The organism is Kosakonia pseudosacchari, from assembly GCF_900184035.1.
Classification (GTDB): Bacteria; Pseudomonadota; Gammaproteobacteria; order Enterobacterales; family Enterobacteriaceae; genus Kosakonia; species Kosakonia pseudosacchari.
This window is the reverse complement of record NZ_FXWP01000013.1, coordinates 113570-171240: the sequence shown is the minus strand read 5'-3', so window position 1 is coordinate 171240 and position 57671 is coordinate 113570. Positions and strand designations below refer to the sequence as shown.

General features: G+C 54.5%; 52 protein-coding genes and 2 pseudogenes (2 of these 54 running past the window's edge). 22 read left to right on the top strand and 32 right to left on the bottom strand.

Translation table 11 applies throughout. The features are described from left to right. From BN2591_RS24735 to fes, 6 genes and pseudogenes are all read right to left on the bottom strand, one after another. Window positions 1-188, bottom strand: a pseudogene (locus tag BN2591_RS24735) (RHS repeat-associated core domain-containing protein) (its annotated part extends 142 nt beyond the left edge of the window); the annotation flags it as partial. 130 nt (window positions 189-318) lie between these two features. Further along, window positions 319-618 (bottom strand): hypothetical protein, encoded by a 300-nt coding sequence (locus BN2591_RS10765; RefSeq protein WP_086871349.1) that lies wholly within the window; start codon window positions 616-618, stop codon window positions 319-321. 12 nt (window positions 619-630) lie between these two features. Next, a complete protein-coding gene (locus BN2591_RS10760) occupies window positions 631-3543 on the bottom strand; it encodes an RHS repeat protein (protein ID WP_086871347.1) in 2913 nt (970 codons plus the stop codon). A gap of 117 nt (window positions 3544-3660) precedes the next feature. After that, entirely contained in the window at window positions 3661-7548 is a 3888-nt protein-coding gene (gene entF, locus BN2591_RS10755) for an enterobactin non-ribosomal peptide synthetase EntF (RefSeq protein WP_086871345.1), read from the bottom strand. A gap of 10 nt (window positions 7549-7558) precedes the next feature. Next, window positions 7559-7762 (bottom strand): MbtH family protein, encoded by a 204-nt coding sequence (locus BN2591_RS10750; RefSeq protein ID WP_086871343.1) that lies wholly within the window; start codon window positions 7760-7762, stop codon window positions 7559-7561. Between the two features lie 28 nt (window positions 7763-7790). Continuing rightward, a complete protein-coding gene (gene fes, locus BN2591_RS10745) occupies window positions 7791-9002 on the bottom strand; it encodes an enterochelin esterase (protein ID WP_086871340.1) in 1212 nt (403 codons plus the stop codon). Window positions 9003-9255: 253 nt separating this feature from the next. Between fes and BN2591_RS10740 the strand changes: the two genes are divergently transcribed. Beyond that, window positions 9256-11526 carry a TonB-dependent siderophore receptor gene (locus BN2591_RS10740; protein ID WP_086871338.1) on the top strand — a complete coding sequence of 757 codons (2271 nt, stop codon included), beginning with the start codon at window positions 9256-9258 and terminating at the stop codon, window positions 11524-11526. 398 nt (window positions 11527-11924) lie between these two features. Here BN2591_RS10740 and BN2591_RS10735 read toward each other — a convergent pair. The 3 genes and pseudogenes from BN2591_RS10735 to BN2591_RS10725 all read right to left on the bottom strand — a co-directional run. Then, window positions 11925-13364, bottom strand: a pseudogene (locus BN2591_RS10735) (methyl-accepting chemotaxis protein); the annotation flags it as partial. Window positions 13365-13645: 281 nt separating this feature from the next. Then, window positions 13646-14359 (bottom strand): GNAT family N-acetyltransferase, encoded by a 714-nt coding sequence (locus BN2591_RS10730; protein WP_086871336.1) that lies wholly within the window; start codon window positions 14357-14359, stop codon window positions 13646-13648. A 160-nt stretch (window positions 14360-14519) separates the two neighbouring features. After that, a complete protein-coding gene (locus tag BN2591_RS10725; RefSeq protein WP_086872128.1) occupies window positions 14520-15857 on the bottom strand; it encodes an aspartate aminotransferase family protein in 1338 nt (445 codons plus the stop codon). Window positions 15858-16041: 184 nt separating this feature from the next. On the opposite strand from BN2591_RS10725, the gene BN2591_RS10720 reads away from it, so the two are divergent. The 3 genes from BN2591_RS10720 to BN2591_RS10710 all read left to right on the top strand — a co-directional run bounded on the left by BN2591_RS10720 (window position 16042) and on the right by BN2591_RS10710 (window position 19145). Then, a complete protein-coding gene (locus BN2591_RS10720; protein ID WP_086871334.1) occupies window positions 16042-16806 on the top strand; it encodes an SDR family NAD(P)-dependent oxidoreductase in 765 nt (254 codons plus the stop codon). A 594-nt stretch (window positions 16807-17400) separates the two neighbouring features. Then, window positions 17401-18636, top strand: coding sequence for an EAL and HDOD domain-containing protein (locus BN2591_RS10715; protein ID WP_086871332.1), 1236 nt, complete (start codon window positions 17401-17403; stop codon window positions 18634-18636). Between the two features lie 95 nt (window positions 18637-18731). Then, entirely contained in the window at window positions 18732-19145 is a 414-nt protein-coding gene (locus BN2591_RS10710; protein WP_086871330.1) for a winged helix-turn-helix domain-containing protein, read from the top strand. Window positions 19146-19155: 10 nt separating this feature from the next. On the opposite strand, the gene BN2591_RS10705 is transcribed toward BN2591_RS10710, so the two are convergent. Further along, the gene (locus BN2591_RS10705; RefSeq protein WP_086871327.1) at window positions 19156-20046 is read right to left on the bottom strand and encodes a LysR family transcriptional regulator; all 891 of its coding nucleotides are present in this window, start codon (window positions 20044-20046) and stop codon (window positions 19156-19158) included. Between the two features lie 682 nt (window positions 20047-20728). Between BN2591_RS10705 and ompC the strand changes: the two genes are divergently transcribed. Further along, entirely contained in the window at window positions 20729-21856 is a 1128-nt protein-coding gene (gene ompC, locus BN2591_RS10700; RefSeq protein WP_086872126.1) for a porin OmpC, read from the top strand. 80 nt (window positions 21857-21936) lie between these two features. Here ompC and BN2591_RS10695 read toward each other — a convergent pair whose 3' ends face one another. From BN2591_RS10695 to BN2591_RS10680, 4 genes are all read right to left on the bottom strand, one after another. Continuing rightward, window positions 21937-22269 carry a helix-turn-helix domain-containing protein gene (locus BN2591_RS10695; RefSeq protein WP_086871323.1) on the bottom strand — a complete coding sequence of 111 codons (333 nt, stop codon included), beginning with the start codon at window positions 22267-22269 and terminating at the stop codon, window positions 21937-21939. 220 nt (window positions 22270-22489) lie between these two features. Continuing rightward, a complete protein-coding gene (locus BN2591_RS10690; RefSeq protein WP_086871320.1) occupies window positions 22490-22798 on the bottom strand; it encodes a YciI family protein in 309 nt (102 codons plus the stop codon). Between the two features lie 23 nt (window positions 22799-22821). Next, a complete protein-coding gene (locus BN2591_RS10685) occupies window positions 22822-23442 on the bottom strand; it encodes an FMN-dependent NADH-azoreductase (protein ID WP_086871318.1) in 621 nt (206 codons plus the stop codon). Between the two features lie 27 nt (window positions 23443-23469). Continuing rightward, window positions 23470-24243, bottom strand: coding sequence for an alpha/beta fold hydrolase (locus BN2591_RS10680; protein WP_086871316.1), 774 nt, complete (start codon window positions 24241-24243; stop codon window positions 23470-23472). 129 nt (window positions 24244-24372) lie between these two features. Here BN2591_RS10680 and BN2591_RS10675 point away from each other — a divergent pair, with 129 nt between their 5' ends. The 3 genes from BN2591_RS10675 to BN2591_RS10665 all read left to right on the top strand — a co-directional run bounded on the left by BN2591_RS10675 (window position 24373) and on the right by BN2591_RS10665 (window position 27000). Beyond that, window positions 24373-25353 (top strand): GlxA family transcriptional regulator, encoded by a 981-nt coding sequence (locus BN2591_RS10675; protein ID WP_086871314.1) that lies wholly within the window; start codon window positions 24373-24375, stop codon window positions 25351-25353. A 144-nt stretch (window positions 25354-25497) separates the two neighbouring features. Continuing rightward, window positions 25498-26136: a DsbA family protein gene (locus tag BN2591_RS10670; protein ID WP_065369080.1), complete on the top strand. Its 639-nt coding sequence runs from the start codon at window positions 25498-25500 to the stop codon at window positions 26134-26136. Window positions 26137-26148: 12 nt separating this feature from the next. Continuing rightward, window positions 26149-27000, top strand: a complete 852-nt coding sequence (locus BN2591_RS10665; RefSeq protein ID WP_086871312.1) for a Vmh family MBL fold metallo-hydrolase — start codon at window positions 26149-26151, stop codon at window positions 26998-27000. 28 nt (window positions 27001-27028) lie between these two features. Here BN2591_RS10665 and BN2591_RS24475 read toward each other — a convergent pair whose 3' ends face one another. Continuing rightward, window positions 27029-27199 (bottom strand): hypothetical protein, encoded by a 171-nt coding sequence (locus BN2591_RS24475; RefSeq protein WP_159457493.1) that lies wholly within the window; start codon window positions 27197-27199, stop codon window positions 27029-27031. 91 nt (window positions 27200-27290) lie between these two features. After that, on the bottom strand, window positions 27291-27539 hold the full coding sequence (yjbE, locus tag BN2591_RS10660) for an exopolysaccharide production protein YjbE (RefSeq protein ID WP_017455780.1): 249 nt from the start codon (window positions 27537-27539) through the stop codon (window positions 27291-27293). Between the two features lie 303 nt (window positions 27540-27842). Here yjbE and BN2591_RS10655 point away from each other — a divergent pair, with 303 nt between their 5' ends. Then, the gene (locus BN2591_RS10655) at window positions 27843-28409 is read left to right on the top strand and encodes a LuxR C-terminal-related transcriptional regulator (RefSeq protein ID WP_086871310.1); all 567 of its coding nucleotides are present in this window, start codon (window positions 27843-27845) and stop codon (window positions 28407-28409) included. A gap of 470 nt (window positions 28410-28879) precedes the next feature. On the opposite strand, the gene BN2591_RS10650 is transcribed toward BN2591_RS10655, so the two are convergent. After that, complete coding sequence (locus BN2591_RS10650) at window positions 28880-29767, bottom strand: LysR family transcriptional regulator (RefSeq protein WP_086871308.1); 888 nt, start codon at window positions 29765-29767, stop codon at window positions 28880-28882. 1309 nt (window positions 29768-31076) lie between these two features. Here BN2591_RS10650 and BN2591_RS10640 point away from each other — a divergent pair. The 3 genes from BN2591_RS10640 to BN2591_RS24265 all read left to right on the top strand — a co-directional run bounded on the left by BN2591_RS10640 (window position 31077) and on the right by BN2591_RS24265 (window position 32393). Next, on the top strand, window positions 31077-31556 hold the full coding sequence (locus tag BN2591_RS10640; RefSeq protein ID WP_086871304.1) for a hypothetical protein: 480 nt from the start codon (window positions 31077-31079) through the stop codon (window positions 31554-31556). Window positions 31557-31956: 400 nt separating this feature from the next. Beyond that, window positions 31957-32190 carry a KTSC domain-containing protein gene (locus tag BN2591_RS10635; protein ID WP_017455775.1) on the top strand — a complete coding sequence of 78 codons (234 nt, stop codon included), beginning with the start codon at window positions 31957-31959 and terminating at the stop codon, window positions 32188-32190. A gap of 104 nt (window positions 32191-32294) precedes the next feature. After that, window positions 32295-32393 carry a YoaK family small membrane protein gene (locus tag BN2591_RS24265; protein ID WP_017455774.1) on the top strand — a complete coding sequence of 33 codons (99 nt, stop codon included), beginning with the start codon at window positions 32295-32297 and terminating at the stop codon, window positions 32391-32393. Here BN2591_RS24265 and BN2591_RS10630 read toward each other — a convergent pair. Further along, the gene (locus tag BN2591_RS10630; RefSeq protein ID WP_086871302.1) at window positions 32390-33631 is read right to left on the bottom strand and encodes an MFS transporter; all 1242 of its coding nucleotides are present in this window, start codon (window positions 33629-33631) and stop codon (window positions 32390-32392) included. The two genes, BN2591_RS24265 and BN2591_RS10630, sit on opposite strands and share 4 nt — an antisense overlap. A gap of 206 nt (window positions 33632-33837) precedes the next feature. Between BN2591_RS10630 and eitA the strand changes: the two genes are divergently transcribed. Genes eitA through eitC form a run of 3 tightly spaced genes read left to right on the top strand, consistent with a single transcriptional unit; the run spans window position 33838 to window position 36634 of the window. After that, complete coding sequence (gene eitA, locus BN2591_RS10625) at window positions 33838-34842, top strand: siderophore ABC transporter substrate-binding protein EitA (protein WP_086871300.1); 1005 nt, start codon at window positions 33838-33840, stop codon at window positions 34840-34842. After that, the gene (locus tag BN2591_RS10620; RefSeq protein WP_086871298.1) at window positions 34839-35879 is read left to right on the top strand and encodes a FecCD family ABC transporter permease; all 1041 of its coding nucleotides are present in this window, start codon (window positions 34839-34841) and stop codon (window positions 35877-35879) included. Before eitA ends, BN2591_RS10620 begins: the two co-directional genes overlap by 4 nt. Beyond that, window positions 35876-36634 carry a siderophore ABC transporter ATP-binding protein EitC gene (gene eitC / locus BN2591_RS10615; protein ID WP_086871296.1) on the top strand — a complete coding sequence of 253 codons (759 nt, stop codon included), beginning with the start codon at window positions 35876-35878 and terminating at the stop codon, window positions 36632-36634. The genes BN2591_RS10620 and eitC overlap by 4 nt, the downstream gene beginning before the upstream one ends. 45 nt (window positions 36635-36679) lie before the next feature. Here the strand turns inward: eitC and BN2591_RS10610 are convergent, their stop codons facing one another. Both BN2591_RS10610 and BN2591_RS10605 read right to left on the bottom strand, forming a co-directional pair. Next, a complete protein-coding gene (locus BN2591_RS10610; RefSeq protein WP_086871294.1) occupies window positions 36680-37084 on the bottom strand; it encodes a hypothetical protein in 405 nt (134 codons plus the stop codon). A 1-nt stretch (window position 37085) separates the two neighbouring features. Continuing rightward, window positions 37086-38390, bottom strand: coding sequence for a hypothetical protein (locus BN2591_RS10605; RefSeq protein WP_086871292.1), 1305 nt, complete (start codon window positions 38388-38390; stop codon window positions 37086-37088). 314 nt (window positions 38391-38704) lie between these two features. Here BN2591_RS10605 and BN2591_RS10600 point away from each other — a divergent pair, with 314 nt between their 5' ends. Continuing rightward, window positions 38705-39637 (top strand): nucleoside recognition domain-containing protein, encoded by a 933-nt coding sequence (locus BN2591_RS10600; RefSeq protein WP_086871290.1) that lies wholly within the window; start codon window positions 38705-38707, stop codon window positions 39635-39637. A gap of 40 nt (window positions 39638-39677) precedes the next feature. On the opposite strand, the gene BN2591_RS10595 is transcribed toward BN2591_RS10600, so the two are convergent. The 5 genes from BN2591_RS10595 to BN2591_RS10575 are packed head-to-tail and all read right to left on the bottom strand — an operon-like array spanning window position 39678 to window position 44967. Beyond that, entirely contained in the window at window positions 39678-41192 is a 1515-nt protein-coding gene (locus BN2591_RS10595; protein WP_017455766.1) for an ABC transporter substrate-binding protein, read from the bottom strand. Continuing rightward, entirely contained in the window at window positions 41173-42210 is a 1038-nt protein-coding gene (locus BN2591_RS10590) for an ABC transporter ATP-binding protein (RefSeq protein ID WP_086871288.1), read from the bottom strand. Before BN2591_RS10590 ends, BN2591_RS10595 begins: the two co-directional genes overlap by 20 nt. Continuing rightward, complete coding sequence (locus tag BN2591_RS10585; protein ID WP_086871286.1) at window positions 42210-43190, bottom strand: ABC transporter ATP-binding protein; 981 nt, start codon at window positions 43188-43190, stop codon at window positions 42210-42212. Before BN2591_RS10585 ends, BN2591_RS10590 begins: the two co-directional genes overlap by 1 nt. Beyond that, window positions 43187-44032: an ABC transporter permease gene (locus tag BN2591_RS10580; protein WP_086871284.1), complete on the bottom strand. Its 846-nt coding sequence runs from the start codon at window positions 44030-44032 to the stop codon at window positions 43187-43189. The genes BN2591_RS10585 and BN2591_RS10580 overlap by 4 nt, the downstream gene beginning before the upstream one ends. Continuing rightward, window positions 44029-44967 carry an ABC transporter permease gene (locus BN2591_RS10575; protein ID WP_020456889.1) on the bottom strand — a complete coding sequence of 313 codons (939 nt, stop codon included), beginning with the start codon at window positions 44965-44967 and terminating at the stop codon, window positions 44029-44031. The genes BN2591_RS10580 and BN2591_RS10575 overlap by 4 nt, the downstream gene beginning before the upstream one ends. A gap of 265 nt (window positions 44968-45232) precedes the next feature. Between BN2591_RS10575 and BN2591_RS10570 the strand changes: the two genes are divergently transcribed. Beyond that, window positions 45233-45988 (top strand): LuxR family transcriptional regulator, encoded by a 756-nt coding sequence (locus tag BN2591_RS10570; RefSeq protein ID WP_086871282.1) that lies wholly within the window; start codon window positions 45233-45235, stop codon window positions 45986-45988. 84 nt (window positions 45989-46072) lie between these two features. After that, on the top strand, window positions 46073-46966 hold the full coding sequence (locus BN2591_RS10565; RefSeq protein WP_086871280.1) for a proline iminopeptidase-family hydrolase: 894 nt from the start codon (window positions 46073-46075) through the stop codon (window positions 46964-46966). A 52-nt stretch (window positions 46967-47018) separates the two neighbouring features. On the opposite strand, the gene BN2591_RS10560 is transcribed toward BN2591_RS10565, so the two are convergent. After that, window positions 47019-47555, bottom strand: a complete 537-nt coding sequence (locus BN2591_RS10560; RefSeq protein ID WP_086871278.1) for a helix-turn-helix transcriptional regulator — start codon at window positions 47553-47555, stop codon at window positions 47019-47021. An 810-nt stretch (window positions 47556-48365) separates the two neighbouring features. Here BN2591_RS10560 and BN2591_RS10555 point away from each other — a divergent pair. From BN2591_RS10555 to BN2591_RS10540, 4 genes are all read left to right on the top strand, one after another. Beyond that, window positions 48366-49067: an oligogalacturonate-specific porin KdgM family protein gene (locus tag BN2591_RS10555; RefSeq protein WP_065369098.1), complete on the top strand. Its 702-nt coding sequence runs from the start codon at window positions 48366-48368 to the stop codon at window positions 49065-49067. 73 nt (window positions 49068-49140) lie between these two features. Beyond that, window positions 49141-50850: a pectate lyase gene (locus tag BN2591_RS10550; protein WP_086871276.1), complete on the top strand. Its 1710-nt coding sequence runs from the start codon at window positions 49141-49143 to the stop codon at window positions 50848-50850. A gap of 574 nt (window positions 50851-51424) precedes the next feature. Beyond that, window positions 51425-53089 (top strand): methyl-accepting chemotaxis protein, encoded by a 1665-nt coding sequence (locus BN2591_RS10545; RefSeq protein ID WP_086871274.1) that lies wholly within the window; start codon window positions 51425-51427, stop codon window positions 53087-53089. Window positions 53090-53251: 162 nt separating this feature from the next. After that, the gene (locus BN2591_RS10540; RefSeq protein ID WP_020456882.1) at window positions 53252-53449 is read left to right on the top strand and encodes a hypothetical protein; all 198 of its coding nucleotides are present in this window, start codon (window positions 53252-53254) and stop codon (window positions 53447-53449) included. A 51-nt stretch (window positions 53450-53500) separates the two neighbouring features. Here the strand turns inward: BN2591_RS10540 and BN2591_RS10535 are convergent, their stop codons facing one another. The 6 genes from BN2591_RS10535 to BN2591_RS10510 all read right to left on the bottom strand — a co-directional run. Further along, window positions 53501-54592, bottom strand: coding sequence for an NADH:flavin oxidoreductase/NADH oxidase (locus tag BN2591_RS10535; RefSeq protein WP_086871272.1), 1092 nt, complete (start codon window positions 54590-54592; stop codon window positions 53501-53503). A gap of 155 nt (window positions 54593-54747) precedes the next feature. Then, window positions 54748-55566, bottom strand: coding sequence for a phosphate/phosphite/phosphonate ABC transporter substrate-binding protein (locus tag BN2591_RS10530; protein ID WP_086871271.1), 819 nt, complete (start codon window positions 55564-55566; stop codon window positions 54748-54750). Next, window positions 55532-56497: a fatty acid desaturase gene (locus BN2591_RS10525; RefSeq protein WP_086871269.1), complete on the bottom strand. Its 966-nt coding sequence runs from the start codon at window positions 56495-56497 to the stop codon at window positions 55532-55534. Before BN2591_RS10525 ends, BN2591_RS10530 begins: the two co-directional genes overlap by 35 nt. An 80-nt stretch (window positions 56498-56577) precedes the next feature. Further along, window positions 56578-56994 carry a putative quinol monooxygenase gene (locus tag BN2591_RS10520; RefSeq protein ID WP_086871267.1) on the bottom strand — a complete coding sequence of 139 codons (417 nt, stop codon included), beginning with the start codon at window positions 56992-56994 and terminating at the stop codon, window positions 56578-56580. A 43-nt stretch (window positions 56995-57037) separates the two neighbouring features. Continuing rightward, window positions 57038-57403: a nuclear transport factor 2 family protein gene (locus tag BN2591_RS10515; RefSeq protein WP_086871265.1), complete on the bottom strand. Its 366-nt coding sequence runs from the start codon at window positions 57401-57403 to the stop codon at window positions 57038-57040. A 54-nt stretch (window positions 57404-57457) separates the two neighbouring features. Next, a protein-coding gene (locus BN2591_RS10510) for an SDR family NAD(P)-dependent oxidoreductase (RefSeq protein WP_086871263.1) crosses the window boundary here: on the bottom strand, window positions 57458-57671 show its end. The gene runs 536 nt beyond the window's last position; the window shows 214 of its 750 coding nt (coding positions 537-750); its start codon lies off the right edge, out of view; the stop codon is at window positions 57458-57460.

Here is a 57671-nt window from a genome sequence, read left to right as displayed (position 1 = left end):
CCTGTGGCATCCTGCTCCTTGCCGGAAAAACGAATAGTTTTATAACCCGCCTCCAGTTGGCTGCGGGCTGCGAACAACGCCGTGACGCCGTAGGGGTAATACTCTTCCTGGCTGATTAACTCGCCGCCACTGTTCACTTCCAGTGCCCTACTGCCGGGGAGGTTGTCGTAGCAGTAACGTTCGTGGTCGTCCGCTGCGCCATCGCGCATCACTGGAGTGCCTTTTTACAGTTCCTGGCTTGCAGTCCTGTCCAGGCTCTGCCCCGGTAAATGTAGGTTTCGCCTGTCAGCAAATCATTCACACTGAAACATCCATACCCTACCAGTCGGCCAGTGCATCGTCCGGCAGTAACTGGTGGGTGACGCCGCTCAGAGAAACAAAGCTTGTCGGGTCGAAGGGGCTAACCAGTTGACCGCTGAGATTGTGGCTCTGTTCCTCTGCGAAATTAACGCTCCAGACAAAGCGTTCGCTGATTTTTCCCTGCTCAGTAATGCCGCGTTGTCGTCCCGCCAGGCTTGCCTCTTCATACTGGAATGAGCGGGTGAAAGCGGCGCTGCATGGCAATCGACGATCCAGTCGCGCATACCCCTGCCGGGACGGGGTATGCGACAGTGCCATTTATTTGCTGAGTTAAAGAATGGTCGCTCTCCTTAAGCTTAATTGCCGCTGGTGCTGTGGGGTGATGACATAGTGTTTATTCACTTTGAGCAATCCCCAATCCCCGGATCCGAAACGGGGCATTTTGTTCCAGTGTCGCGGCTGCGAGATAAGATTCTCACGGAAAAAGCCCCGCCACTCATCTTCATCTTCCGCTATTGTCCATTCACCATCTTTAACAATCGCTACCGGGAAGGGGCCAGGCATAGCGACGTCACGAATATAGCCCCCGTGTTCCGCAACATCCTCAAACTCCTCCTGCCACATATAAGGAACGAAATTATTCTGTGCCCCGTGGCGCACCGGATTCATATGAATTTGTTCGAAGGGGCGCGCGGGATCGAGGATCGAAATATATCGGTTGATACTGTTGATAATTTGCTTCTCTTCGGCACTACCGACACCAGGCGGCCTGCGGGTACGTTTTAAAATGATGTCATGCATATCATAATCCCCGGTATAGGGAACAATATCTCCTTTACTGCGGGCAAGATTAAAGGCATGCAGATCCTCTGAACTCGTTAGCGATAAACGAAAAGGCTCATCCACCCCTGCCTTAACATTGTGTACCCATATACCGCTAATCGTGTTGCCCTTACCTTTCCAGTTTCCCACCAGACCAATTAATCCGGCCTCTGTGGCAATATCGCGGATCTCATCCGCCTTTTCACCATATGCCGCTTCCAGCGAGCGAGTCTTAATAGTTTTCTCAAGAATGTTATGGCCTTTCGCTGCGGCTCCGCTATTAAGAGCGTCAATGGTATAAACCCCTGCCTCTCTGAAGCTAATAATGGCTTCATGTAGTTCCGAGACAACTTCTATCGCAGCCATATGTTGAGGGGTAATGAACTCCATCGCTACCTGCCTTCTGGCGGCGTTGCCGGTCGCAATGAGCCCATTGTCATCGCGTTGGCTGACAGGGTTATTGCGCACCATGCGGAAAAGATTTAGCCCGTCAATACCACCCGCCGGATCAGCACTCAGCCACCGTCCCGCCCACGGCTGGTAATAGCGGTAACCGTAGTAATACAGGCCCGTTGCGTCCTGCTCTTTACCCGAATAACGAATGATCTTGTAATCCGCCTCCAGCTGGCTGCGCGCGGCAAACAGTGCCGTGCCGCCAAACGGGTAATACTCCTCCTGGCTGATTAACTCACCGCTGCTGTCCACTTCGAGGCTGCTGCTGCCGGTGAGATTGTCATAGCTGTAACGTACAGGGTCATTGCTGATGCCGTCAGGCTGCCCGCTTTCCCAGTGTAAAACCCGCACCTGGGCGCGACCGGCGACACCGACCGTTATTACCTGCAATTCTTCGGTTGCGCTGCTGCGCAGCTCCAGACCCGGCAGGTAAATCACCCGTTTTGTCTGCGTGGTGTTGCCGGTCAGCTGTGAGGTGGTTTTGACGATACGCTGGCTGGCGGCGTCGTAGCGGTAGCTTTCACTGTCATCGGCTGCGCCGTCGCGGGTGACGGGCGTGACCTGCTGCAGCTCCTGGCGCGGCGTCCACTTGAGTGTCTGCCCCGGTAAAAGTTGTTTCTGCTGGCCACCGGCGGTGAACAGCGCCTCCACATCCGCCGGGTTTTCGGTAAACGTGCTGAGCACCGCGCGGTTGCTGCGGTCGCTGACGGTAATTGATGTCGTGTAGTTATTGCCGGACGCGGGTGCGCTGTGCTGAATTCTGGTCAGGTTTCCGGCGTTGTCGTAAGTGTAAGTGCGGGAGTAGTTCGTGTAAGTGGCGTTATCGAAGGAGATGTAATCAGGCCGGCTGCTGTTCTGCTGTACCGCGTTCGCCATTTCGCGCCCGCTGGCGCTGATAAGCTGGTACAGGCTGTCGTAGGTGTAGCGGTTTTCGGGAACCACTTCCTGATTGCGCCAGAAGCGCGTCTCCTCGGCATCGTTGGTTATCACCAGCACATTGCCCACCGGGTCATATTCATAGCGCAAATCCTGCAGCACTTTCGCGGCTGTAATGCGCTCGGTTTTAATCCCCGCCAGACGCTGGGTTTCGGCTTCGTAGCTGTAAGTTGTCACCACGCCGTTGCCGTGCTCCTCGCGCAGCTTCTGTCCGGCAGCGGACCAGGTCAGGGATTTCACGATAATCTGTTCGGAACCGCCATTCACCGTCAGCCAGCTGCCTTTCAGCAGACCTGCCACATCATACGCCACGCGCTGGACATTGCCTTTCGCATCGGTGGTGGTGAGCACATTCCCGGCGGCGTCCACCGTGCTGGTTGTGGTGTAGGTTTCGCCCGCCAGCAGGTCGTTCCACGCGGAGGCATCCGCGCCCTGCCAGTCGGCTTCTGCATCATCCGGCAGCAACTGGCGGGTGACGGAAAGCGGTACGCCGCTCAGGGAAATGCTGTTGGTCGACAGCAGGCCTGCCGGGTCATAGTGGCCGACCAGTTGCCCAGCCAGGTTGTGGCTCTGTTCATCAGCCGAACTGTTGGCCCAGACCAAGCGTTCGCTGATTTTCCCCTGTTCGGTCACGCTCAGCGGGCGTCCCGGCAGGCTGGCATCTTCATACTGAAAGGTACGGGTCACGGCCGCGCTGCGGTCATTACCCGCGCCGATATTGCTGACCTGCAAAACAGTCCGCCCGGCGGCGTCGTTCAGCACCACGGTCGTTCCGGCATCGGCGCTTTGCGTGCGCAGCGGCGTACCACCGAGGTCACTGAGAAAGCCAAAATTCACCAGCCCGGCGGCATAAAGTCGCGGGTCGGCGCTCTGCGCGGGAAAACCGCGCGCATTGAACTGATGGCGGATAATGCGTTCATCGGTGATATCGGGGGAGTCGGGATGGCGGTGATATGCCATTTCGCGCACCGTCAGGCCGCGATTATCAAGCGCCATGACGGTCGGGGTTTTGCTGAAAAGTGAAATGTTCACAGATTTTCTCCAGAGTAGTTATGGAACAATCTGTTCAAATTATAAGCATCAAAAAAACAATCACTGCGTAAATAATCCACAATGCAGGCCCTTTAATGGCAAAGGGCCTGATGTCGCTTATTCTCCTAAAATTTCCCTTAGCACCGGCCCAATACGCGCAAATGCCTGCGGCGAGATAATCCCCACATGCGCGCAATCCTGACGGTAAACCTCCAGTTCGCGAACCCAGGGTGCCCAGGCGGTGTGCGGATCGGTGCCTGCGGGTAATGTGCGCTCGGCAACAAACAGCGTGGCTTTACCGTCAAACGGCAGGCTGTGGGCGGTAGTCAGCAAGCGAACCGCATCGGCATAGTTGCCCTCGATAACAGAGAACAGCTCGCCGGAGGCTTGCCCCTGCTGTGCGGCGAGAAACGCCTGTCGCTCGCGTTCGATCTCTGCCAGCACTTCCGCATCCAGCCCGTGTGCCTCTTTTTCTGCCCAGTTTTGCGTTTCCGGCGGCCAGGTATCGAGCAGGCCAAGAAACGCCACCTCTTCCCCCCGCTGCCGCAGACGCGCGGCGATGCCCTGCGCCAGCGTGCCGCCGAGCGAATAGCCCAACAGGTAATACGGCCCGTGCGACTGCTGCGCCAGCAACGTCGCCAGGTGTTGCTCACAGGCTTCGTCTAATGTCGCGGCCTGTTGCAGCGGGCCATCCGGTCGCGGCGACTGAATACCGATAATCGACCAGCGCGGCGCAAGGTGACGGGCGAGCACGCTAAACTGCCAGGCAAAACCGGACGCCGGATGGAAGCAAAACAGCGTTGGCCCGGTGCTTTCGCGCAGTGGCAACAGCGTTTCCATCCCAAGCCGCCCGGCCTGTTCCGCCGAAAGGGATTCTTCCAGCGAGGCGGCGAGTTTTTCTACCGTGGAAGCGACCATGATCTGCCCCGGCGTAACCTGCCGTTGGCACTCGCGGCTCAGTTGCGCCGCCAGGCGCATCGCCAGCAACGAATGCCCACCGAGCGCGAAGAAATCCGCCTGCGCATCGTTCACTTCGCACCCGAGCAAACCGGCAAATGCCTGTGCGACCCGCGTTTCCAATCCGGCGTTGAGCGGGCGGCCACCCTGCTGCACCGCCAGTTCCGGCAGCGGCAACGCTTTTCGGTCGAGCTTACCGTTGGCGCTCAGCGGCAGCGCGTCCAGTTGCACCAGCACTACCGGCACCATATGCGGCGGCAGTTGCTCACGCAGTTGCGCCAGCAGCGCCGGTGCATCCAGCGGCTGCCCGGAAGCAGAAACCACATACCCCACTAACTGACGCGCATCGCCGCCACCGGCGGCGGCCTGGTTAAAGACGCAGGCATGCGCCACCGCCTGAGCCACATCCGGCAGTGCCTGCAGGGCACGATCAATTTCGCCTAACTCAATGCGCTGACCGCGAATTTTCAACTGGTCGTCGCTGCGCCCGAGGTATTCGACCGCGCCGTTTTCCAGCCAGCGCGCGATATCACCGGTGCGGTACATGCGCTCGCCAGCGACAAACGGATCGGCGATAAAGCGGCTGGCGGTGAGATCCGGGCGGCCAAGATAGCCCTGCGCCAGTTGAATGCCGGTGAGGTAGAGATCGCCCGCCACGCCCGGCGGCACCGGGCGCATCATCGCATCCAGAATGCGCAAACCCGTGTTCCACACCGGGAAACCAATCGGCACACTGTTGCCGCGTACCTCCGCCAGCGCCTCGCCGTATGCGGGATACCAGCTCACATCCACAGCGGCTTCGGTCGGACCATACAGGTTATGCAGCGGCGTGCCGGTCAGCTGCTGCCAGTCGCGGCACAAATCGGCAGGCAGCGCTTCGCCACTACAGAACACCTGTTTTAGCGTGCGGCAACTGCGCTTTGCGCTTTCCGGCGTTAGTGAAGCGACAAACGCGGCTAACATCGACGGCACAAAGTGCGTGGTGGTCACGCCGTAGTGGGTAAAAAAGTCCTGCAACGCGTGCGGATCGCGATGCGCGTCCGGTTCCGCCATCACCAGCTTTGCCCCGGCGATAAACGGCCACCAGAACTCCCACACCGACACGTCAAAACTGCACGGCGTTTTCTGCGCCACCACATCCTGCGCGCTGAGCGGATAGCTCTCTTGCATCCACAGCAGGCGGTTAACAATGGCGGTTTGCCCGACCATCACTCCTTTTGGCCGCCCGGTGGAGCCAGAGGTGAAAATGATGTACGCGGTATGTGCCGGGCGAGCCAGATTGAGCGCGTCGCTGCCATGGGTTGCCAGCGGGGCTTCGTAGCAGAAATGGCGAAGCGCGGGAATATCGCTAAAGCGCGCCAGTTGGCTCTGCGCTGTAATGAGCAAACGCGGTCTGGCATCGTCGAGCATCATTTTCAGCCGCTCGTCCGGGTAACCGGTATCCAGCGGTAGCCAGGCGGCACCCGCTTCGACAATGCCGTGCAGCGCCAGCGTCAGGAATACCGAGCGCGGCAGCGCCACCGCCACGCTGTCGCCGGGCTGTACGCCAAGCAGGCGAAGCTGGTGCGCCAGCGCCACCACCTGCTCGCGCATTTCGCGGTAGGTAAATTGCCACTGCGCATCAGCCAGCGCGGGCGCATCCGGCGTTTTCGCTGCCTGCGCGGCAACCAGCGCGCTTAATGTGGTGGTCGGCAGCATCTTGTCGGTATCGTTAATCTCCGCCAGCCGCTGCGCTTCCTGCACAAAGAGCAAATCCGCGTCGCCGCAGCGTAACTGCGGGTTTTCAGCAAACTGGTTCAGCAAGTGCGCCAGACGCGCGACATGCGCTTTTAACGTCGCTTCATCATAACGGCTGCGGTTCGCCAGCACTTCCAGCGAGAAACCGCCCTCTTCATGCGGGAACAGGGCAATCTCCAGATCGTTGACCGGCCCGGTCGCCAGCGTGTGCGTGATGCCTTTAATGCCGTCCACATCCAGCTGGTAATCGAACATTTTGACGTTAAATACCGGACCGAAAAGCGGTTCGTCGCCCGCCGCACGCCCGGCGTCGCGCACAATTTGCTCGGCATCATAACGCTGGTGGCGACGCATCGCTTTCAGGCTGCCTGCAAGCCCCGTCGCCAGATCACAGAGCGTTTGTGTGCCATCCAGATGAATGCCCAGCGGCAACACGTTGAGCACCGGCCCGGTGGCGGTTAACGCCGACGAGCCCATGCGGCGCATAAAGATAAATCCGGCGGCATAGTCGGTGCGCCCGCACAGTCGCCCCAGCCACAGTGCGGCCAGCGCCAGCGCCAGATCGGCGGGCGAATGGTGGCTAAAAGCCTGGGTTACGCGGCGAAATGCATGGATATCCATCGCCACGTTGAGGCGCAGAATGTCGGTTGTTGCCGCGCGCCCCGGCAGTGGCGTGTCGGAAAGGGAGACCGGAGAGGGTAACGCGCTGCGCTGCTGTGCCCAAAAAGCGCGGTCGCGCTGCCAGGCGTCACTTTCGCGGTAGCGCTGATACTCTTCCACCACCCCGGCAAACGGTGTAAAGGGTGATGTCGGTGTGGGCTCACCGCGCCGCCATGCGCTGTAAATGGCCGCAATCTGGCGGGTAATGGCCGGAAAACTGAAGCCATCAACCAGTAAATGGTGATAACGCTGATACCAGTACCAGTGTTGCTCGCCCACGCGTAACAGCCGATGGCACACCAGCGGATTGCCGCTCTCCACGCGCAGGTTTTGCGCCAGGTCATCCTGCATTATCTGTAACGCGGCGGCGTGTGGTTCGCCGCTGTCACGCAAATCAACAATCTCCGGCAGGGCAAAGACATGTGCCTCATCGACGCACTGCCACACTTCGCCGTTCTCTTCCTCAAAGCGCATGCGCAGCGTGTCGGCCTGCGACAAACCGCTGACAATCGCCTGAGCCAGCAGCGCGGCGTCGATATCGCCCTTCAGTTCCACATAGTGCGCCACGCTCCAGGCGTTGGGCAGGGTTGAGAGTTTTTCCGCCATCCAGATCCCCGGCTGTGCGGCGACCAGCGGTAAACGTTGGGTCATTTTCCGCTCCTCATTGCGCATGGTGCGCCGGGGTCAATGTTTGCCAGTTTGCCGCCAGCCAGGCGTCGCACGCACCCTGCGGTTGTGGCTCGCAGACAACATTCCAGCCATCGGGAAGCGCGCACTGCGCAGGCCACAGGCTGAACTGCCGCCGGGTATTTTGCAGAATATAAAATTGCCCTTGCGGGTTATCGAAAGGGTTGGTGAATTCCATAGCAAACTCCTGTCGTGAAAAGGCGCGATTAACAAGCGCGGGTAAGCGGCTGCCAGAGGGTGATAAGCCCGGAGGTCAACCCGCCGCGCCAGCAAAGCGCATCGTGTCCGCCGTCAACCTGACGCCAGAAAACCGACTGCTGTGTGCGTTGTAACAGGGGAAAAAGCGCCTCGTTGGCGCGAAAAATAAGCGGTTCGCGAACGCCTGCCTCCAGCACAATGCGCAGGCTCTGCGGGTTCAACTCACCGTTTTTAAGTTGTTCGATAATGATGCCGTCGCGCTCGCCGCCGCGATGCGGCCACCAGAATGATCCAGACTGGCTCAACACACAGCCAAACCGCTGCGGCCAGTGCAGCGCGGCATACAGTGACGACAGGCCACCAAAACTCTGCCCGGCCACCACGGTGTGCTCCGCGTTGTCGCTGAACGGCGCAATGGCACGAACCTGCGGCAATAACTCGGCTTGTACCGCCAGCCAGAAATCGGCATTGCACGGCAACTCCCGGCTGCGGTGGGCGTTATCAATCACATCGATCAGCACATACACTGCCTCCGGCAGTTGCCCGGCGCTGGTCAATGCCGCCAGTGCGGGCCATACCGGCATACTTTGCGCCCAAAACTGTCCGTCGAGCAGGATCGCCAGCGGGCGTTCGGCGCTCTCGCCGCTACCGGTGGTGTAAACCCAGACGCGCCGCGTAGTGTTGAGGAGTTTGCTGCGCCATTGCAGGCACTGCGGCGCATTAAACGGCGTCTGTGTTTCACGCCATCCTGGCTGCAACGGCGCATCGGGCATTTCCAGCGCTGAAACGGGATGGCCGCGCCCGCCGCGCCAGCTTTGCGCATTGAGCGGATCGGCAATCGCATGAGCCAACAACTTGCGCCAGCCTTCGCGCAGCGCAGTGCGATCCGGCGGCGTAGTGGCAAAAACGTCGGCGGAAAAATCGTCGCTGTTGTGCGAAGGAATGAAGCAGTAACTGCCGCGCCAGCTGGCTTCGAGCGTCGTTTTCCAGTACCAGACATCGGTTCCGGCAATGCGACTCAGCGATTGCGGCGTCGATGTTTGATGGTGATCGGTCACGCCGGTAATGTAGATCCACACCCGCCGCACGCGCGAGGTTGCTTCTGTCCCGGCGGGATCGCGCCACCAGAATGTGACCTCATAATTTCCCTGCGCGTTTTTGACCCATTCGGGCCCCTGTTTTGACTCCCACCAGGCATCACTTCCCGTTGTTGACGTCACGGCTTTAACCTCAAATATGCTGTGGAAATTTTTGCTTGCAGATCAAAAAATATCGATAATATTATTGATAACTATTTTCATTTGCAATAGCGTATTGGCGCGCTGTGGGAAGCGCGTCTTTCACTTAAAACGGCCGCCGTGGGCGAATTTTCTCAGGACTGAGCGCCTCGCTCCGCGCTGGCTTCATTATGCCGCCTCCTCTCCCCTGGGAAAGGACTAGCCGGGGATGCGGCGACGAAAAGCAGGAACAACAATGAATAACAAAATCAAATCCCTGGCCGTTCTGGTCAATCTGGGGATCTACGGCGTTGCTGTGTCGGCGTTCGCGGCCGAAACCCGCGCCTTCGGCGAAGAGACGATTGTCGTCACGGCTGAGCAGCAAAACTTGCAGGCGCCGGGCGTTTCCACCATCACGGCTGACGAAATTCGTAAGAACCCGCCTTCCCGTGATGTCTCCGAAATTATCCGTACCATGCCGGGCGTGAACTTAACCGGTAACGCCACAAGCGGTCAGCGCGGGAACAACCGCCAGATCGACATTCGCGGCATGGGTCCGGAAAACACCCTGATTCTGGTGGATGGAAAACCCGTTACCAGCCGCAATTCCGTGCGACTTGGCTGGCGCGGCGAGCGCGACAGCCGCGGTGACACCAACTGGGTGCCGCCGGAAATGATCGAGCGTATCGAAGTGATTCGCGGCCCGGCGGCGGCGCGTTACGGTAACGGCGCGGCAGGCGGCGTGGTGAATATCATCACCAAAAAAGAGAATACTGGCGAATGGCACGGCTCGTGGAATAGCTATTTCAACGCGCCGGAACACAAAGATGAAGGTTCAACCAAACGTACCAACTTCAGCCTGAGCGGCCCGCTCGGCGACGATGTTAGCTTCCGCCTGTATGGCAACCTCGCCAAAACCCAGGCCGATGCGCAGGACATCAACAAAGATCACCAATCCGAACGTACCGGAACTTACGCCAACACTGTCGTTGCCGGACGTGAAGGCTCGATCAACAAAGACATTACCGGCGTCGTGCGCTGGGATTTTGCCCCAATGCAGGCCCTGGAGTTGCAGGCCGGTTACAGCCGCCAGGGCAACCTCTACGCGGGCGATACGCAGAACACCAACAACGACAGCAGCACCAATAATTATGTCAATGATAACTATGGCAAAGAGACCAACCGCCTTTATCGCCAGAACTATTCGGCGACCTGGACCGGCGGCTGGGATAACGGCGTTACCACCAACAACTGGGTACGCTATGAACACACCCGTAACTCGCGCATCCCGGAAGGGCTGGCGGGCGGTACGGAAGGTCTGTTCAACGCGCAAAAATTCTCCGATATCGACTACAGCGATCTGTTGCTGCACAGCGAAGCAAGCCTGCCATTTGAACTGTTGTTCAAGCAGAACCTGACGCTCGGCGCCGAGTGGGATCATCAGAGCATGAAAGATTCCACCTCGAATACGCAGACCTTTATGGGCGGTAATATTCCCGGTTACAGCAGCACCGGCCGTAGTCCCTATTCCGATGCGGATATCTTCTCGGTGTTTGCCGAAGACAACATTGAGCTGACCGACAGCACCATGCTGACGCCTGCGTTGCGCTTCGACCACCACACCATCGTGGGCAACAACTGGAGCCCGTCGCTGAACTTGTCTCAGGGCCTGGGCGACGACTTCACCCTGAAAATGGGTATCGCCCGTGCTTATAAAGCACCGAGCCTGTACCAGACCAACCCGAACTACATTCTCTACAGCCGTGGTCAGGGTTGCTACGCGGTCACCGTGGATGCCAACGGCAGAGATATCGGCTGTTATCTGCAAGGCAACGACGATCTGAAAGCGGAAACCAGCATCAATAAAGAGATTGGTCTGGAGTTCAAACGTGACGGCTGGCTGGCTGGCGTGACCTGGTTCCGTAACGACTACCGCAATAAGATTGAGTCGGGCTATTCGCCGGTGGGACAAACCTCCATCATCAGTGGTAAGTCCACCCTGAACACCTATATCTACCAGTGGGATAACGTGCCGAAAGCGGTGGTGGAAGGGTTAGAAGGTGCGTTGAATGTGCCGGTAAGCGAGACGGTAAACTGGACCAACAATGTCACCTACATGCTGCAAAGCAAAAACAAAACCACCGGCGAACGTCTGTCGATCATTCCGGAATACACATGGAATTCCACGCTGAGCTGGCAGGTTACCCAGGATGTTTCACTGCAATCGACCTTTACCTGGTACGGTAAACAGCAGCCGAAGAAATATGACTACAAAGGTAACCGCGTGACCGGTTCCGCCACCAACGAAGTGAGCCCGTACAGCATCGTTGGCCTGAGCGGCACCTGGGACGTGACCAAAAACGTCAGCCTGACGGGCGGGGTCAGTAACGTGTTTGACAAACGTCACTGGCGCGAAGGTAACGCGCAAACCACTGGCGGCGGCGCAAACTGGATGTACGGTGCAGGTGCTGCAACGTATAACGAGTCGGGCCGCACCTGGTATATGGGCGTAAACACCCGCTTCTAAGCAACAAGCGCCCTCCCCCCAACGGAAGCTACCCCACTTCCCACGGGGAGAGGGCGCTTGCCTTATCAAGAGAGGGCTGAATGAAGACGGCACGCCACCTGTACGGTTCGCGTGCCGGATTTATCTATTGCCGGGACAATGCGTCCGGGCAGGGGTTATCAGAATGCTTCCCAGTCATGTTCTGGCGCTTTGCTGCCGCCTGCCAAAGCAGGTCGACGCAAGGCTTTCCCCGCTTTTGGCACAGCGGCTGACGGTTTGCCAGTAGCACCCTGCTCTGCATCACCCGGCAGTTTAAACACCGATACAATCTCGGTTAACTGATAGGCCTGCTGCTCCAGCGAACCGGAGGTAGCAGAGGACTCTTCCACCAGTGCGGCGTTTTGCTGCGTGACGCTGTCCATTTGCGAAATCGCCGTGCCGACCTGACCAATCCCTTTGCTCTGCTCGATAGACGCCGATGCGATCTCGCCCATGATATCCGTCACGCTGGTGACCGAACGCAGAATGTTATCCATCGATTCGCTGGTCAGCGTCACCTGGTCAAAACCGTTGTTGACGTTCGTGACCGACTCATCGATCAGCGTTTTGATCTCTTTTGCTGCACCGGCGCTGCGCTGCGCGAGGTTACGCACTTCGCTGGCGACCACCGCGAAACCACGGCCCTGTTCACCGGCTCGCGCTGCTTCGACGGCGGCGTTGAGGGCCAGGATGTTGGTCTGGAAGGCGATGCTATCAATGACGTTAATGATGTCGGTGATTTTCTGCGAACTGCTGGTGATGTTTTTCATGCTGGCAATGACCGCCTGCACACGCTCTTCGCCTTTATTCACCGCGGCTGACGCCGTTTTTGCAAGCGTACTGGCTTCGCTGGCGTTGTCAGCGTTCTGTTTGACCACCGCGCTCAGCTCTTCCATGCTGGCGGCGGTTTGCGTCAGCGCGGCGGCCTGCTCTTCCGTGCGCGAAGAGAGATCGGTGTTACCGGACGCGATTTCGCTCGCCCCCTGGTAAATTTCCCCGGCGCTGTTACGGATCTGCGTGACGGTTTGCACCCAGTTGTTCTGCATGGTTTCAAGGTAGGGAATGAGTTGCCCCACTTCGTTGTTGCCCAGATCTTTTGTCGGCTTATCCAGCTTGCCCACCGACAGCACCTGCAAGTGCTGTTTTACCCACTCCAGCGAGCGCGCCAGGCACAGCGCCAGGTAACGCTCGGACATCACCAACATCGCCAGGCCAATAATCATGGCAACAATGATGATGGTGCGCGTCAGGGAAACCCAACTGGCAATACGCGCGTTAGCGGCAGATTTCAGGTCATGAATTTGCTGGTTATACGCCACGATCGCCTGCGAAAAACCGCTGCGCAGCGGGCTGAATTGCGCCTTCGACAGTTGGTTATAGCTTTCAACGTTGTTGGCTTTAATGGCGGCGAACATCGGCGTAATCGCCTGGTTAAACAGGTTCAAGGAGCTGTTATAGATATTATCGATGGCCTCGGTGCTGATATTCGCATGGTCGGTCACTTTGAACTGATTCAGACCGTTTTGCAGAAAATCGATATCTTTGCCGATACGATCGATCATTTGTTGGTAGTTTTGCGCATCATTATTGGCCTGGAAAACCAGCGCGCGATCCATCAGCAGTTTGACCTGGTAGTAGCGATCGCTGGCATTGTTGATGATGTCGCCGTTAATTTGCTGAACGTTGGTGAGTTCCACTTCATCGGTTAAGGCGCTCAACGCATGTAACGAATAAAACGAGACACCGCCCCAGAGCAAAGTGAAAATGACCAGGATCGCCAGCATCGCGACCTTGATTTTTAAATTTCGAATAAAGTGCATAAAAACCCCGGTAAATAGTTGTGAAATAACGTTTTAAAGCAGCGTTCTTCTCGCTGTCATAAACCCCATCGGCCAAGTCTCCGGGTTAATTAAGAATAAAAAGAAGTAAGGCAATAACCTTTTTATTGAAATGGTGATAACACGTAGTTTACCGTGGCTTAACTTTTTAAACGGACGTAAAGTGATAATTTGGCAGGCGTTTACATCGGTAAACGATGTCGTGTTGCGTGGCGCGCGGAAGGGATAAGCGAGGGCATCGGCGGATACCGATGCCATGTTTATTAAGGTGATAAGGGAGCAAAAAAGGCGCTGAGTTTTTGTTTTTGCCTGCCCTGCTCGTCAAAATTACTGGCCGCCAGCCAGGCGGAAATCGCCGCGTCTCGCTGCGGCCATTCGATATCCAGCATCGATAAATAGTCAGTATCGCGGTTGCGTCCTTTGCGCACCATGTGCTGGCGGAAACGCCCTTCCCAGCTAAAGCCGAGACGTTCGGCGGCACGGCGGGAAGCGACGTTGAGCACATCACATTTCCACTCCACGCGGCGGTAGTTACAGGCAAACGCGTGGCGCAGCATTAACCAGATAGCTTCCGTTCCCAGCACGCTGTTTTTCATGCGCGGTGACCAGGTGACGTGGCCGATTTCTACCGAACCATTCTGTGCGTTGATGGCAAGCCAGGCGACAACGCCGAGCGCCTCACCGCTGGCACACTCTACCACGGCGAAAGGCGCGACGGTGGTGTCGACCATTTTACCCACTACCCACTGCGCCATGTTGTCCAGCGTTTGTGGGCGTTCACTTGCCAGCCATGTCCAGTCGGCCTCGTTTTCCGCTTGAGAGTAAGCGTGCAGAAGATCGTGCGTGTGTACTCTGGCGTCAAGCGGTTCCAGCCGACAATATTGTCCGTGCAGCACACTGCGCGGCAGCGGCTGGACGCCGTGCCAGTGCGGCAACATGTCACCGACGGTTTGACCATAATGATTCAATTCCGGCACTTTTTTCCCCCAGATAAAAAAGTTAAACAGAAAAAGAGTGTTTTAGCAGCAGTTAAGCCCGGAATATAGTGCCTAAAATTAGTGGGGAAGTGGAGAAAAATGTCTTTGAAATCAGAGGACTGACCAGATTTGGCATCAGAATAGTCTGATGCCTTTACACTTACTGACCAAAATGGCCAAATTGAGCCAAAACCTGGTCAAAAATGGCCATTCCTTGCTGGACTTCTTTCGCGCTCATAATGCAAGGCGGCACCACATGAATGCGATTTTCGACAACAAAAGTTAACAGTCCGGCCCCGGTGAGCGCCGTCTTAATCGCTGCCATCTCTGTCGCGGCTAAAGGCGTTTTGGTTTTGCGGTTGCTCACCAGTTCCAGCGCCTGGAACATGCCGCGACCACGCACTTCGCCAATCAGTGGATGTTTTGCTGCCAGTGCCTCCAGCGCAGGGCGCAGAACGCCGTTGCCGACTTCTGCCGCATTCTGCACCACGTTCTCCTCTTTCATCGCATCAAGCGTGGCGACAATCGCCGCCATCGCCAGCGGATGCCCGGAGTACGTCAGCCCACCGGCGAAGAAGTGATCGTCAAAATAGTGAGCGATAGGCGCGGAAATCAGCACGCCGCCCGCCGGCACATAACCTGCATTCACCCCTTTGGCGAAGGTGACCAGATCCGGCACGATGCCATCTTGTTCGAAAGCGAACCAGCTACCGGTACGGCCAAAACCAGCCATCACTTCATCGAGGATCAGCACAATGCCGAACTCATCTGCCAGCGCGCGCACGCCTTGCATATACCCGGCGGGCGGCACCAGAATACCGGCTGTGCCAGGAATGGACTCCAGCAGGATCGCCGCAATCGACGACGGCCCTTCACACTCAATCATGCGGCGCAGGTGCGCCAGCGCGCGCTCGCACTCTTCGGCTTCGCTGCTGGCATTAAATTCGCTGCGATACAGGTACGGGTTAAAGAAGTGAACATGTCCGCGTGAATACTCATTTGGCACACGCCGCCAGTCGCCGGTCGCTGCAATGGCGCTGCCGGTGTTGCCGTGATAAGAGCGATAGGCAGAGAAAATTTTGTCGCGCCCGGTGTACAGCCGTGCCATACGGATGGCGTTTTCGTTGGCATCAGCCCCGGCGTTGGTGAAAAAGACTTTGCTGAAGCCTTCCGGCGCGAGTTCCACAATGCGTTTTGCCGCTTCGCCACGCGCCAGGTTGGCGGTGGCCGGCGCAATGGTGACCAGCGTTTCCAGCTGCGCTTTCATCGCCGCCAGCACGCGCGGGTGTTGATAACCAATATTAACGTTCACTAACTGGCTGCTGAAATCGAGGTAGCGGTTACCCTCGTAATCCCACAGCTCGCAGCCTTGCGCCCCGGCAATCACCAACGGGTTGAGGTTGCCCTGCATCGACCATGAATGAAACACATATGACCGGTCCAGTTGACGCACGTCGTCGTTCGTTATCGCCATCTCGTTGTGAAGTGCCAGTTTCATGCCAGATCCTCTCATGCCGTTGTTGTTGTCTGCATCATGCTGCGCGCCATAAATAGGCGGGTAGAGCCAGTCGCCTTCGCGGGATGTGACACCCGTGTCACACGCCGGTGGCGTAACTGGCACTGTCTGGCAGGCGGAAGGGTTTTTATAGTGGCGCACTAAACCTGCACAGGAGAAGAGAACAATGGCAGCGAAAAACGTGGTGTTCATTACCGGCGCGACATCCGGATTTGGCGAAGCGGCGGCACAGGTTTTTGCCGATGCCGGATGGGCGCTGGTATTGAGCGGGCGTCGGCTTACGCGTCTGGAAAATCTAAAAGAACGGCTGCATGGCAAGGTACCGGTACACATTATTGAACTGGATGTCCGCGATAACGCCGCAATAAAAAAAGCGGTGGCCGAACTGCCTGCGGAATTCGCCGATATCACAACGCTTATCAATAATGCCGGGCTGGCACTCGCCCCGCAGCCCGCCCAGAACGTGGAGTTGCAGGACTGGCAAACGATGATCGACACCAATGTCACCGGGCTGGTAAATGTGACACACGCGCTGCTGCCAACGCTGATTGCCCATGGTGCGGGGGCATCGATTATCAATATTGGCTCTATCGCCGGGCAGTGGCCCTACCCCGGCAGCCATGTGTATGGCGCGACCAAAGCTTTTGTGAAGCAATTTAGCTACAACCTGCGCTGCGATTTACTGGGAACGGGCGTGCGGGTAACCGATCTAGCGCCAGGGATTGCCGAAACAGAATTTACCCTGGTACGCACCAAAGGTGACAAGGCGGCGTCTGATAATTTGTATCGCGGCACAACGCCGCTCAGCGCGCAGGATATTGCCGGGCAGATGTTCTACATCGCCACCCTGCCGGATCATATGAATATTAACCGTGTAGAAGTGATGCCGGTGCGCCAGGCCTGGCAGCCGTTTGCCATCGACCGGGATTAAACCGGATTGTACTGAGCCACAAAATAAAACGCCCCGGCATAAATGCCGGGGCCTGCTTTTATTCTTTTTTCCTGGGTGTTTAATCGTTTTACCCCGCCCGGCGCTTATCTCCGGCACTCACTCTTAGGTGGCGTTAGCTCTTCATGGGGTGAGACCACGATAGTCCATCGGAATGTTCTTAACAATAGCTATTTCGTTGCAATTTTCGGTTTTTTGATGCTGGTCATAATTTGCCGGATCGTCGCGTAAACCCGCGTGACGACGCTCACTCGTCAGCAGGAGCTGACAATTTTCGAGCCGTAAAAAACAGACGAAGCGTGACGCCTATCGCGATGCGAGCGCAAAATTGGTGGATTTTTCACCACCATTGTCGATAAAAGAGGCAATGCGTTATGATTGCGCCATTCGGAATTTGACTTAAATCCTTCAGGCGTTTACAAAAGATACTGCCTTCCCTGAGTCCGACTTGCGTCTTTCCCGTTTTCGTCCAGGCTTCCATTTTACCCTGCGTAAAAATGGCGCGGATTGACCGGTTCAGATTTGCGTTTTACCGACTATTTTAAGATTTGCAGGCATCTGTAAGTGGAGTATCGCATGTTCTCTTTTGTCGCCCGGCAGGCGATTTTTGATGCAAATATGAACACAGTCGGTTACGAGTTGTTGTTCAGAGACAGTATGACGAACCGGTTCCCCGACGTTACGCCGGAGTACGCCACTGCCCAAATTATTGTCGAACAGTTTCTCGGCGCGCCGCTGGGCCGCCTGAAAGAGTACAGCGCGATCTTTGTTAACTTCCCCTATGAACTGCTGGTGCAGGGGATGGCGGAAACATTGCCGAAAGACCGCGTGATTGTGGAAATCCTCGAAACCGCCAAACCCACGCCTCAGTTGCTCAACACGGTAAAAAAACTCTCTGCGCAAGGTTTTCGCATCGCACTGGATGACTTCGCGTTAGGCGACACCTGGAACGCCTTTTTACCTTATATCAGCATCATCAAATTCGACGTGCGGGAAAATACGCCCGACGAGATTAGCGGCTATATCAATGACAAGGCCCATTTGCTGAAAGACACAATCTTTCTTGCCGAAAAGGTGGAAACCCAGGAAGAGTACGAGTGTTTTCGCAATATGGGCTGCACGCTGTTTCAGGGGCATTTTTTCAGCAAGCCGGTGATCCACTCAGCCAATAAACTGTTTCAGAATCAGGAAATCACCTTAAAACTGATGAAAGAGGTGAATGCCGACTCACCGGATTTTGGCCGAATCGAAGCTCTGCTGAAACAGGATCTGGCGCTGTCGTTTAAGATCATGCGCTATGCACAAAATATTGTGTTCAACGCGCGCGGGATTAAAAACTTCCGCAGCCAGTCGTTAAAGGACGTCATTTTTTACCTTGGCACCAACGAGTTACGCCGCTTTGTGCTGGTTTCCTGCCTGACCTCGGTCAACAAAGTAAAGACTGATGACATTTACTACCAGAGCCTGATCCGCGCCAAATTTTGCGAGCTGGCCTCGGCGCACTCCATCAGCCGTCACTCCGCCGATGACGCGTTTATCGTCGGTCTGTTTTCTCAGCTCGACAGCATTTTTGAAATGCCGATGGCAGATTTATTAAGCCAGATTGATATCTCCGCCAGTGTAATGATGGCGCTAAAAGAGCAAAAAGGGCCGCTCTACCCTTATCTGCAACTGATTGAACTGTACGAAAATCACAACTGGGAAGAGGTCAGCGCGCTCGGCCATCGGCTGGGTTTTAACCGCAGCATGGTGGCTGAGCTGATTAAAGCCGCCACCAAATGGACCAACGCTATCCCGTCAGATGTTAGCTGATCATTTCAGTTTTCGCGCCAGACAGCCGATTTAATCAGTAGGGTGTTATTCACACCGCTGCTTTGGTTCACTCGGCTGATCACTGGACGCGCATCATGGAAAAGTTAACGGTATATGGATATCGCCTCGGTAACGAATATCAAGTGGAATTCGTACCTTATAAGCAAAGTCTGACGACCTGTTCGATCCGCGGCAACTACACCTATTTACGTAACACCATGAACAACCTGCTGACCTATCTGCTGGCACACGCCGTGGGGAATATTGTGGCCGACAAAACGCTGCAGATTCAGGTATGGGAAAATAACGGATTGAGTTGTTCAAGCCAGCGGCTGTGGCAAGTGATGAACAACCTGAAACGTAAACTGGCGGTATTCGGTTTGCCCGATGATTTTATTCTGCGAGTAGCCGGGAAAGGGTATCTTATTCCGCCGGAAAAGGTGCTGACGCTTTATTGCCGGGAAACGTTTTTTCAGCAACACCTCGCGGTTGATTATCCCATCCTGTAAAGCCAGACAATTAAGCGTAACGCAGCGCATCAATCAATAAGCTAAACGCGGCAGTGTGTTGTTTGCGGCTGGGATAATAGAGGTAATAGCCGGGGAACGGTTCACACCAGTCGTCGAGCACCGTTTCAAGTTTGCCTTCGCTAACAGCCTGCGCCACGCAATCTTCCGGTACCAGCGCCAGCCCCATACCGCTGGTTGCCGCTTCGATTCTGGAAGCCAGATTATTAAAGGTTAATTGCCCTTCCACGCGCACACGCATTGGCTGACCGTCTTTGGAAAACTCCCAGGCATACAGCCCGCCGAGCGTCGGCAGGCGCATATTAATACAGTTGTGCTGCTGTAAATCATGCGGTGTTTGCGGTTTACCATGACGGGAAAAATATCCTGGCTCACCCACCACCACCATGCGCCAGTCCGGACCTATACGCACCGCGACCATATCTCTGGCAACCTGTTCACCAAGGCGAATGCCGGCATCGTAACGCTCACTGACAATATCCGTCAGGGTGTTATCGATGGTTAATTCCACTTTCACGTCAGGGTAAGCGTCTAAAAAAGGCTTAATGGCTGGCCACACCGTCGAATGCAATGCGTGCTCGCCAAGCGTGATACGAATATTGCCGGCGACGCGATCGCGCATATCGGTTAAGGCAATCAGTTCTTCCTCAATCTCTTTAAAGCGCGGGCCAATACTATTTATTAATGCCTCGCCTGCATCGGTGGGGGCGACGCTGCGGGTAGTACGGGTAAGCAGACGAATTTGCAGGCGCTCTTCCAGCCCGCGAATAGCATGGCTGAGTGCCGATTGCGAGACGCCTAATTTTGCTGCCGCGCGAGTAAAGCTGCGTTCGCGGGCCACCACAATTAAATAGAACAGATCGTTAAAATTATCTTTCAGCATTTCCGCCCCGTGACCAGACCATGAAAATAGCGTTTATCCTACACTTCGGCTGAGTTTTAATATATGTCTATAATTCACTAATCCCGCAATTAAAGGGCTCTGATTGTGAAGCAGGTCACCTCTGCTTATGTTAATAAGCGCCAGCGCCCCTCTTTTTAATGAACCATACTCATAACCGCAATGAGCCATATTACTTAATCAATACATTTTATTATTCGCCAGGCATAAACGCGCTGATACACCATTAAAATTAACCATGCAGCAGCGGCAGATATTTAATAATTAAACACCTGCCACTCTCGCTTGTTTAAAACAACGCCTCAATCAACCTGCATATTTAATCGCACATTTTGCCAATAAAAGCCGGGGGAATTACCCCCCGGATAGAGAAAAAAGTAACAGTAGACACAAAAAATGCAATGAGGTTAATAAAGCGTCTTAACGGTAACCGATAAAACGCGGGTTGATATTAGCGATCTGTGCGATTAAAAATAGCCACAAAAAAAGTTCCACCCGATATTTGTCAATATGTGCTAAAACGAATTTAAATATTTACACCGCAATAACTCAGGTGATAAACAATATCTTACAACCGGAATAATCCATGAGCCACTCTCATAAGTGGCAATGTATTCTTGTTGTTATTAAAAAACACAGTGGCAAACATCAAGGGTTTATTTCTATGAAAATTTCTCAACTGAGTCTTTTCGTCTCTGCTGCGGTGCTGTGCTCGTCAGTACAGGCGGCGGAAATATATAATAAAGATGGTAATAAGTTAGACTTATATGGTTTGGTATCAGCAGAACATTATTTTTCTGATAACAGCGGCTGGGATGGCGACCAAACTTATATGCGTCTTGGCTTTCGCGGTGAAACACAAATTAATGATCAACTGACCGGCTACGGCCAGTGGCAGATGCATATTGACGCCAATAAATCGGAAGGTGATACCAATACACCACGCACGCGTTATGGCTTCGCCGGTTTAAAATTCGCCAATTACGGTTCAGTGGATTATGGTCGCAATAAAGGTGTTTTATATGACTCCCTCGGTTATACCGATATGCAGCCAGAATTCGATGGTATGACATACGGTTCTGACCAATTTATGTTTAGCCGTGGCAGCGGCATGCTGACCTACCGTAATACGGATTTCTTCGGTCTGGTTGACGGCCTGAATTTCTCCCTGCAATACCAGGGTAAAAATGATGGCGGCGGCGAATCAGGTGCCGGTCGAAATGTATTACGTCAAAACGGCGACGGTTACGGCTTATCCGTGGAATATAACATCGGCGCGGGCGTAAGCGTTGTCGGTGCTATGACCAGTGCTAAACGTACCGACGAACAAAATACCGCCACCAATATTCTCGGCGATGGCGATCGCGCCGAAGCCTATTCTGGCGCAATTAAATATGACGCCAATAATATCTACCTGGCGGCGATGTTTACTCAGGCTTATAACGCGTCGCGTTTCGGCAGTGCTTCCGATACGACGACCGCTTACGGCTACGCCAACGAATCGCAGATTTTTGAAGCATACGCCAGCTATCAGTTCGACTTTGGCTTGCAGCCATTCGTGGCGTATAACGCGCTGAAAGGGAAAAATATTGGCAGCAACAGCGCGGGCGATAAATATGGCGATCAGGATATCGAGAAATATGTCGATCTCGGTGCCACGTATTACTTCAACAAGAACTTCAACATGTTTGTTGATTATAAAATCAACCTGATTGATGAAGATAAATTCACCACCGCCGCCGGTATCAATACCGATGACGTGGTGGCAGTCGGTATGGTTTACCAGTTCTAAACCAGCAAAAAGGCGGCATCGGCCGCCTTTTATTCACCTTCATTCCCCGCGCGTTTCCTTTTCATTACGCTTACTTTTCCTTAGCGCTGATGCTGGCGTCGCCAGACGCCGGGCGGCATCTGGTATTTGCGCGTAAAGGTGCGTGTAAAAGTCTGCTGCGAGTCATAACCATATTTGGTGGAGATAGCCATAATCGACTGTTCCGTCGCCAGCAGCTCATGCGCGGCGCTTTCCAGCTTCTTCTCGCGGATATAGATGCCGAGCGGTATCTGAAACACTTGCTGGAACAGGCGCTGAAGGTGCCATTTTGAATATCCCGCCCGCGTGGCGACATCCTCGATCCGTAGCGGCCTTTCAAGGTTATCGTCAATCCATTGCTGGATCTCAAGAATTACCGCGTGTTGCATACCCATGGTTGAAACCTCCTTGAGAACAGGAGCATTCACCTTAGCGGAGTAATACTTACGCAAACATGACGCGAAAATAATAATTTTGTCAGAAAAGCCCGTATGGCATACACAGGGCGGATCGCCCGTTGCAGAGAAACATACCGGCGCGTAGCGCATCATGAACGGCTGTAATGCAAAAGGGAGGCGGCTGAGCGCAACCTCCCTGGCGTGGCTTGCGTTCAGGCTAAAGCGCTTTTGCCTCTCCCGCCCAGTCGCGCAGGAAATGCGCGGAGCAAATGGCAGGCTCGATAACCGCAATATCGACGCTGACCAGGCCAAATTTCACAAACGGATCGCGCTCTATTTCGTGTTCCAGGCTCTGGCTATCGCTGGCCGTCGCCAGGATAAATCCACCAGGTTTATTTTGCAGAGGCCCGGCAAAAATAACATGCCCATTTTTGATCATCTCCCCCAGCCACTGCTTATGCGCATCAACATATGCACTAAGAATATCGGGTCCGCTCGCGTAATTAAGCGTAATCGCATATAACATAACTCATTCCCCGCAGATTAATGTCATGGCAGCGTCGCAATAATGGTATTGATCGCCGATCGCGCGGCGGCAATTTGCTGGTGTTTAATGTCATCTCCTTTTGAGGTGCCTTCTGCACGGATAATGTGAAGATCCTCAACACCCAGAAAACCAAAAAAGGCGCGCAGATATTTTTCCTGGAAATCCATGCCATCAAAAGGTGGCTGTAAATAAAACCCGCCGCGCGCTGAAATAATTAATACCTGTTTCCCCTCCGCCAGTCCTACCGGCCCGGTGGCGGTGTACTGAAAGGTTTTTCCCGGTTGGGCAAGCCTGTCCAGCCATGCTTTTAACTGACTGGAAACAGAGAAGTTATACATTGGCGCCGCGATAACAATCAGATCATGCGCCAGGAATTCATCAACCAGTTGCTGTGAAATCTGCTGCTCCGGGTGTCTGTCACTTGCCGTTTGACTACCGGCAACAACCCGGAATCCGGCGGCGATATCCGCCGTTAAATGGCTTATTTCGTCGCGGACCACATCGCGATAAGTTATTTCCGCTTGCGGATAACGTAATTTTATTTCCCGCATAACGTCAGCGGAAAGTGCGCGAGTAACGGAATGGTCACCCGAAATACTGGAATCAATATGCAGAATCTTCATGATGCTCTCCGACAATAAACACAATAGTTATTTAAAGGACTTAGCGGCAGTATCGATAAATTTCGCTACGGCATCGGGTTGCGAAACCATAGATAAATGTGAACTGTTAACGCTATATACAGTGGCGTGGATCTGTCTGGCTATTTTCTCCTGAACGACAGGTAACAAAGCATGATCATTTTCGGTCAGCAAATACCAACTCGGTCTATTTTCCCAGGCGGCATGGGTGATTTTTCCCTGAAATGCCGTGAGCGCGATCGGTTGTGAAACCGCAGCCAACGCCTGGACATTGCGGGTTGAGATATCGTTCGCCATCACCTGTTGAAACTGGCTGGCATCATCTAACCACACCAGCCCTTGCGCATCCGGCGTTAACCCACTCATTGGCGCGTTAAGCCGTGCCAGTAAATCCGTCACGGATTCCCCCGTTGCCGGTGCCAGCGCTGAAAGGTAGACCAGCCCCCGCACATGGCTGTTGTTACCGGCCTGGCTGATAACGGCCCCGCCCCATGAATGACCAACCAGCAGCACATCGCCATGCTGGCGCGCCAGCACACGTTCGGTGGCGGCAACATCATCATCCAGCGAGGTCAGCGGGTTTTGCACCGCCGAAACGTGGTAGCCCATGTTTTGTAAACGCTCGGTCACGGCGGCCCAACTGGAACCGTCCGCAAACGCACCGTGAACCAGCACAATATTTTTAATCGGCTGTGCGACAGCCTGCGCCGACATCACGCTCAACATGGCCGCACATGAGGCCCCCGTGATAAACCGTTTTCCTTTGCGAAAAGCGTTGCGCATGTTCTCTCCCGCCACGTATTGATGAAGTGATAAACACAATGCAGAGAGTGTAATCAGAGCAACCTGACGTGGTAAGATGGCGAACTTGACATTAAACAGGCAAAATCAGACATCACGCGGAGAACCACAATGCAGATAGCGATAGTCGCCACCGCAGGCAGCATGATGTCTGCAATTACCGGGCTTGCGGATATGTTCTGGATAACCAACCAGCTTCTTCCCACCAGCAACGAGGCCAGCCGATTCAGGATCGCCGTTGTCAGCCCTGACGGGAAACCGGTCGCGGACGCGCAAGGTCGGACGATTGCGGTGGATGGTGCATTTGCCAGCATCAGCGCGCCCGATGTGATTCTGGCCTGCGGCATGGCACTCGGCGGTAATAAACTGCCTGCGCTCACCAGCCCGGAGGCCGTCGCGTGGTTGCGCCAACAGCATCAGCGCGGTGCGAAAATTGGCGGCGCCTGCGCCGGGGGGTATCTGCTGGGTGACGCCGGATTGCTGGATGGCAGAGAGTGCGCCACCACGTGGTGGCTGTATCCCACTTTCCGCGCCCGCTATCCGCGCGCCAAAATGGTGTGGGGAAAAGCGTTAATCGAAGAGCGCAACGTGATAACCACCGGCGGACCGCTGTCGTGGGTGGATCTGGCGCTGCACATTATTCGCCAGCATGCCGGGGACGAGGTGGCCAGAATGGCAGCGGATATGACCGTTGCCGACAGCCAGCCACTCTCCCAGCAAATCTATGCACCGCGTGGTTTTTTAAACACCATTGATCCGCTGTTACTGCGCGCCGAACAGCTTATCCGCTATGAAAACCCGGCCATCACCGTCGAAGAACTCGCCAGCGCGTTGAACCTCAGCCCGCGCACCTTACACCGAAAACTGGCCGATTTAACCCGCGAAAGCCCCAAACATTTTATTACGCGCGTGCGCATTGAATCGGCCTGTCTGCTGCTTGAAAACCCCTCAGCCAATATCAGGCACGTCGCCGCCGCGTGTGGCTATACGGAAGATACGGCGTTTCGCAAAGCCTTTAACCAACTCATCAACATGACGCCAGCGCAGTACAAGCTCTGGGCCGCCGCACGAAACATCAGGCACGGGCATTAACGCCACGCCATTACGGTATTTTTCTGTCGTCATGGCGTGGTTATCTGATCGTTTTACGAAACGCTGCATGTCCGGTTACGGGAATTCTCTTCAGCGCTAATGCGCCTACAATGGGCGGCACCTGCACAACAAGAGAGAATAACCATGGCATTTCAGGCTGGTCTGTACTGGATAATCGATCCGCTCTGCGGCTGGAGTTATGGCGCACTGCCATTGATTAATCGCACGGCTGAACACTTCACTGAACGACAACATATTTTGCCCGGTGGCCTGTTTATCGACGCGCAGCGCCGCCGGCTGGACGCCGACTGGCTCGCTCATGTGCATGAACATGATGATCGAATCGCGAAATTAACCGGTATGCCGTTTGGCCGTGCTTATAAAGAAGATCTACTTGCCCGCGATGGATTGCTGCTCGATTCGCTGCCTGCCACTCGCGGCTTATTAGCCTTACAGCAATTTGGCGAACCGGCCGACGCGCTGCACTTTCTGAACGCCATTCAGACAGCCTGGTATCGTGATGGCCGTGATATCACCCGCGATGAGGTAGTCAACGCGGTGATTCAGCACGCCACCGGCCAGCCTGTTGTCAACGGCCAGGTGGCGGAAAGCGAAGCCCGCGCCGCTATTCAATATGGCCGCATGGTGATGGCACAAGCCGCCGGGGCGGGTTTTCCCAGCGCCGTATTGGTGCAGGAAGATGGCCGTTACACGCTGCTTCCGGTTGGCCAATATTACGGCAACCCGGATGCATTTATAGCGCTCGTAAAAACATATCGTTAAAGGGATCCCCTCATGAACCGTAAAATACCCGGCGTATTGCTGATGCTAGCCAGCGCCTCTTCTGTTGCCGCACCGTTAGAATTGCAGGTTTACAACCCGCAGGAAAAGGCGATTTTCGCCGTCTCATCCACACTGGTTTCCGGCCCTACGGAAGCGATTTTGTTTGATGCGCAATTCAGCGTCAAAGATGGCGAAAAACTGGTGGAGATGATCAAAGCCAGCGGCAAAACGCTCAAGCAAGTGGTGATCACCTCCGGCGATCCGGATTTCTATTTTGGCCTTGAACCGATCGTTAAAGCCTGGCCGCAGGTCAAGGTGGTTGCCTCACCTGAAGTGGTGAAACATATCGAAGCGACAAAAGAGGCCAAGTTGGCGCACTGGGGACCGCAGATGAAGGACGGCGCGCCGCACACGTTAACCGTACCAACAGCGACCACGGCGACACACTTCACTATCGATGGTGAAACACTGGAGCTGCGCCATCCACAAAGCTATGCGGCTTATGTCTGGATCCCGGCGAATAGAGCCATTCTCGGCGGTACGGCGATTTCCAGCGGCATTCACGTCTGGAGCGCCGACACGCAAACCCCGGCGGCACGTGCGCAGTGGCGTGAAGTGCTGAGTGAAATGCAACACCTGAAGCCGCAGCAGGTGATCCCCGGTCATTATCTGGGCGCGCGCCCCGCTGGTGACCAGGCCATTACGTTTACCCTTCATTACCTCGATACCTTCGAGCAGGCACTGAAAGCGAATAAAACTTCTGCGGGCGTTATTAAAGCAATGACCGCTGCTTATCCGAAGCTGGCAGAAGCGGGTTCACTGGAACTGAGCGCAAAAGTGAATACCGGCGAGATGAAGTGGTGATCGCCACACGTAGCACTTTGTTTATGCCTCAGAATTTACCCATCACCTGCGTCATGGTTCCATTCGCGTCAGGCTCGGTATGCTGAATTAAACGCAGCGCCATGAACAAAATCAGGGGGACCTCTGCGTCCCCCTGCTCAATTCCCACCGCTCCCGCTGAAACTTCCACTGCCGATCTGCTGCCAGCTCGCGTAGGCATGATGCGTCCCCTCACACCTTCCGGTGCGATTAAGCATTCCGTTGTAAACCCTCAAAGACCCTGGCGTGGCGAATTTTAAAAAGCGTCACCGTTAATTGGCAGGCGTAGTCGTCGTGGTGGTATTGGTTGAGGTATTACTTCCGTCATTTCCTCCGCCCATTGATAATAAAAGCAAACCGGCGACAGCGGTAACAACCGCCACACCGGTGACGGCTGAACTGCCAACTGCATATTCCGCTGCATTCTCCCCGGCGGCTTTTCCTTCTTCTGCGGGCGCTGCGTAGCAAACTTCAGAAATAACAAATACGAAAGCGATAATAATGTATTTTAAAAGCACCATAATCCTGTCCTCATATTTATTTGGGATCATCTGCACTTTAAATCGCCATCACAAAAACGGATCGCAAAATAGGACATTCCTCGACAATATGAAAACAAATGGGAGATTCCTCAGCGAAACCAAATTATCTCAGCGGATGCACATTTCGCTTAAAAATAAAAATAAGATAATCCTCAGTTAACAATTTTTTAGCAGTATGATAGAGATCAAAGAAGACATAGAAGAGCACAACAAAGGATTGAGAAAAATTTCAAACTTGCAAATTTTACACACGCACATCCAGACGCTCCAGGAGGGTGTAATATGGAAAGAAAAATAGATGTCATATTATGCAAAATCACCTGTTCTTATACCAAAAAAGGTATCACTCAATTAGTTAATGAAATCAGAAACGGCAGTGGTTTGCACATTGGAATTAACTTTACAGCACCTTATTCTGGCCGGGGAACATTAGTGGTAACCAAAGGTAATTTTACGCCCTTTACGTTGGCACATACGCCTATGATTGTGATACCCGATAAAGTTCCGGTCAGTGTTTTAATGGACATATTAACCGAATTTGTTTACGGAAGAGTCAGCCAGCATGTTAAGACGATTCGTCTTGGAAGGCGCGAAATTGCGATTCTAAAAGAGATGATTTTCGAAAAGAGTGATGAGGAGATTTCCACGCTATTAAACATCAACAAAAAAACCGTTTCATCGCACAAGGACAACATCAAAAAGAAAATATCCGCGAGTACAAAGATTGACATTTTTTATGCGTTTAGCATTTTTTCATTTACCGACTCCACATTAAAAGAGAGTACGAGTGAAGATCCACTTTTTATGCCGCCGGGCGAACAAATAAATAGAATGGTCGCTTACAGCTAAGAAAGAAAAAAAACACAACACTCAGCAAAATAAAAACCAGGACGCAACATAAAATTGCCTTTTTATCCCGTGGATAAAAAGGCAATTCACATTAAATACCGTTAAGTCTTTTTACTGTATTTACGCGGTTGACCCACTTTTCTTGAGCGCACAAGCCGAAAGTGCCTGTAAAAAGAATACGCGATAACGATCAGCAGCACGCCTATCAACGCCAGGTTCATCATCACCATTTTAGTTTCACTCACTGCGGGCGGGCTTTCATTTAACCGATAAATAACCGCAGCCGTCAATAGCTGACAAAAAAATAAGACGGGTCTCAACAGCACAAATAATTAAATGCTAACGATGAGATTAAACCTAAGAAAAACAATGGCGCTGCCGCGAACTGCCAGCACGAGTACGCAACACCGCGATTATATTTAGATTTTTCATCGTTATTACACGGTGAATTCCCCACATAAAATGGCTATTTATTCTGGCGCACTGGTTAACTGCTGGCGGATAGCATCCATAAATAACCGCAGCGCGGCGTGTTGATGTTCGCGAGACTGATACAGACCATAAATCCCCAGTCGTTGCGGTTCGAGATCGGGTAATATCCTCACCAGTTGCCCATTATTCAGCGCGTCCTGCGCTTCCCGTTCCGGAACCAGCGCCAGCCCGCACCCGGCAATCGCCGCATCACGCAGCACAGCGGAGATCCCCGCGCTCAGGTTGCCGTTCGCCATCACGTCCCACTTGTTTTGTGCGCCATCGGTAAAGTGCCATGACTGCCCGGCGAAACCGCTATAGTGCAGACAGTTGTGGTGTGCAAGCTCATGCACCGTGTGCGGTGTACCGTGCAGGCGCAGATAATCCGCCGATGCGCAAAGTACCGAGCGGCACTCCCCGAGACGGGTGGCTATCGCCCCGGCTTCCGGGTTATTAGTGATGCGAATGGCCAAATCAATGCGTTCGCCAATCAGGTTGACCGGGTGGTTTCCCACTTCAACTTCGATTCTTAACGCCGGGTAACGCGCCAGAAAATCCGGCAGCACCGGCCCGATAATATGGCTGGCCGTGAAGTGGGCGCAGGCAACGCGCAACGTACCGGAGGGCGTTTCCCGCGTCGATTGCCCTTCAATATCGCCAAACAACGGCGCGAGTTGTCGCGTTTTTTGTAACGTATTTTCCCCGGCTGGAGTAAGCGTCAGGCGGCGGGACGAACGGTGAATAAGCCGGGCACCCGCCCATTTTTCCATTTCATCAAGGTAGCGGCTGACCATCGGGCGGGAAATGCCCAGCGCCCGCGAAGCAGCGCTCAAACTTCCCAGCTCGCAGATGCGATTAAACACCACCACCGCCATCACTCTGTCCATAGGTTCAACTGCTTGATTTGTGAAACGTAACGCGCATTGTTTCAGAAATGTGCCTGGCAAAACAGCGTTGCGTCCACACCCTGTGTTTTTGTCAGACGGGCGCTTTCTGCTTTTTGTGTGAATCCAGGCTCCGTGACGCTGCCGTTTAAGCGTCACGCAGTCATGAAATCGCGGTCATGCCGAAGGAGGAGCACGAGGTCTGGCGCTTTGCTGCCTGCGCTCGCCGGCACCTGCAATTTATTTATAAAGTTTGCAGGCGGTATGCCGTTAGTCATATCGGTGGGCCAATGCTTTGGCAATGCAAATAGATGAATGTGTTTTAAGCGGGAAACCGCGGATGAGAAAAATGATACGAAAAATTTTGTTACTGCTGTCTGTTTTATCCATTGGCTATTACGCTTACTCCTATTATACGGTGATGGCAGACTTACCCCTTACGAACCAGGTGCAGAATATTTTCATAATAGTCATGTGTTCGGTGTTTGCAGTGCTGTTATTTGTATCGAATAATAAAGAAATAGGATTTTTAATAAACCGTTACTATGCCTCATTCAGAATAAGTAAAACAAACGATAGCGATAACTACACGCTTTTGTTCTGTTTTCTGTTTCTTGCTTACGCCCACTATTACCTTTCCAGCCTGTTATCCAGGTTAATACTGGATGTAATATTACGAATCTTCTCATTAGACATCCTCCTGACGGTCGATAGCTACACCTTACTGTTATTTGCCGTTAACTGTCTGTTGTTTGTGGTTTACGCCATCCCTGTTGTGCATCTATTTATAAAACTGCACACGGAAAAAACTTCTGTCGCGTCTACTCAACACGACGAATAAACAGACCTTTGGTGCAAAGAACAATTCTTTGCACCCGATAAAAGCGTGGCGTTCTTTCACCAGCATTTTTTAAGTTTTTTGCATTACCACATCAATATTTTTCGCATTTCACTCAGTTAGTTACGTTAATTGCAACCGATGTAATTATGTGTGTTCTTTGCCCGCAAAGCGCAGAGGTGATGCAGGCAGATGAATAGTTTCCACGCCCGGATAAAAGGTCTACGCCAAAAGCCCGATTTGTTTTTTTATTCCCCCCGTTATCTTTAAGTAGTTATCGGATAATAATGCGGCAGCGGGTAATATTTAAACCTTCAACAAAATACGTTGATATAAATACAACTCCGCTATACAGAGCACATATCACCAATGAGAAGCATGCTGTTTTTTAATTTTGATTGTGCACCCGATAAAGCAACATTAAACGCTTGCACCGTACGATAAACCCCATCGTAATCATGAGGAGATACAGAGATGCCATCTATTTATTATCGCGGCGATAACCGCGTCATTTCAGAAATACAAAAAGCAGGATTCCAGCCGCGCATTGAATCGTGCCGGGGGCGAACACCTGCCCAGGCTATTGCCTATATTCAGCAGCTTATTGTCACCAATGGTTTTAAAAGCCTCGCGGATATTGGCGGTTATATCATCAGTAATGCCAAAGGCGATTCTGTCTCGACCTCATGTATTGAAGATGGTGCCTCCTATGGCACACATAAATATCGCATCACCGCCCCACAGAGTGCGCTGTTTTTTGAATTTAATCTCGATGGCAGCGTGGGAGCACAATTGCCCGATCAGGGGCATATGTATGGGCGCAAGCCGTACTATATTTTAACCGACGTGAACCCTGATTTGAGCCAATACGTTATCGTGGGCACAAGAACGGCCACGCAGGAAGCCACCTTCTTTACGGATATCCCCAGCGACTGGATCTCGTTACTTAGCTGACCGCCGCTCGCCGCGAAAACCGTGCTCTCCTGCTTCGTGAAGGCACGGTTTAACGTGTGGATCAGTCCATGACACCACTGCACCGGGCTATTCCCTTTTCATCAACCTGCGCCATTGCGGTTTGCCGCGCTGAAGCATGAACACGTGCATTTCATCTGCCCGATGATCCGGACGGCTGCGATCATGCGGTGAAACGTGCTGCCTGCGTCTGCTTCACACCGCGACACCACGCGATACACAGAAAATAGCTCCCCCGTGCTGCGTCTGACACACCTTTTTAATAAACGCGGGCTAAACGGCACGGCGCTAAATCCCTGGCCGCAGTGTAAATTTTCTGCACGCGCTGCCGATAGCAATAACAGAAGTGCAACTTTGACATTGACGTTGAGCAGAACACATTATGAAAAGACATCCCCTTTCCTGCCGCGCGCTGCGCGCCGCCGGATACGATCCAAACTCCAGCGTACTTGAGCTTGAACACAGCAATGGCCGGGTTGAGCAATATCTTGGCGTGCCGCCTAAAACCTGGCAGGCCTTTTTGATGAGCCACGAGCAGGAAAACTATTTCCGCGAACACATCGCCAGTAGCTACCTGAAAATTACCGTCGAGCAGGCAAATCAAAGCCGTTTTTAACCGCTGATGCGGTAATTTTTTGCCCGCGTTTGTGCTAACGTTGTCTGCCCGCAGACGATGCGGTTTGGTGCGTACTCATGCTGGCGACAGCGTAACGAGGTGTTATGAGAATTGGTATTGCGTTTCCTATCCTGGTTTTTATTGTCGCCGTCGCCTTTCTGACGTGGTTTATCGCTGGCGGTTACGCCACGCCGGGCAGCTAACGTCCGACGTGTTTCGCCATCGGGCGGCAGATAAATATCATGGCCAGTGCGCTGAGCGACGGGATCAGCGCCAGCCACATCCAGGCGACACTCGCCGCCGCAGAAGGGAGTAGTGCGTTATCCAGTTGCCCGCCTAACAGGAAGTTTCCCGCCAGCACCGTGACGCCCCCCATCGACGCCAGTGCGCCATAATGCGCGCCGAGGTTCTGGTTATCCGCAAACCACGGCACCAGATCTTTCCCCACCGGAACAATCAACATTTGCCCGAGCGTTAACAGCGTCACCATGCAGGCGGCTGGTACATAGCGCTGCCAGTTTTCCGGCGCCGGTGTCGCGGCAAACAGTGCGACGCTGATAAATGACGCTGCCAGTAGTGCAAACCCCACCGGCAACATGCGTGCCGCGCCAATACGGCGGGCAAGCCGCGCCAGCGGCATCTGTAACGTGATGATCAGTACCGAGGCCAGCATAAAGAGCGGACCGAGAGTTTTCTCGCTGCTGCCCGAGCGGCTCAGTTCAACCGGCAACGCCAGGTAAAGCTGGTTATAGCTGAACAGATAAGCGCTGTAGGCCACCATAAACGCGACAAAACGCGGTTTGCGAAAGGTTTTCCACCACGGCAGCATATGCAGCGTTTCCGTTTTCCCGTTGCCGCCCGGCAGGCAGAAAAAGAGCACCAGCAGAGCCACGACAAATACGCCCGCCCCGGCCAGCGCCACGCGCTGAAAACCAAAACCGGCTAGCAGCGAACCCAGCAGTGGCCCGAGCACCGTGCCCAGCTCGCCGCAAATGGCGAACAGCGCGAACCACTCTGCGCGGCTGCGTTTTCCCGCTTTTTCACTTTGTGTGCCCGCTTTCGCCAGCAACGCTTCGATAGCCGGAGAAAACAGCGCCCCGCCAACACCGGTTAAACAGGCACCCAGCACCACCGGCAGCAGTTCACCGCCAAATGCCAGCAGCAGATAGCCGCTGATGCGCACCACGCAGCCGCACAAAATAATGACCCTTGCGCCAAAGCGGTCCGATAACGCGCCACCTAATAAAAACATTCCCTGCTGGGAGAATGTGCGCAGGCCGATGATCAAGCCAATCAGCGAACCGGAAAGCAGCAAATCATCGCGCAGATAGATCGCCAGAAATGGCACCACGGCATAAAAACCGATATTAAAAATCAGCTGGCTGCCGGCGAGCAGGTACGGCGAGGTCACTTTCGGCGAGGCAGAAATTTGGGCAAGCATGGACGGTCCAGGTCAGCAAAACGTGCAAGGGTCTTTAATACCGGGGAAATTTCCTGCTGGCAACTCTCTTTAAATACACAGTAAAAACAAGGTCTTTATTGATAATTCCCCATATTGACAAGGCCCATGCCGCTCGGTATAAGAGCCGCCATAAGAATGATTTGCATTTACAAAAACTACTCTTTCTCAAGGTCATGATGATGCCAATGTTTAAAAAATCGTTGTTTGCACTGGGGATGTTGTTTGCGGGTTCAGCACTGGCGCAAGCCACCCATTATCCGCTGACCATTGAAAACTGTGGTGTGCAGGTTACGTTCGACAAAGCGCCGCAGCGCGTGGTCGCGCTGGGGCAAAACACGGCAGAAATTATGCTGCTGCTCGGCTTGCAGGACAAAATGGTTGCCAGCGCGTTCTGGCCGACCAAAGTGCTGCCGCAGCTGGCCGCGCAGAATGCCAAAGTGAAAGTGCTGACGGTCGAGATCCCAACGCTTGAGTCGATCATTGCCCAGGAGCCCGATTTCGTAGCCGCTCAGTTGCCGATCCTGCTGGGGCCGGACAGCAAAGTGGCGAAGCGCGAGGATTTATCCGCCATTGGCGCAAACAGTTATCTCTCGCCGGGCGTCTGCGCAACCAAACAGGATAACGGCGATATTTACGGCAGCCGCCATACCTTGTGGAATCCATCACTGCTGTACAAAGAGATCAGCGATCTGGCCGAAATTTTCGATGTGCAGGATCGCGGAGAAAAGCTGATTGCTGAGTTCAAACAGCGTGAAGAAGCGCTGCGCAGCAAGTTCGGCCACGGCAAGAAAAACCTGTCATTTGTTTTCTGGTTCTCCAGCGCATCGCCCTCGGCGGATGCTTATGTCGGCGGCAAGAACAGCGCTTCCGGTTATATCGCCAGCCTGCTTGGCGGGCACAGCGCTATCACCTCAGAAAGCGAATGGCCGACGCTCAGTTGGGAAAGCATTATTGCATCTAACCCGGACGTGATTGTTGTCTCCAGTCTCGATCGTAACCGCTGGGCGCTGGACAGCGCGGAAGAGAAGATCAAATTCCTGAAAAGCGATCCGGCGGTCAGCCAGCTTGAGGCGGTGAAAAAAGGTCATATCGTGGTGATGGACGGCCAGGCGATGAACCCGACCATCCGCACGTTCTACGGCGCAGAACAGGTGGGCGCGCAACTGGAGAAGCTGGGGCTGGATAAATGACCACGCCCTCACCGGCTCTGCTTAAAAAAGCGCAGCACGTTGTGCTCTTGCTGTTATCGCTGTTGCTGCTCGGGCTGGTGATTGCCGTCAGCGTCGGCGTGGGTGAACTGGCGATTCCGCTCAGAACCACCTTTTACGCCGTCAGTAACAAACTGGGGCTGACCAGTGAGCCGCTAAACCGTATTCATGAAACGGTGATTTGGGACTTCCGCCTGAGCCGTGCGCTGGTTGCCGCCTGCTGCGGTGCCGGGTTAGCGATTTGCGGCGCGGTGCTGCAAAGCCTGCTGAAAAACGCGCTGGCAGAACCTTATGTGCTGGGCGTTTCCGCCGGGGCGTCTACCGGCGCGGTATCGGTGGTGGTGTTAGGTCTCGGCGCGGGCGCGGTGTCGCTCTCCGCCGGGGCGTTTGTCGGCGCGTTTGCCGCCTTTTTGTTTGTCGCTGTGCTGACTAACGGCGCGCGCGGTGGCAATGAACGCACCATTCTCGCCGGGGTTGCGGCTTCCCAGCTTTTCAACGCCATCACCGCGTACAGCATCAGCACCTCCGCCAGCGCGCAGCAAGCGCGGGATGTGATGTTCTGGCTGCTGGGCAGTTTCAGCGGCGTGCGCTGGCCGGAATTCCAGCTGGTATTAGTCGTGGTTATCATTGGCCTGCTGGCGTGTCTCTTTCACGCCAAAGCGCTGGACGCTTTTACTTTTGGCGATGACGCGGCCGCCTCGCTGGGCATTCCGGTAGGCGCGGTACGCTTGATCCTCTTTTCCGTTACCGCGCTCATCACCGCCACCATTGTCAGCATGGCGGGTTCCATTGGCTTTGTGGGCCTGGTCGTGCCGCATGTCATGCGCTATTTCATTGGGCCGCTGCACCGCCAGTTACTGGTGGCGTGTGCGATGGCTGGTGCGATTTTGATGGTGCTGGCGGATATTGCCTCGCGCACGCTGATTGCCCCGCAAAGCCTGCCGGTTGGCGTGGTCACCGCGCTGGTGGGCGTGCCGTTCTTTGCGGTTATTCTCTATCGCTCAAGGAAATTCGCATGAGTATCAGCGCCAAAAATCTCTGCTGGCGGGCAGGGAAAAAAACCATTGTCGATAACGTCTCGCTTGAGGTAGCCAGGGGCCAGACACTGGGCTTGCTGGGGCCGAATGGTTCAGGGAAATCCTCGCTGCTACGCATTCTGGCCGGGCTGCGCCGTCCGGATGACGGCAGCGTGATGCTGGATGGCCACGATGTCGCAACGCTGAGAAAAAAAGCGCTGGCGCAGCGGGTGGCGTTTGTTGAGCAGCATGCGGCAACGGAAGCCAACATTCGCGTGCGTGATGTGGTAAAGCTGGGGCGCATTCCGCACCACTCGCCCTTTAGCCCGTGGTCGCACAACGATGATGAGATAGTGACCGCGGCGCTTGACCGCGTGGGCATGCTGGAGCACAGCGAGCAGGGCTGGCAAAGTCTCTCCGGCGGCGAACGCCAGCGGGTCCATATTGCCCGTGCGCTGGCGCAAGCGCCGAGCGAAATTTTGCTCGACGAGCCAACCAACCATCTCGATATCCACCATCAAATGCAGTTAATGCGCCTTATCAGCGAACTGCCGGTGACCAGCATTGTCGCGATCCATGATTTGAACCACGCGGCGATGTTCTGCGATGCGCTGGTCGTGATGCAAAAAGGGCAAATTGTGGCGCGCGGCACGCCGGATGACGTGCTCACGGAAGCCATGCTGGCCGAGGTGTTTCAGGTGCGGGCACGCATTGAGATCTCACCCGATCACGGTAAAAAGCATATCCACTTTTTGTGAAAGCCTTCGCGCCAGAACGTGGCACTGTTCTGGCGCGAAGCGGGCTTACAGGTCGATAATGTTGCGGCTGTCCTGCAAGGTGGCATGTAACGATTTCAGCGACACCACCGAAGATTGCTGGGTGATGGCCACAATCGCGCCTAACGATTTATCTAACAGATCCAGATTGTTCGTTTCCAGCGCTTTATCCAGCACGGCAAACGTCTGGGTAAGCGAGGTCTGGCGCAGCGCGAAATCCTGGTTCAACGCCTGCAACAACACCTCTTTCTGCGCCTGAATACGCGCAATCTGTACTTCGGTTTGCTGGGTGATTTGATGGCGAATCGTTTCCTGTTCCGCACGGTATTTTTGTAGATCACGCCAGGCGTCAAAAATCTCTTTCGCCGCCGATGCCGCCTGTAACGGCGACGCTTTTGCCGCCACTTTCGAGGCGTTAAACAGTGCTTTCATCTTATGCCCACCAGAATAAATAAGCTGCGTATCCCATCAGGGCCAGAATGCCCGTGCCCACCAGTCCTGAGCTGTCAAAATTAAACAGACGACCTAACGCCCCGGAAAAACCGGTAAAACTGAACAAAAAGGCGACAAGCGAGGTATAAGTCCACTCAATGCTGTGCAGGTAATACCCCAGCGCGCCAAAAAGAAGGCACAGCACCATCCACACCAGAAACGACGGTTCATCGTCATCGGCAGACGCTTTGCGTTTCTGGCTATCTGCCAGCCAGAAATAGAGCGCGCTCTGCTCGCCAGGCGCGAGCGAAGAGACATCGCTGGCCGTGGTCATGTGATCATTTGCGGCAATCAGGTTCGTCACCAGCGTGTTCACACGCTCCTCGGTGAAGGCCTGCGCATGAGAAACCACCGTTACCGATTCCGGCGTCGGGCTGTTTTCATCGTCCACCAGGCGTATCGCCAGCAACTGTTTCATCGCTTTTACCAGTAGCACGGTCTGGAGTTTCAGGAAAACGACACGCTCGTGCGCAACGTTGGTTGAGAGTGCCTGATCCAGCATCTGGTAACTGGTCTGCAGGCGCCGGGCAATGCCTTCAATGGTCGAGGCATACAGCGAAATATGCTGGTTAATAGCCTTCGCCACGTCGATCACCGCATTGATTTTTGCCACTTCCTTGTTAACCGCGCTGCGATATTCATACGCTTCAGTGAGCTTTTTTTCCGCGCTCTGGCTGTATTTCAGCATCGCGAAAATGGCGACCGGCGCCAGCACAATGCCGCCCAGCACCATGGTGCCACCAGCGATTCCTGCGCCACCGGCGGAAAGCGCGCCGCCGCCAAACCAGGCAAGCGTAGCGTTACTGGCGGCGGCGCCGGAAAGCGACGCGATCGCAGTGCCGGTAGATGCCGCGCCGAATGTCGACACCGCGCTCATCGAGCCCAGCGCGAGCGCCGCGCCGGTCGCCGTGCCTTTCACCCCGGTGCCAATGATTTCGGTCATTTTTACCGACTGGGTTTGCAATTGTGGCGCGTCGTAGCGGGCAAAATTATCTAACACATCCTGCGAGACTTTGGTCTCCAGCCGGTTAACTTTTTGGCACTTCTCAAGCACAGTTAACGCCTGCGGGATAACCTCATCCGCGTAGCGCTTTTTCTGATCGAGCAAGGTATTGATAAGCGTGGAAGAGGTGTTTCTGGCCTCTTCCAGCCCCTCTTCCGCCAGCCGCGCTTTAAAACGCGCATTCACCACAATCTCTTCTGCTTCTTTTTTTTGCTTGTGTGCTTTAAAAATATTCAGTCCCATCAGCGACCTCGAATCATCCCATTGCGGCCCGGGCATAAAATGGGGTTATCGGCAGTGCGCGGCGAATATTAAGTGAAATTTCCATATCGCCGATGCCGCAATGCCGCCCCCTTTTTACCGGCGGGGTTTTTCTTTTCTGTTTTCGCCAGCATGCCACGTTTGCAGCGCTTTTTAGCCGCACCTACCAGATCGCGTAGCCCGGCAACACGCGCAGCCCGTTACCAGGAAAATAAGTAAATACAATGGTGTGAAAGCGCCTGCCCTGACGGTTGTCGGGTGTACTATAGCGGGGAAAAAAATCACCGGAGTCAGGAATGAATATCATTGAAATCATCATGTCGGCGGGCAAGGTTTCCGTAGATGTTGCGTTATATACCTTGCTGCCCATCATGGTGGTGATGCTCATCATGATGAAATATCTGGAGGAGAAAGGGGTCTTAGATGGCATCGTGCGCCTCACCTCACCCGTTCTGAAACCTTTTGGTATCAGCGGAATGGGAATTTTCGCCCTTATCCAGCTTAACTTTGTCAGTTTCGCCGCCCCACTTGCCGCCCTGGCGATTATGGAAAGAAGAGGCACATCCGATCGCCATCTCGCCGCCACGCTGGCGATGTTGTTCGCCATGGGCCAGGCCAACGTCTTTTACCCGCTGACCCCGTTCGGCCTGCACTGGGGGATGGCGATTGTGATTTCGCTTATCGGCGGGCTTGCCGCGTCCACGCTGACCTATTATGTGTCGGGGCGAAAACTTTCGACTGCCAGCCTGCGCGATGAAGAGGGCGAATTGCACCAGGATAAACCGCGCGCGGGGTTAATTGCGGTGATTAACGGCGCAGGGGCAGATGCCATCCGCTTGTCGCTGGGTTCGCTGCCGATGCTGCTGCTGTCGTTAACGGTGGTCGGTTTGCTGAAAGCCGCAGGCGTGGTGGAAGCCTTAACCACGTTGCTCACACCGCTGCTGTCGTTTTTCCATATTTCTACAGTGTATGTGTTGCTGGCGTTAACCAAATGTCTGGCGGGCGGGACGGCGTATTTTGGCGTGGCGTCCGAAATGGTGCAGCACGGGCAGTTAACGGCTGAGCAAATCAACGCCTCGGCAGGCTTTCTGGTGCAGACGCTGGATTTGCCCGGTATCGGCATTTTTCTCGGCATCGCCAGCCGCTTTGTGCGCCTGTTCCGTTTTGCGCTGCCGGGCGCGATTGTCGGCATTCTGGTGCGCACGGTTTTGCATGTGATGGTGTTTTAAGTGTACGCCGGGTGACGCATTGCGCACCCGGCAGCCTGTTCTATTTCTTCACCGTATCTTCGAGGAAGAAACGTCCGAGCGGGTTCTGGTAGAAACCTTCAATATTTTTGCGCGTCACATTGCGGTACGGGCTGTAGTAGAGATCGATCCAGTTCACATCGGCTTTGGCCATTTTTTGCAGCTCGATATACATCTGTTCGCGTTTTTTCGCATCCATTTCGACACGTGCCGCCGCCACCAGCGCTTTCACTTTGTCGTTCTTATAACGCGTCATGTAGTTCATGTTGGTGTCATGGCCGAGCACAAAGGTGGTCTTTTGATCCGGGTCGAGAATGTCGTTGGTCCAGTACATCACCGAAATATCGTATTCACCGGCCACCAGCATGTCCCAGCTCTGGCTGGGGTCGACTTTCTGCAAGTTCACCTTCACGCCCGCTTTCGCCAGCTGCTGTTGCAGCAAAATGGCGATTTGCTCATCCACTTCATCCCCGGCGTTAACCACATAATTCAGCGTCAAATCGCCAGCACCCGCCGCTTTCAGCATCTGTTTCGCTTTTTCTGGATCGTAGGGGCGACGCAGATTGTCGTTGTAGTGATAGAGCGCACCGGCCGGAATATAGGAATTCGCCACCTGGCCGTAACCGAAGGTCACGGTTTTGACAATCGCGTCTTTATCGATGGCAAAATCCAGCGCCTGGCGCACTTCCACTTTGCCAAGCGCGCCGTGCGAATGGTTGATAAGCAGATGATCTTCGCGGGTTGATGGATCCAGCTCCACCTTCAGGTTGCTATCTTTTTGCAACGAGGCAATGCGTGAGAACGGCACCGTCAGCGCGGCATCCAGTTCGCCAGCCTGCACTTTCAGCATGCGCGTGTTGTCATCCGGGATGGTCAGCCAGTCGACTTCATCAAGGCTGACATTTTTTGCCTGCCAGTAGTTCGGGTTCTTCACCAGCACGATTTTCTCGCCGCGCACCCACTCTTTTACGCTGAACGCACCGGAACCGACCGGTTTTTCCGCAAAGGTTTCTTCGCCTTCACTTTTCAGCGCTTTCTCGGAGATCACCGACGCGTTCGGCAGCGCCAGTTGCGACAGGAACGGCGCAGACGGCGATTTCAGCGTCACCACCAGCGTGCGCGCATCCGGCGCTTCGGCTTTATCAATAATGCTGTACGAGTCCCGCCAGAGCGATCCTTCATCACTACGAATGCGCAGCAGGCTGAAGGCGGCATCGCTGGCGCTAACCGGCGTGCCATCAGAGAATTTGGTATCGCGGATTTTAAAGGTGTAGACCTTGCCATCCGGGGAAATGGTCCAGCTTTCTGCCACGCCCGGTTCCAGTTTGGTGCCGGTTTTATCGACGCGCACCAGCGGATCAAAAACGTTGGAAAAGACCCAGTTATCCGCGTTCTGTGCCGATTTGATCGGGTCAAACGTGGTGCTGTCTTCCCGACGACCAATCGTCAGAACGCCAGCCGCTTGCGCCATTTCACTGACCACACTGAGCGCCAGAAAAACGCTGGCTGCCAACAACTTAACTTGCTTGTGCTTCATCAAAGGATCCCTCAGTCAAAGGAAAAACACTCTTCTCGCCTGCGTGCGTCAGCACACAGGTCCAGGCGTGATCGGCAATCTGCCGGGTCGGGGGTAATGCACCGGTGCGGCACTGCACCTGCGCGTAAGGGCAGCGCGGATGAAAGGCGCAACCTTGTGGAATGGCAACCGGGCTCGGCGGCTCGCCCGCAAGCGTCTCCTGTGGCAACGGTTTATCCGGGTCGATTTCCGGGATGGCGGAGACCAGCGCGGCGGTATAAGGGTGGCGCGGATGAGTAAAGACCGCCTCGGCGGGGCCTTCTTCGACGATCCGCCCGAGATACATCACCGCCACCCGATCGCACAGGCGGCGCACAATCGCCAGATCGTGGGCGATAAACAGGATCGCCAGCCCCATTTTTTCGCGCAGATCCATCAGCAAATTGACGATCTGCCCCTGAATGGAGACATCCAGCGCCGCCACGCACTCGTCGGCGACAATCAATCGGGGTTCGATCGCCAGCGCCCGCGCAATACCCGCCCGCTGGCACTGACCGCCGCTCAGTTGAGCAGGCTTGGCTGCGGCGTGTTCCGGGCGCAAGCCGACCAACGTCAGCAGTTCTTCAACGCGTGCGCAAACCCGGTTGCGCGGCACCTTCTGATGGATGCGCAGCACTTCGCTGATGCTCTCACCTATTGTCTGGCGGGGGTTAAGCGAGGCGAATGGATCCTGAAAAATCATGGCCGTTTGCAGGCGCAGCCGGGCGATGTCGCTTTTCAGACCGTGAGTAACGCGGTGACCGTCGAAACGCACTTCACCATCATTGATCTTTTCAAGCTGCAACAGCGCCCGCCCCAGCGTACTTTTGCCGCTGCCGGATTCGCCCACTAATCCCAGCGTTTCACCTGCGTGGATTTTGAGCGTCACCTGGTTTACCGCGTGGACCACGCGTTTTTTGCTGAGCAGCCCGCCGGAAACCGGAAACGTGACCGAGACGTTATCCGCTTCCAGCAAAGGCCAGTTTGCCGGTGTCGACATTATCCCTCCCGCGAAGTCAGTGGCTGTAAGGCGTGATGGCACGCCGCCGCGTGTGTCAGGCTGTCGCGCCCGAACAGTAACGAAGGCTGCTGCTGGCATGCGCTGCTCGCCTGCGGGCAACGTGGATGAAAGCGGCAGCCGGTCGGGAAGCTCCCCGCCAGCGGCGGTTGCCCGTTAATGGTAACCAGCCGTCCCTGCCCGCCTTCGCTGGAGGGCTGGCAATCAATTAACCCGCGCGTGTACGGGTGCAGCGGCTGCGCCAGCACTTCGCGCTTGCCGCCTACTTCGCATAAACGCCCGCCGTACATCACCGCAATGCGATCGCAGGTTTGCGCCACCACGCCGAGATCGTGAGTGATCATCACCACCGCCAGGCCTAACTGTTCACGCAGCGTGCTGAGCAAACGCAGGATCTGCATCTGCACGGTGACATCCAGGGCGGTGGTCGGCTCATCGGCAATCAGTAACGACGGCTCCGGTGCCAGCGCCACGGCAATCATCGCGCGCTGGCGCATACCGCCGGAAAACTCGTGCGGATAGTTGTTTATACGGTTTTGCGGATCGGGAATCCCCACCTGGCGCAGCAGCTCTTTGGCATCCTCTTTCGCCTGCCGACGGTTAACGCCGAAATGCAGGCGGCGGCTTTCGGCGATCTGCTCGCCAATGGTCATTACCGGGTTTAAGTGGCTGGCCGGGTTCTGGAAAATCATGCCAATTTCCCGCCCGCGCACCGCCGACATCTGTGCTTCGCTGAGCGACAACAGATCGCGCCCGCCAAACCACACTTCGCCACCGCTAATGGTTAATCCCTGGCCTGGCAGCAGGCGCATTAACGCCCGGCAGGTCACGGTTTTTCCGGAACCGCTCTCGCCCACCAGCCCCAGCATCTCCCCGGCCTGAAGCCGGAAAGAGACCTTATCCACCAGTGCGCAATCATCCCCACGGGAAACGGTCAGTTGCGAGACGTTTAGTAAGCTCATACGCGCGCTCCCAGTTTGTCGCCAAGACCATCCGCCAGCAGACTGAAGCCCATTGCCAGCAGGACAATCGCCAGCCCCGGAAAGGTGGTTATCCACCAGGCGGTGGTGATAAAACTCTGCCCTTCCGCCACCATCACGCCCCATTCAGCCGTCGGCGGTTGCACGCCGAGGCCGAGGTAGCTCACGGCCGCGCCGTTTAACAGCACCAGTACACAATCCGACATGGAAAACACCAGCGCCCCGGTCATGGCGTTAGGCAGCAGATGGCGAAACAGAATGCGGGCATGACCATAACCGAGGCTGCGCGCCGCCAGCACAAAATCACGCTGCTTGAGCGTTAACACCTGAGCCCGCACCAGCCGGGCGTAAGAGACCCAGCCAACCATCGCCATCGCGATGTAAAAGCTGCCAGGACCCGGCCCGAGAATGGCGATAATCGCCAGCATCAGCACCAGAAACGGGAACGCCAGCACGATATCGATAATGCGCATAATCAGCGCATCCACCGCGCCCCCCAGATAACCCGACAGCGCGCCGAGCGTGGTGCCGAGCAGAAACGGAAAGATAACGCCCAGCAGGCAGATTTGCAGATCCACCCTGGCTCCCCACAGCACACGAGAGAAGATGTCGCGGCCAAAGTTATCCGTGCCAAACAGATGTGCGCCCCCCGGCGGCAACAGGCTGGCGGTCGCATCCTGGGTTATCGGATCAAACGGTGCCAGCCACGGGGCGAACAGCGCGACGCACAGCCACATACCAACAATCAACAGCCCAACGCCAAGGGCGTGCTGCTGTGGAATCGCACGGCGGCGCAACACGGTCAGTACGCTGATGGCGCTCATAGTTTTACCCTCGGATCCAGCGCCACCGTCAGTACGTCGGCCAGCAAGTTGACGGCGACCGTGGCAAGAGCAAACACCATAACCACACCCTGCACCACCATGTAGTCACGGCTGAAAATCGCTTTGACCAGTAACTGCCCCAGCCCCGGAATGGCGAACACACTTTCAATCACCACCGTGCTGCCAATCAGCCAGCCGATATTCACCGCCAGCAGGTTGAGCGTCGGCACCAGTGAGTTGGGTAATACATGCCGCCAGAAGATGCGGTTTTCCCGCTGCCCGCGCGCTCTGGCGGCCATCACGTAATCGCTGCTCATCTCCATCAGCAGGCTGGCGCGCAGGTTGCGGATCAATACCGCCGACAAGGCCAGCGCGACGGTCAGACACGGCAGCACCATATGGTGCAACTGGTCGGCAAAATCGCTGCCGTAACCGGAAACCGGGAACCAGCCCAGCACCACGCTAAAAACAATGATCATCATGATGCCAAGCCAAAAGGCGGGGAAACCGAGGCCGGCGGTGGTGAACAGGCGAATAAGCTGGTCGGCGATGCGTCCGCGCTGACGCGCTGCCAGCGCAGCCAATGGCACAGTGAAGATGACTGCCAGCAGCACGCTGCCAAGCACCAGCCATAGAGTGGGTTCAAGGCGGGAGTTAATCAGTTTTAGGGTATCGATGCGGTAGACGATCGATTTTCCCAGCTCGCCCTGCACCAGATTGCGCAGAAAGTAGCCATACTGTACCCACAGGGGTTCATCCAGCCCGAACTGCGCACGGATGCGCGCCAGTGCCGCTGGCGTACTGCGCACACCAAGCAGGATACGCGCCGGGTCGCCGGGGATCGCGCGCACCATCGCAAACGTGATGATGCTTATTCCCAACAACACCGGCAGTAGCTGCAATGGCCGGAATAACAAAAAACGATAACGGTGCATCAGAATTCTCCTGTGGTGCATGCGGGGTCGTAAGGTTAAAAAAACGCCTCGCGATGGTGCGCCACTCCCCTGTTTATCTGCGCCCGGCCTTGTTCGTCGGGCGTTTTCTTTACGCTAGCGGCATCAAAGGAGGCTGGGTAGTTAGCAAAAATACTAGTTTTGCCTCTCGCGCGTGACGGCACCGGAATTGCATGCCTTCATCACGCCACGGGAGACATCTGCACAAAGCGTGCCCGTGGTGTGGCACCGTCAACCACGAGGGGGAATGATGCGAATCAACATTGAAAACCCTGCTGCTGCTAATGGCAGCAGGCTTGAGGAGGCGTTTGCCGGGCTATTTACCCAGACGCAGGCGCTGGGTTTTGACGCGGTGATTTATGACTACACGCCGGTTCCGCGCTCGCTGGAAGGGGCGCTGATTACCCCGTCGCTGCTGGAGATGCGTAACGTGCCGGAGGATATGCGTCGCTTGTGGTGCGAGCGCGGGTACTACCAGGTTGACCCGGTGCAACACTTCGCGCTGGAGAGCTGCGCGCCGTTTGTCTGGTCCTATCAACGCCCGGACAGCGGAGCGCTGAATGGCAGGCTGGATGATAACACCCAGGAAGTGACGCATTACATGCGCGATCACAATATGCCCTGCGGTGCCACGGTGCCACTGCATTTGCCCCACGGCGGGTTTGTCACCCTGACCGGCATTGTCGCCAGCCAGCAGCAAGCGCGCGATATCAGCGACACGCTGGCGCAATTAACCTTTATCGCCCACCGTTTTCAGGAGTCTGCCTTTCCGCTGTTTGACGCCTCAATGCTCACCTGCCGCCACGTCAAATTGAGCAACCGCGAGCGCGAGTGTCTGGCGTGGTCAGCCGAAGGATTAACGGCGAAAGAGATTGCCCGCAAGCTGCACCGCTCGGTGGCAACCGTGACGTTGCATCTGAATACGGCGGCAAAGAAACTGGGCGCGACCAACCGCGTACAGGCGGTGGTGCGGGCGCTGCACTACCGTCTGCTCGACAGCTAATAACTAGCAATTTTGCTAGTGTTCAGCGCCGCCTTCGGCGTTCTACCCTGAAAGCCAGTTCACTTAACAGGGTAGACGTCAACTATGTATACCATTCGCGAAGGCTACGTTCCCTTCCGGGAATATCAGACCTGGTTTCGCATCTGCGGCGATCTGCAAAACGGGCTAACGCCGCTGGTGGTGGCCCACGGCGGCCCCGGTTGCACCCACGACTACGTTGATGCATTCAAAGATATCGCGGAGACCGGCCGGGCGGTGATCCACTACGATCAAGTGGGTAACGGCCGTTCAACCCATCTGCCGGATAAAAGCCCCGATTTCTGGCAACCCGGTCTTTTTCTTGATGAGCTCAACCATCTGCTGCAGGCACTGGAGATTGCCGATAACTATGCGCTGCTCGGCCAGTCCTGGGGCGGGATGCTGGCGGCAGAACATGCGGTGACGCAGCCGCAGGGGCTGAAAGCGATGGTGATCGCCAACTCACCGGCATCAATGGCGCTGTGGCTGGAAGGCGCGGCGAAGCTACGCGCGCAATTACCGCCAGATGTGCAGGACACGTTGTTAACGCACGAGGCGGCGGGCACGGTGGATAGCGCAGAATATAAAGCGGCAAGCCAGGTATTTTATCAGCGCCATGTATGCCGGCTAAACCCGTGGCCTGCGGAGGTGCAACGCACCTTTGACGCCATGGAGGCGGACCCCACTGTTTACCACGCGATGAATGGCCCCACCGAATTCCACGTCATTGGCAGCATGAAAAACTGGACGATTATCGACCGGTTAAAGCAAGTGCGCGTGCCAACCCTGTTGATTTCCGGTCGCTACGACGAAGCCACGCCGGAAGTGGTGCAACCCTTTAAAGACCACATTACCGGGGCGCAGTGGGTGATTTTTGAATCCTCAAGCCACATGCCCCATGTCGAAGAGCGGCCGTTGTGCATGAAGACCGTCAGCGACTTTTTACTGGCCACATGCTGAGGCTGTTTGCCCACACCAGGTTGTGTTGTTAAGCGCCGGCCAGGCGCTTTTTTTATGCACGCATTGCGGTGTAGAGCGAACACAGCGCCTGCAAACTTTTGGTGCCGGTGCGCTTCATTAACCCGTTACGCTGCACGCTGACGGTGGTCGGGCTGACGCCGCGAATGCGGGCAATATCCTCCACCGAATGTCCGCGCAGCAGCAGACGCATAATTTGCTGTTCGGCGCTGGTGAATTTAAATGTGCCGTGGTTGTAACCCGGCTGCTGATTCTGTGCAGATAACAAACTCATCACTTCCAGCGCCTGACGCAGCTCTTCGACGCGTAACCTTTCGGCCAGACACAGTTTCACCAGACCCGGGAAAAGTAGCGACAGCGAGTCGAAATGACGTTCTGAGGAGATAAAAATCGAGTAGTGCGCGGGTGGACGGGAGAAAAACAGCGAGTACATTTCCACGATGTCCATTCCCGTGGTGACATATATAGCAGGCGCACCACTGCAAAAACGGCTGCCCTTTTCCCTGCTTAGTTGTCTGAGTATTTTCTCAATACCATAAATGAAAAGGCGATCCTTCCCGTAGATAGTCATGTAGGTACTCCAGAGGGTAATGTTTTATTATTTTCCTCTCCGCTAACGGAGGCATGGTCTTTTTCCTGAATGTGCGGGATGCGTTCAGTCAGATCAAGTGTGATTCTGGCTCGTTTAATGTTTGTTTAGTTTGCGACAACACCCATCACCCTGATTTCGTTTCCTCACTCTCCCTGATGGGCTCAGTGTATTGCATTTTGTGTCAAATGTTCGCCTTTTATTCCAGGAATAAATTTATGGCGCTATTTATTGAGCGCGCTAAACCCTACAAAAACGCATACATACACCCTTGCATGCATTTTTGCTAATCACTTGATTTTAAATAGCTTTAATCAATTAAGATTATCTTTATAACCCGCAAAATAATAATTTCCCTTCTACTTTTAAATGTTCGATCTCAGTCTCAAAACATCATTTCAAATTGTGTAAAAGTCCGTTCCACTTGATAGGATAAAGATATCTTAATGCAGACAAAACCGTATTTTGTGTGGTGAATCCCCCTAAGCGGAGGGGTCATGCTGATATGAGGTTATCCTCAATAAAGTTTCATTTTTATGGACGGATTGAGGCGATCGGCACTCAATTCACCGGGAGGCACCCGGCACCACACGCCACTTTAAAAGTAACGTTAGCGTTGCTGTTGTGATCGGTAATAACTGAAACGAAACTATATTCGGCATAATTATTATGCTTGCTAATTATATCAATTTGCACTGAGAGTGAATTAACCATTCCTCTTTGAATTAAAACCATCTGCATTTTTCGCAGAGAACATCTTGTACCTTTTGACTATAAATAATAGGGGATATTATGTTGCGCACTTTGTTATTAGTTACTGTACCTTTTATGAGTATTGCCGCTCAGGCGGTAACATTTGATTATCGCCATGAATTAAATGATAGCGGCGGTAATAACCACAAAGATCGTTTATTAATGTCGCATCGTTTTGCTAACGGTTTTGGTTTATCGCTGGAAGGCAAATGGAAAGGTTCGCAAAATAAAGATAAGGCGTATCACGAGACGGTCAGTAATGGTACTGAAGTGGTGGCCAGCTACGTCTATAAAATTAACCCCACCTTCCAGATTGAGCCGGGTTTTTCACTCGACAGTAGCTCCACGTCAAACAACTATCGTCCGTACCTGCGCGGCAAAGTGAACTTTAGCAATGACGTTGGCGCAACGCTGCGCTACCGCCCGTACTTCAAGCGTAATTCCAACAACATCGGCACGGCAAAAGACACCAGCGAAAACGGTTATAACCTGACTGCCGCCGTGTCGTGGAAAATTTTCGGTGATTACCAACTCGATTACGAACTGGATTACAAACATGCCACGTCCGCCGGCGTACTGATTGCAGATAATGAAAACTACGACTGGACGCACGATCTCAAACTGACATACAAACTTGATAAAAACTGGTCTCCGTATATTGCGGTCGGCAACGTTTCCGGCAGCAAATATACCGATGAGCGTCAGACCCGTTATCGTGTCGGTGTGAAATATAATTTCTAATTAATCATTGCAGGGTAGCAAACATAAATAAGGGTTTCGGCAGAAATCCTTATTTTTAGCTAAGAGGCGAATAATGAAACTGTCAAAAATAGCACTGGCGGTCGGTCTTCTCGGTATTTTCTCCTGCACGGCATTTGCGCAGGAGAGCGCACGTTTAAGCAGCGTAAAAGCGTTTGCTGACACGGTCATTGATAAAGCCGGTGACAAATATCACAGCAATGTGCCACTGCTGGCAGATGGCGTTGATCCGCGTACCGGTAAACAGATGGAGTGGGTCTTCCCGGATGGAAAAACGGCGGTACTTTCCAACTTCTCCGCACAGCAGAATCTGATGCGCGTGCTGGTGGGTCTGAGCAACCTGACGGGTGACGCGAAATATAAAAAGCGGGCGGAGGATAATGTCCGTTACTACTTCCAGCATTACCAGGACAAAAGCGGGCTGCTGTTATGGGGCGGGCACCGCTTTATCGATCTGAAAACGCTTGAACCGCAAGGGCCAAGCGAAAAAGAGATGGTTCATGAACTGAAAAATGCCTACCCCTTCTACGACCTGATGTTTGCCGTGGATAAACCGGCAACCGCCCGCTTTATACGCGCGTTCTGGAACGCACATGTGTACGACTGGAAAATTCTCGAAACCAGCCGCCACGGCGAATACGGCAAAGAGATGGGCAAACTGTGGGCCAGCCACTTTGAACAGCAACCGCCATTCTTCGCCACCAAAGGGCTGAGCTTTCTTAATGCGGGCAATGACTTAATTTATTCAGCTTCGCTGTTGTATCAATACGATGGCGAAAAAGGCGCGCTCACCTGGGCGAAGCGACTGGCGGAGCAGTATGTGTTGCCACGCGATAAAAAAACCGGGCTGGGCGTTTATCAATTTACGCAAGCGCTGAAACGCGCCGAAACCACCGACGACACCGATACCAACTCGAAATATGGCGATCGCGCACAGCGCCAGTTTGGCCCGGAATTTGGTCCCGACGCGCTGGAAGGCAATATGATGCTGAAAGGCCGCACCAGCACGCTCTACTCCGAAAACGCTCTGATGCAGTTAGCGCTGGCAAAATCGCTGGGCGCGGAGGGCAACGACATCAAAAAGTGGACGCTTGATGGCCTGAAAGCCTTTGCGCATTACGCCTATGATGAGAAAACCAACACCTTCCGCCCGATGCTGGCAAACGGCACCGACTTGTCGAACTACACGCTGCCGCGTGACGGTTATTACGGCAAGAAAGGCACCGTGTTAAAGCCTTATCCGGCAGGAAATGAATTCCTGCTCTCCTATGCCCGCGCCTGGACACTGGCGCCGGACGCGGAGATATGGAAAGTGGCGCGCGGCATTGCCAAAGGCCAGGGGCTGGGTGATATCGGAGAGCCGGGTGGCAAAAATAGCAAGCTGGATCTGAACACTAAAAACAGCGAGCCGTATGCCATTTTTGCGCTGATCGATCTCTGGCAATCTACGGGCGACAAAGGATATCTGACGCTGGCCGATAAAGTGGCGGACAATATTCTGGCGACAAAACGGCTGAATAATTTTTTCATCGATGATCCACAGTATATCTATGCCAATGTCGACAATATCGCCCCGTATGCGCTGCTGGCGCTGGAAGCGGCCATGCGCGGCAAACCCGATGCGGTTGCGCCATTTATTAACGGCGCAGGCTTTACCGAAGGCGCGTACCTGCTGGCGGATGGCAGCGTGCGCTACTCCACGCGTGATGATGAGTTGTTCATGCTCAAACCGGGTGAACAGTTGAAACCTAACGGTAAAAAGTAATCCCTTCACCTCTCACGGCGCGCCCGTGGGAGGTTTTTTTGCCCCGCTTTTTTCCCTTCGCATGCTATTCTGGCGGCGTTCATGACGCCTTTTCAGCGATAATGTCGAACAAAAAATGTATTAGTCACCGTAATCCCGGATATAACAACCCGGAATTTCCCTGCGTATTATTAGCAGACAATTTTATTTAACGCGGATTAAATAAGATAGCGACCTTATTATCCGGTCACTAAGAAATAATCATCAAATTGAATTTAATAAGACTTAACTCAAACTAAATATTGGTAGCCGATAGAAATAACCTTTTCAAGTAATTGCTGAAAAATAATAGACGCCTGTTATGAATTCAGATAGTTTATGTGATCGAAGTCCAGGAATAATATTCTGCACTCTGATTAATTATATTTAAGTTGATTGATATCAATATCCACAAAATAGAACATCTTTTCAAAAAATTAAAAGACCGTTTTATTAACGCCAATCGCGTTCTGGTCAGAATGTCATGGAGGGTGAAATAGCCAGAGAGCTGGGGCAATGCCAACCTGAGGGTAATTTCTATTACCGGGGAAACATCATGAAAATACTTCGCGACATAACTATCCGTAAAATGCTGATCATCATTTTATCGCTTTTCAGCATTATTTGGGGACTGGCAACCGTTCTGACATTTCACAATTTTTCGACCATTGATCAATTGCTGGCGCAAAACGCCGGGCAAAAAAATGCCTACGCCCTGTTGGTGAAAGGAAACGATCAATATTTCCGCACCGTAACCCGCATGCTGCGCGCCATGGATTACCAGCAAACCGGCGATGACGAAAATGCGACTAAAACATTCGCCTCCGCTGAAAAAGCGCTGGCCATTACCCAGGATATGCTGGCGAAGTTTCGCGCCAGCCAGCATCCCGGTGTTGATAGCGAAACCGTTGCCGCCATGATCCGCGACTGGGACGTCCTGCTTAACAACGGCATAGTGCCAATGCTGAACGCGGCCAAAAATAAGCAAACGGATACCTTTCGCGACTTATTTCGCAAAACTTATCCCCCGCTGAGCGTGCAGTTTGGCGCAACAGCGGAAAAATATACGCAAGCGATTCAGTCCAACGATTTACTGGATCAAACACAGGCACAGGTGATCTTTAATAAATATGTGCTCGCTGCCGCCTTAATTGCCGGTATCTTCACACTGTTTCTCACCGACCGCTACCTGGTGAATTTCCTGGTCAAACCGATTCGTGCGATCCAGATACATATGGAAACCATGGCCGCCGGTAAACTGAATCACGAATTGCAAGAATTTGGTCGTAACTGTGCGGGCCAGTTGATTCCTTTCATCCGCACCATGCAGGAAAACCTGAGAACCACAGTGGAAACGATCCAGGAGAGTTCGAGCAGCATTTACCGCAGCACGAATGAGATCAGAGAAGGCAACGAGGAGCTTTCCGGGCGTACCGATCAGCAAGCCGCCGCGCTGCAACAGACCGCCGCCAGCATGGAAGAGCTCACCTCTACCGTGCGTAATAACGCGGAGAACGTGCGCGAAGCCCGTAAACTGACGGAAAACGCTCAACAGACTGCGCAAAAAGGCGGCGAAATCACCGCAACCGTGGTGAAAACCATGCACGGGATTTCCGAAAGCTCGCAGAAAATTGCTGACATCACCAACGTCATCAACAGCATTTCGTTCCAGACCAACCTGCTGGCACTGAACGCGGCGGTTGAAGCGGCCCGCGCCGGAGAGCAAGGCCGTGGGTTTGCTGTGGTCGCCAGTGAAGTACGTGCGCTGGCAAGCCGCAGCGCGCAGGCGGCAAAAGAGATCGAAACGCTGATCCATGAATCCGTCTCCCGCGTCAAAACCGGGGCTGAACAGGTTCAGGAAGCCGGTGGTGCCATGTCGGTGATTATCAACTCCATTGAACATGTGAATAAATTGATGACGGAGATTTCCGTCGCCTCCGATGAACAAAGCCGGGGTATCGACCAGATTGGTCAGGCGATGACCGAAATGGACGGCGTCACACAGCAAAACGCCGTGCTGGTACAGGAAGCGAAAGCTAACGCCGTCTCGCTGGAAAAAGAGGCCGAGCGCCTGAACAAAACCATCGCCATGTTTGATTCTGGCGTGAAAGAGAACCGCCGTAACGCACAGCCGGGCAGAAGCCCGTTACGCCAATCGCCGCAGCTGGCGCTGGCTTCCTCATCCACCGGTGAGAGCCGCGATAACTGGCAATCTTTCTAAGCCAATTTATCTCCTTTCACCGCGCCCGGGGCTGCACGCCTCGGGCGTTTTTTTATTTACATTACATATATATAACGCGTTTATAATGCGGTGATTTTGATAAATGGCGGAAATATATCTGTGTGCTAAATTTCTCTTAGACCAATCGGGGAGGGATAACGCATGAAGTTCAATGATGAGCACACGGGACTCATTGGATTAGCCATTGGCGCGGCCGTGATCGGCCTTGTTTCAGAACGCAAAGCCATTAACCGCGACAGCATCGTGCAGGAAATTGAACGACAAGGCAGAAACAGGGGCGATGGCGTAGAAGATGACGTCTTCCTCAAGGCGGCAGAGTTGGTGCGAAAAGGCGTTTAGCGGGCTAATAGCGGTGAGCCTGGCGGAATAACAAGCTCACCGATTCATGCGTTATTTAACCGTTCCTTTCACACCGTGCGGTTCGGCACGGCGATACTGCGGCGCGATATGTACCGCACCGTGCAGGGCGGCAGCGGCATGCCACGGCCAGCGTGGATCGTAGAGCGCGCCTCGTGCCAGCGCGATAAGATCGGCCTCCCCTTGCTGCAAAATATCTTCGGCATGTTGTGGCTCGGTAATCAACCCCACGGCGATAACCGGCATACGCGTCTGCTGACGCAGCGCTTTGGCAAACGGCACCTGATAACCCGCCGTCACCTTAATGCTTTGTCGCGGTGAAAGCCCACCGCTGGAGACGTGAACATACGCGCCGCCCAGCGCTTCAATTTTTTTCGTCAGTACCGCCGATTGTTCCAGATCCCATCCGCCTTCTACCCAGTCAGTCGCCGAAATGCGAATGCCCACGGCAACGGAAGCCGGTACCGCTTCACGCACGGCGCTAAACACTTCCGCCGTGAAACGCAGGCGATTTTCAAGGCTACCGCCATACTCATCGCTGCGCTGGTTAGAGAGCGGCGAAAGGAACTGATGCAGCAAATAACCGTGCGCCGCGTGGATTTCAATCACCTCAATACCTAGCGCCACCGCGCGCAGGGCGCTGTCGACAAACGCCTGTTTAACCCGCGCCAGATCTTGTTTCGTCATTTCAAGCGGCGGACGTTCAGCCGGATCGTGCGCCAGCGCGGAAGCCGAGATCGTTTGCCAGCCGCCCTCCTGCGGCGAAAGCTGTTTTCCGCCCAGCCAGGGCGCGCTGACCGACGCTTTACGCCCGGCATGACCAAGCTGGATGCCGATTTTCACCGGCGAGTACTGGCGAATATCGTCCAGCACCACGCGCAGCGCCTGCTCGGTTTCGTCATCCCACAGGCCGAGATCCTGCGGCGAAATACGTCCCTGCGGCTCAACGGCGGTGGCTTCGATAATCAGCAGCCCCGCGCCGGAGAGCGCCAGATTACCTAAATGAATGCGATGCCAGGCGGTCGCTTTGCCTTCTTCGGCGGAGTACTGGCACATCGGGGCGATAACGATGCGGTTATCCAGCGCCACATCGCCAATATTAACTTCGGTGAATAACTGACTCATATCTCATCCTTTTCCGGTTTCGCAAACGGCACTCCCGGACGGCAACAGTGTGAATGGTTTGCATGACTTTCAGCCAATTTTCCGGGCTTGTCTTTGGCGGCACGTGCCCTTTTCACGGCATTTACCTTTGATAACATAATGAAATGACTAACGAATTATAGCTGCGTGACGCCGCGTGCTGCGGCCTCATCCCGCCATCTCAACAACAAAGAATAGTCCTGTCGCGTGACCACGCTAAAGCCGCCAATCAATGCTGCGGCACAGGTTTCGCGAAAACGCGCGTCGCTGACCAGTTGCTGCAACGCCTCTCTTAGCGATGCGATCGTGGCGGCGCTGCTCTGTTGTGCCGTGATCAGCGGCAACCCCGGCGCTAACGGGCTTTGCGCTACCACACGCAGCCCACGCAACAACGAAGGTTGGTGGCGTTGCAATAAGGCGTAGGTTACACAGTCAATGGCGGCGATATCCGCCGTACGGTTGTGCAGTGCCAGCAGCGATTGCCGGTGGCTGCCACTGAATTGAGGAGCCTCGGCGAAAAATCGCCCTTCGCCCGGAAGCCGCGAAACCAGATAACGCAGCACGTTATAACCTGATTGCGAATCGGCGGAATTACACACTGCGCGGCGACCGCGAAAATCGGCAAGCGACGTACCGCGTTCCTCATCGCGCGTCACCAGCAGGCTGCGATAACAAAAACCTTCACAGCCTGGCGCAAGGTAGTGAAAACAGCCAACCAGTTGCACATCCGGTAATTGCGTCATCAGCGGGTAGCCGCAGGTCTGGCTGAGTAGCACATCATCACCCTGCCAGTGGGCAAGCAGCTCGCTTTGCGGCCACATCTGCTGCGCCGGGAGCCCGCGCGCCGCCAGCAGTTCGCACAACGCCTCGCCCAGCGCGGCGGTTTCTGGCTGCGCGATGTTATACATCGGCAGGGCAATATTATTCACTGCGTACTTTGCTGGCGGGGTGTGCATTGACATCTACCGGGGTAAAGAAAAACTGCCGTACCCATTCACTATAGCCGCGCACCAGAAACCCGCTATTGCGTTGCTGGTACGCGGCTTTGTCGCGCAGGTAAAGCGTTCGCAAGCCGTACCACGGTACGGCGGGAAGATCGTGATGCACAGAATGGTAGTTGAGGTTGAGAAACAGCAAACGCCACGGCCACGCGGCTTCATTGATCACCGAGCGCGCTAACGGATCGTCTGCGGCGCGGTGTTCAAGAAAAGATCGCACTTTCGTGATAGCCAACGCCGGATAGCTCACCACCAGCACATACCAGATAGCGGGAAAATCACACCAGATAAGCCAGGCAAAAGTCACGGCCAACAGCACGCCGTGTACCAGCCACATCAGCATGGCTTTACCTTGCCGCACACGAAATGCCGCCACCATTCCTGCCAGCAACTGCGCAATATCCAGCGCCGGCGCCAGCAGTAAACGGCCGGCAAAGGTATTACGCAACTGGATCAGTTTCCGCTGCCAGCACGTCAGGCGATGCCAGTGTTGAGTAGAAAAATAGTAGGATTCCGGGTCATCTTCCGGCAGCGTCAGTAAGTGCGTACGGTGGTGCGCCAGGTGCGAATCGCGATAAATTCCGTACGGATACCATACCGCCAGCGGTATCAATCCCAGCAGTTGGTTGAACCAGGCCCAGCGCGTGGGATGCCCGTGGATCAGCTCATGCTGTACCGATAAATACCAGGTGGTGAAGAGGATCAGAAGCGCGGTTGTCGGCAACAGGCCGAGCGTTTTCCAGTACGCGAGCGTACCGAACCAACCGCTATACACGGTGACAATCACCAGCCAGGTAGGCAGCTCGCTGCGCCACAGCCAGCTGCGGGATAACCGCCGGACGGCGGCCCGTTGCTGTTCATCTAAATAGACCGCGCTGCTTTTCGCCATTCACTCGTGACTCCCCCACATTCTCATGTCGCCACGATGTGAGAGAACGCCGGAAATAACAAAGTATTTAAATGGCTTAGCTATTGCTGAAAATCGCTTAACGCGCCAGCCACGCAGGCCACTTTGCCGCGCGGATCATCAACATGCTGCAGGGCAACATCATAGCGAACCCCCTGGCGGTGAAGAATGCGCACATTGTTCACAACCGTCGCCAGCGCCTGGAGAAAGGTTGTCGCGTTTTCGTGGCGCTGGTAGGCGGCTTCATCTTGCCAGCCTTCCACCAGGTGAAAGGCGTTGGCATCGGCTAAATCCTGCGCGAAGGCATAGTAGATACAGCCCGGCAGTGCGCGCGCCGCCGCCATCTCGGGCACCACGGCATCGATAAAGGTTTGCCTGTCATCAGGGTGAACGCGATAGTAAGCGCTAACAACAATACCGGTAGCAGGCAGTTTGTTATGGTCGGCGCTGGAAAAACGCAGCCTGGCAGGTGTGTTCATAATGGTTCCTCAGTGGGAAATGAATGATACGGCTTGCCGACCATTACGGCGTGTTGATAAATACCCAAAGGCTGGCAAGTCTGCCATCGCGCACGGTGAAAATATCCTCGCCGCGTATCAGGTTCGGCTTCTCGTGCGGGCCATATCCCCAGGTAACACGTCCTAAACCGTGGTTCCACGTCACCGGATCGGGTGTGAACGAAAAACCGGGATGCTCACGCTGCACGCGAGAAATCAGTGCCGCGACATTCTGAAGCCCGGTTGCCACATCGGCGTAATCGGCAACGAAAAAATCGTCGGCATAGACCGCCGAAAATGTGGCGATCGATTGTTCAGGGCGTGCGCCATTCCAGATAGCAAAATGCTTGTCGATCAGATGCTGAGCGACCAAAAGCGCGGAAGTGTGCATGTTCTGCTCCTGCGGTGCGGGCTGGCGCAGAGACGGCCGGCCCGGTGTGGTGAATTAGATTTGCGCCATGCCACCATCGACGAACAGCTCAGCGCCATTGATAAAGCTGGCAGCATCCGAAGCGAGAAACGCCACGACTTTGCCAATCTCTTGCGGTTCACCCAAACGCCCCAACGGAACCTGGGCTGCGAGCGCGTCAAACAAGCCCTGGCGATGCTCATCCGGCACCAGTTCACCTAAACCTGGCGTGCGGATTGGGCCCGGGCTA

Coding starts and splice junctions, on each gene's coding strand:
- BN2591_RS10680 (WP_086871316.1), bottom strand. CDS start 24,243: ATGCGCAACGCTTTTCGCAAAGGAAAACGGTTTATCACGGGGGCCTCA.
- BN2591_RS10555 (WP_065369098.1), top strand. CDS start 48,366: ATGTTGCGCACTTTGTTATTAGTTACTGTACCTTTTATGAGTATTGCC.
- BN2591_RS10550 (WP_086871276.1), top strand. CDS start 49,141: ATGAAACTGTCAAAAATAGCACTGGCGGTCGGTCTTCTCGGTATTTTC.
- BN2591_RS10570 (WP_086871282.1), top strand. CDS start 45,233: ATGATGCGAATCAACATTGAAAACCCTGCTGCTGCTAATGGCAGCAGG.
- BN2591_RS10665 (WP_086871312.1), top strand. CDS start 26,149: ATGAACCGTAAAATACCCGGCGTATTGCTGATGCTAGCCAGCGCCTCT.
- BN2591_RS10750 (WP_086871343.1), bottom strand. CDS start 7,762: ATGGAATTCACCAACCCTTTCGATAACCCGCAAGGGCAATTTTATATT.
- BN2591_RS10640 (WP_086871304.1), top strand. CDS start 31,077: ATGCCATCTATTTATTATCGCGGCGATAACCGCGTCATTTCAGAAATA.
- eitA (WP_086871300.1), top strand. CDS start 33,838: ATGTTTAAAAAATCGTTGTTTGCACTGGGGATGTTGTTTGCGGGTTCA.
- BN2591_RS10765 (WP_086871349.1), bottom strand. CDS start 618: ATGGCACTGTCGCATACCCCGTCCCGGCAGGGGTATGCGCGACTGGAT.
- BN2591_RS10620 (WP_086871298.1), top strand. CDS start 34,839: ATGACCACGCCCTCACCGGCTCTGCTTAAAAAAGCGCAGCACGTTGTG.
- eitC (WP_086871296.1), top strand. CDS start 35,876: ATGAGTATCAGCGCCAAAAATCTCTGCTGGCGGGCAGGGAAAAAAACC.
- BN2591_RS10610 (WP_086871294.1), bottom strand. CDS start 37,084: ATGAAAGCACTGTTTAACGCCTCGAAAGTGGCGGCAAAAGCGTCGCCG.
- BN2591_RS10655 (WP_086871310.1), top strand. CDS start 27,843: ATGGAAAGAAAAATAGATGTCATATTATGCAAAATCACCTGTTCTTAT.
- BN2591_RS10520 (WP_086871267.1), bottom strand. CDS start 56,994: ATGAACACACCTGCCAGGCTGCGTTTTTCCAGCGCCGACCATAACAAA.
- BN2591_RS10545 (WP_086871274.1), top strand. CDS start 51,425: ATGAAAATACTTCGCGACATAACTATCCGTAAAATGCTGATCATCATT.
- BN2591_RS10565 (WP_086871280.1), top strand. CDS start 46,073: ATGTATACCATTCGCGAAGGCTACGTTCCCTTCCGGGAATATCAGACC.
- BN2591_RS10575 (WP_020456889.1), bottom strand. CDS start 44,967: ATGCACCGTTATCGTTTTTTGTTATTCCGGCCATTGCAGCTACTGCCG.
- BN2591_RS24475 (WP_159457493.1), bottom strand. CDS start 27,199: ATGCCTACGCGAGCTGGCAGCAGATCGGCAGTGGAAGTTTCAGCGGGA.
- BN2591_RS10690 (WP_086871320.1), bottom strand. CDS start 22,798: ATGTTATATGCGATTACGCTTAATTACGCGAGCGGACCCGATATTCTT.
- BN2591_RS10740 (WP_086871338.1), top strand. CDS start 9,256: ATGAATAACAAAATCAAATCCCTGGCCGTTCTGGTCAATCTGGGGATC.
- entF (WP_086871345.1), bottom strand. CDS start 7,548: ATGACCCAACGTTTACCGCTGGTCGCCGCACAGCCGGGGATCTGGATG.
- BN2591_RS10530 (WP_086871271.1), bottom strand. CDS start 55,566: ATGCACACCCCGCCAGCAAAGTACGCAGTGAATAATATTGCCCTGCCG.
- BN2591_RS10630 (WP_086871302.1), bottom strand. CDS start 33,631: ATGCTTGCCCAAATTTCTGCCTCGCCGAAAGTGACCTCGCCGTACCTG.
- BN2591_RS10705 (WP_086871327.1), bottom strand. CDS start 20,046: ATGCTGAAAGATAATTTTAACGATCTGTTCTATTTAATTGTGGTGGCC.
- ompC (WP_086872126.1), top strand. CDS start 20,729: ATGAAAATTTCTCAACTGAGTCTTTTCGTCTCTGCTGCGGTGCTGTGC.
- BN2591_RS10515 (WP_086871265.1), bottom strand. CDS start 57,403: ATGCACACTTCCGCGCTTTTGGTCGCTCAGCATCTGATCGACAAGCAT.
- BN2591_RS10635 (WP_017455775.1), top strand. CDS start 31,957: ATGAAAAGACATCCCCTTTCCTGCCGCGCGCTGCGCGCCGCCGGATAC.
- BN2591_RS10540 (WP_020456882.1), top strand. CDS start 53,252: ATGAAGTTCAATGATGAGCACACGGGACTCATTGGATTAGCCATTGGC.
- BN2591_RS10585 (WP_086871286.1), bottom strand. CDS start 43,190: ATGAGCTTACTAAACGTCTCGCAACTGACCGTTTCCCGTGGGGATGAT.
- yjbE (WP_017455780.1), bottom strand. CDS start 27,539: ATGGTGCTTTTAAAATACATTATTATCGCTTTCGTATTTGTTATTTCT.
- BN2591_RS10650 (WP_086871308.1), bottom strand. CDS start 29,767: ATGGACAGAGTGATGGCGGTGGTGGTGTTTAATCGCATCTGCGAGCTG.
- BN2591_RS10715 (WP_086871332.1), top strand. CDS start 17,401: ATGTTCTCTTTTGTCGCCCGGCAGGCGATTTTTGATGCAAATATGAAC.
- BN2591_RS10710 (WP_086871330.1), top strand. CDS start 18,732: ATGGAAAAGTTAACGGTATATGGATATCGCCTCGGTAACGAATATCAA.
- BN2591_RS24265 (WP_017455774.1), top strand. CDS start 32,295: ATGAGAATTGGTATTGCGTTTCCTATCCTGGTTTTTATTGTCGCCGTC.
- BN2591_RS10560 (WP_086871278.1), bottom strand. CDS start 47,555: ATGACTATCTACGGGAAGGATCGCCTTTTCATTTATGGTATTGAGAAA.
- BN2591_RS10685 (WP_086871318.1), bottom strand. CDS start 23,442: ATGAAGATTCTGCATATTGATTCCAGTATTTCGGGTGACCATTCCGTT.
- BN2591_RS10670 (WP_065369080.1), top strand. CDS start 25,498: ATGGCATTTCAGGCTGGTCTGTACTGGATAATCGATCCGCTCTGCGGC.
- BN2591_RS10535 (WP_086871272.1), bottom strand. CDS start 54,592: ATGAGTCAGTTATTCACCGAAGTTAATATTGGCGATGTGGCGCTGGAT.
- BN2591_RS10580 (WP_086871284.1), bottom strand. CDS start 44,032: ATGAGCGCCATCAGCGTACTGACCGTGTTGCGCCGCCGTGCGATTCCA.
- BN2591_RS10720 (WP_086871334.1), top strand. CDS start 16,042: ATGGCAGCGAAAAACGTGGTGTTCATTACCGGCGCGACATCCGGATTT.
- BN2591_RS10605 (WP_086871292.1), bottom strand. CDS start 38,390: ATGGGACTGAATATTTTTAAAGCACACAAGCAAAAAAAAGAAGCAGAA.
- BN2591_RS10590 (WP_086871288.1), bottom strand. CDS start 42,210: ATGTCGACACCGGCAAACTGGCCTTTGCTGGAAGCGGATAACGTCTCG.
- BN2591_RS10725 (WP_086872128.1), bottom strand. CDS start 15,857: ATGAAACTGGCACTTCACAACGAGATGGCGATAACGAACGACGACGTG.
- BN2591_RS10525 (WP_086871269.1), bottom strand. CDS start 56,497: ATGGCGAAAAGCAGCGCGGTCTATTTAGATGAACAGCAACGGGCCGCC.
- BN2591_RS10695 (WP_086871323.1), bottom strand. CDS start 22,269: ATGGGTATGCAACACGCGGTAATTCTTGAGATCCAGCAATGGATTGAC.
- BN2591_RS10675 (WP_086871314.1), top strand. CDS start 24,373: ATGCAGATAGCGATAGTCGCCACCGCAGGCAGCATGATGTCTGCAATT.
- BN2591_RS10600 (WP_086871290.1), top strand. CDS start 38,705: ATGAATATCATTGAAATCATCATGTCGGCGGGCAAGGTTTCCGTAGAT.
- BN2591_RS10595 (WP_017455766.1), bottom strand. CDS start 41,192: ATGAAGCACAAGCAAGTTAAGTTGTTGGCAGCCAGCGTTTTTCTGGCG.